General features: G+C 64.9%; 40 protein-coding genes. 29 read left to right on the forward strand and 11 right to left on the reverse strand.

Annotated features, from left to right (window positions below; translation table 11 throughout):
- Positions 1–257: 257 nt before the first annotated feature.
- Positions 258–950: an RES family NAD+ phosphorylase gene (locus AB0T83_RS16425; RefSeq protein ID WP_366194308.1), complete on the reverse strand. Its 693-nt coding sequence runs from the start codon at positions 948–950 to the stop codon at positions 258–260.
- Positions 947–1336: an antitoxin Xre-like helix-turn-helix domain-containing protein gene (locus tag AB0T83_RS16430; protein ID WP_366194309.1), complete on the reverse strand. Its 390-nt coding sequence runs from the start codon at positions 1334–1336 to the stop codon at positions 947–949. Before AB0T83_RS16430 ends, AB0T83_RS16425 begins: the two co-directional genes overlap by 4 nt.
- 248 nt (positions 1337–1584) lie before the next feature.
- On the opposite strand from AB0T83_RS16430, the gene deoC reads away from it, so the two are divergent.
- Positions 1585–2559 (forward strand): deoxyribose-phosphate aldolase, encoded by a 975-nt coding sequence (deoC, locus tag AB0T83_RS16435; protein ID WP_366194345.1) that lies wholly within the window; start codon positions 1585–1587, stop codon positions 2557–2559.
- Positions 2560–2568: 9 nt separating this feature from the next.
- On the forward strand, positions 2569–4950 hold the full coding sequence (locus tag AB0T83_RS16440; RefSeq protein ID WP_366194310.1) for an aldehyde dehydrogenase family protein: 2382 nt from the start codon (positions 2569–2571) through the stop codon (positions 4948–4950).
- Positions 4951–4968: 18 nt separating this feature from the next.
- Here the strand turns inward: AB0T83_RS16440 and AB0T83_RS16445 are convergent, their stop codons facing one another.
- Both AB0T83_RS16445 and AB0T83_RS16450 read right to left on the reverse strand, forming a co-directional pair.
- Positions 4969–5694, reverse strand: coding sequence for a gamma-glutamyl-gamma-aminobutyrate hydrolase family protein (locus AB0T83_RS16445; RefSeq protein ID WP_366194311.1), 726 nt, complete (start codon positions 5692–5694; stop codon positions 4969–4971).
- Complete coding sequence (locus tag AB0T83_RS16450) at positions 5679–6593, reverse strand: amidoligase family protein (protein WP_366194312.1); 915 nt, start codon at positions 6591–6593, stop codon at positions 5679–5681. The genes AB0T83_RS16445 and AB0T83_RS16450 overlap by 16 nt, the downstream gene beginning before the upstream one ends.
- A gap of 297 nt (positions 6594–6890) precedes the next feature.
- Here AB0T83_RS16450 and AB0T83_RS16455 point away from each other — a divergent pair, with 297 nt between their 5' ends.
- The 7 genes from AB0T83_RS16455 to AB0T83_RS16485 are packed head-to-tail and all read left to right on the forward strand — an operon-like array spanning position 6891 to position 19900.
- Positions 6891–9266, forward strand: a complete 2376-nt coding sequence (locus tag AB0T83_RS16455; protein WP_366194313.1) for a glycogen/starch/alpha-glucan phosphorylase — start codon at positions 6891–6893, stop codon at positions 9264–9266.
- Complete coding sequence (gene glgB, locus AB0T83_RS16460; protein WP_366194314.1) at positions 9263–11470, forward strand: 1,4-alpha-glucan branching protein GlgB; 2208 nt, start codon at positions 9263–9265, stop codon at positions 11468–11470. The genes AB0T83_RS16455 and glgB overlap by 4 nt, the downstream gene beginning before the upstream one ends.
- Positions 11471–11505: 35 nt before the next feature.
- The gene (gene glgC / locus AB0T83_RS16465) at positions 11506–12765 is read left to right on the forward strand and encodes a glucose-1-phosphate adenylyltransferase (protein ID WP_366194315.1); all 1260 of its coding nucleotides are present in this window, start codon (positions 11506–11508) and stop codon (positions 12763–12765) included.
- Position 12766: 1 nt separating this feature from the next.
- Positions 12767–14203 (forward strand): glycogen synthase GlgA, encoded by a 1437-nt coding sequence (gene glgA / locus AB0T83_RS16470; protein WP_366194346.1) that lies wholly within the window; start codon positions 12767–12769, stop codon positions 14201–14203.
- Positions 14200–16308 carry a glycogen debranching protein GlgX gene (gene glgX / locus AB0T83_RS16475; protein WP_366194316.1) on the forward strand — a complete coding sequence of 703 codons (2109 nt, stop codon included), beginning with the start codon at positions 14200–14202 and terminating at the stop codon, positions 16306–16308. Before glgA ends, glgX begins: the two co-directional genes overlap by 4 nt.
- Entirely contained in the window at positions 16305–18272 is a 1968-nt protein-coding gene (gene malQ / locus AB0T83_RS16480) for a 4-alpha-glucanotransferase (protein WP_366194317.1), read from the forward strand. The genes glgX and malQ overlap by 4 nt, the downstream gene beginning before the upstream one ends.
- Positions 18269–19900 (forward strand): alpha-D-glucose phosphate-specific phosphoglucomutase, encoded by a 1632-nt coding sequence (locus AB0T83_RS16485; protein ID WP_366194318.1) that lies wholly within the window; start codon positions 18269–18271, stop codon positions 19898–19900. The genes malQ and AB0T83_RS16485 overlap by 4 nt, the downstream gene beginning before the upstream one ends.
- A 25-nt stretch (positions 19901–19925) precedes the next feature.
- Here AB0T83_RS16485 and AB0T83_RS16490 read toward each other — a convergent pair whose 3' ends face one another.
- On the reverse strand, positions 19926–20405 hold the full coding sequence (locus AB0T83_RS16490; protein ID WP_435891186.1) for an Lrp/AsnC family transcriptional regulator: 480 nt from the start codon (positions 20403–20405) through the stop codon (positions 19926–19928).
- A 122-nt stretch (positions 20406–20527) separates the two neighbouring features.
- On the opposite strand from AB0T83_RS16490, the gene AB0T83_RS16495 reads away from it, so the two are divergent.
- The 15 genes from AB0T83_RS16495 (at position 20528) to AB0T83_RS16565 (ending at position 38980) form a co-directional block, all read left to right on the forward strand.
- Entirely contained in the window at positions 20528–22018 is a 1491-nt protein-coding gene (locus AB0T83_RS16495) for an aminotransferase class V-fold PLP-dependent enzyme (RefSeq protein ID WP_366194319.1), read from the forward strand.
- A 2-nt stretch (positions 22019–22020) separates the two neighbouring features.
- Entirely contained in the window at positions 22021–23346 is a 1326-nt protein-coding gene (locus AB0T83_RS16500) for an MFS transporter (protein ID WP_366194320.1), read from the forward strand.
- Positions 23347–23388: 42 nt separating this feature from the next.
- The gene (locus AB0T83_RS16505) at positions 23389–24855 is read left to right on the forward strand and encodes an NAD(P)-binding domain-containing protein (protein ID WP_366194321.1); all 1467 of its coding nucleotides are present in this window, start codon (positions 23389–23391) and stop codon (positions 24853–24855) included.
- Positions 24852–25343: a hypothetical protein gene (locus AB0T83_RS16510; protein ID WP_366194322.1), complete on the forward strand. Its 492-nt coding sequence runs from the start codon at positions 24852–24854 to the stop codon at positions 25341–25343. Before AB0T83_RS16505 ends, AB0T83_RS16510 begins: the two co-directional genes overlap by 4 nt.
- Positions 25340–25930 carry a peroxidase-related enzyme gene (locus tag AB0T83_RS16515; RefSeq protein WP_366194323.1) on the forward strand — a complete coding sequence of 197 codons (591 nt, stop codon included), beginning with the start codon at positions 25340–25342 and terminating at the stop codon, positions 25928–25930. The genes AB0T83_RS16510 and AB0T83_RS16515 overlap by 4 nt, the downstream gene beginning before the upstream one ends.
- Complete coding sequence (locus tag AB0T83_RS16520; RefSeq protein ID WP_366194324.1) at positions 25927–27027, forward strand: NAD/NADP octopine/nopaline dehydrogenase family protein; 1101 nt, start codon at positions 25927–25929, stop codon at positions 27025–27027. The genes AB0T83_RS16515 and AB0T83_RS16520 overlap by 4 nt, the downstream gene beginning before the upstream one ends.
- A gap of 68 nt (positions 27028–27095) precedes the next feature.
- Positions 27096–28202 carry an ABC transporter substrate-binding protein gene (locus tag AB0T83_RS16525; protein ID WP_366194325.1) on the forward strand — a complete coding sequence of 369 codons (1107 nt, stop codon included), beginning with the start codon at positions 27096–27098 and terminating at the stop codon, positions 28200–28202.
- Between the two features lie 76 nt (positions 28203–28278).
- Positions 28279–29274 (forward strand): ABC transporter permease, encoded by a 996-nt coding sequence (locus tag AB0T83_RS16530; RefSeq protein WP_366194326.1) that lies wholly within the window; start codon positions 28279–28281, stop codon positions 29272–29274.
- Positions 29274–30059 (forward strand): ABC transporter permease, encoded by a 786-nt coding sequence (locus AB0T83_RS16535; protein ID WP_366194327.1) that lies wholly within the window; start codon positions 29274–29276, stop codon positions 30057–30059. The genes AB0T83_RS16530 and AB0T83_RS16535 overlap by 1 nt, the downstream gene beginning before the upstream one ends.
- Before the next feature lie 2 nt (positions 30060–30061).
- On the forward strand, positions 30062–31156 hold the full coding sequence (locus AB0T83_RS16540; protein ID WP_366194328.1) for an ABC transporter ATP-binding protein: 1095 nt from the start codon (positions 30062–30064) through the stop codon (positions 31154–31156).
- 482 nt (positions 31157–31638) lie between these two features.
- The gene (locus AB0T83_RS16545; RefSeq protein ID WP_366194329.1) at positions 31639–32586 is read left to right on the forward strand and encodes a carbon-nitrogen hydrolase family protein; all 948 of its coding nucleotides are present in this window, start codon (positions 31639–31641) and stop codon (positions 32584–32586) included.
- Positions 32587–32665: 79 nt separating this feature from the next.
- Entirely contained in the window at positions 32666–35443 is a 2778-nt protein-coding gene (locus AB0T83_RS16550; protein WP_366194330.1) for an aminotransferase class I/II-fold pyridoxal phosphate-dependent enzyme, read from the forward strand.
- 21 nt (positions 35444–35464) lie between these two features.
- Entirely contained in the window at positions 35465–36916 is a 1452-nt protein-coding gene (locus AB0T83_RS16555) for a biotin carboxylase (protein ID WP_366194331.1), read from the forward strand.
- A gap of 2 nt (positions 36917–36918) precedes the next feature.
- Positions 36919–37911: a C45 family autoproteolytic acyltransferase/hydrolase gene (locus AB0T83_RS16560; RefSeq protein WP_366194332.1), complete on the forward strand. Its 993-nt coding sequence runs from the start codon at positions 36919–36921 to the stop codon at positions 37909–37911.
- A 37-nt stretch (positions 37912–37948) separates the two neighbouring features.
- On the forward strand, positions 37949–38980 hold the full coding sequence (locus AB0T83_RS16565; RefSeq protein WP_366194333.1) for a hypothetical protein: 1032 nt from the start codon (positions 37949–37951) through the stop codon (positions 38978–38980).
- 64 nt (positions 38981–39044) lie between these two features.
- Here AB0T83_RS16565 and AB0T83_RS16570 read toward each other — a convergent pair whose 3' ends face one another.
- Complete coding sequence (locus tag AB0T83_RS16570) at positions 39045–40283, reverse strand: urate hydroxylase PuuD (protein ID WP_366194334.1); 1239 nt, start codon at positions 40281–40283, stop codon at positions 39045–39047.
- A gap of 101 nt (positions 40284–40384) precedes the next feature.
- On the opposite strand from AB0T83_RS16570, the gene AB0T83_RS16575 reads away from it, so the two are divergent.
- Positions 40385–41302, forward strand: a complete 918-nt coding sequence (locus tag AB0T83_RS16575) for a LysR family transcriptional regulator (protein WP_366194335.1) — start codon at positions 40385–40387, stop codon at positions 41300–41302.
- 10 nt (positions 41303–41312) lie between these two features.
- On the opposite strand, the gene uraH is transcribed toward AB0T83_RS16575, so the two are convergent.
- Positions 41313–41666: a hydroxyisourate hydrolase gene (uraH, locus tag AB0T83_RS16580; RefSeq protein WP_366194336.1), complete on the reverse strand. Its 354-nt coding sequence runs from the start codon at positions 41664–41666 to the stop codon at positions 41313–41315.
- A gap of 149 nt (positions 41667–41815) precedes the next feature.
- Here uraH and puuE point away from each other — a divergent pair, with 149 nt between their 5' ends.
- The 4 genes from puuE (at position 41816) to AB0T83_RS16600 (ending at position 46044) form a co-directional block, all read left to right on the forward strand.
- Complete coding sequence (gene puuE / locus AB0T83_RS16585) at positions 41816–43228, forward strand: allantoinase PuuE (protein ID WP_366194337.1); 1413 nt, start codon at positions 41816–41818, stop codon at positions 43226–43228.
- Positions 43225–43713, forward strand: a complete 489-nt coding sequence (locus AB0T83_RS16590) for an ureidoglycolate lyase (protein WP_366194338.1) — start codon at positions 43225–43227, stop codon at positions 43711–43713. The genes puuE and AB0T83_RS16590 overlap by 4 nt, the downstream gene beginning before the upstream one ends.
- 50 nt (positions 43714–43763) lie before the next feature.
- Positions 43764–45188, forward strand: coding sequence for a uracil-xanthine permease family protein (locus AB0T83_RS16595; protein ID WP_366194339.1), 1425 nt, complete (start codon positions 43764–43766; stop codon positions 45186–45188).
- A gap of 103 nt (positions 45189–45291) precedes the next feature.
- Positions 45292–46044 carry a sulfite exporter TauE/SafE family protein gene (locus tag AB0T83_RS16600; RefSeq protein ID WP_366194340.1) on the forward strand — a complete coding sequence of 251 codons (753 nt, stop codon included), beginning with the start codon at positions 45292–45294 and terminating at the stop codon, positions 46042–46044.
- 21 nt (positions 46045–46065) lie between these two features.
- Here the strand turns inward: AB0T83_RS16600 and guaD are convergent, their stop codons facing one another.
- From guaD to xdhB, 4 genes are all read right to left on the reverse strand, one after another.
- The gene (gene guaD / locus AB0T83_RS16605) at positions 46066–47412 is read right to left on the reverse strand and encodes a guanine deaminase (protein WP_366194341.1); all 1347 of its coding nucleotides are present in this window, start codon (positions 47410–47412) and stop codon (positions 46066–46068) included.
- A 93-nt stretch (positions 47413–47505) separates the two neighbouring features.
- Positions 47506–49089: a permease family protein gene (locus AB0T83_RS16610; RefSeq protein ID WP_366194342.1), complete on the reverse strand. Its 1584-nt coding sequence runs from the start codon at positions 49087–49089 to the stop codon at positions 47506–47508.
- A 68-nt stretch (positions 49090–49157) separates the two neighbouring features.
- Positions 49158–50009 (reverse strand): xanthine dehydrogenase accessory protein XdhC, encoded by an 852-nt coding sequence (gene xdhC, locus AB0T83_RS16615; RefSeq protein ID WP_366194343.1) that lies wholly within the window; start codon positions 50007–50009, stop codon positions 49158–49160.
- A 4-nt stretch (positions 50010–50013) separates the two neighbouring features.
- A partial coding sequence (gene xdhB, locus AB0T83_RS16620; RefSeq protein WP_366194344.1) for a xanthine dehydrogenase molybdopterin binding subunit occupies positions 50014–51622 on the reverse strand: 1609 nt, incomplete at its 5' end.

Raw genomic sequence — 51622 nt, forward strand, 5'->3', positions numbered from 1 at the left:
TCAGTCGCTGAAACACGAACACACAAATCTGCGCGTCCCCAATCCCATCATCACCATCAAGAGAGACCGTTCAACAGCCGCGTAAACATTGTGCGGAATAAGTAGAAGAATATTTAAAAACAGTGGAATGCATGGCGAACCTCACCTTGAGTGCAGCGCCGATGTGCGGGTTTCCGCACGGTCAAGCAAAGAGCTGTGCGAAGACCCGCACACCATTCCAACGCATGAATATCAATATGTTAGGGCAAGCAGGCCGCTCAGAGCCCGCGCAGCACGAAAGTGGGCGATCCGCTCCAGCGCAGGGTCCAGCGGGCGCCGGGGCGCACGTTCTGGATGATGCCCGGATCGAAAGCCACCAGACAGCGGCCCCCGGCATGGCGCACCGAAGGGTAGAGCAACGCCCGATGCCCGTCGCGGCGCAGGTCCATCGCCAGCGCCTGCCCCGCCGGATAGCCGATCTCGGGGTCCGCGGTCAGGGCGGGATGGGTCGGGGCGTCGCCAAGATCGGGAAAGTCCCCGATGAAATCGGCCAGCAGTTCGACGTAACGGGCCTCATCTTCGAAAATGCCGATGTAGGTGAGTTCGCGGGTGCGATGGAATCCCACTTCCTCGGCCGAGGTCAGCGTGTCGTAGCTGCAATACCAGGCGCCGCGATCGCCGCTGTTGAACCGGTTGCCCGTGGGCCGGGTATAGGTAAAGGCGGCGTTGATGTGGCTTTGGCCATAAAGCTTCAGGTCATGGGCGCGCCGGGCAAAGACCAACTCACGCCGGTCCAGCGCCGGGCTGCCCTCGCGCTCGGCGATCAGGCGGGCGCTGGTTTCGCCTTCCAGATCGGCCAGAATCGCGGCTTCTTCGTCGGTGTCGACGAGGCCGCGCAGCACCGGGGGCTTGAAATGGGTTTCCGAGATCAGGCGCACAAGCGCCCGGTCGTTGATAGCAGTGATCTTCACATGCCGCCCCGCAGCGCGTCCACATAGCCACGCACCCGCAGGATCTTGGGCAGCCCGCCCCGGATCATCGCGTCCAGCGGGCGGCTGCCGTCGAATTCGGGGCCGGTGTTGGCCAGTTTGACCCATTGGCCCGAAATCGGCGGATTGAAGTAGAGTTCCAGCGATTTGTAGAGCCCCACCAGCGCGCTGAGACGCAGCATCTGGTCGCGTGTCAACTCTCCAGCATAGCCGGGTTTGCGGGCGCGTTTCCATGTGGAGTCCGACATGTCGGCCAGCGCCGCAGCCTCGCGCCCGGTCAGCGACCAGGCGTCGGCAATGCGGCCGAAGGCTTTCAGGGCGACGGCTTGTCGGTCGGCGGTGGGACGTTCACGAACTGCATTTTCCATGGGACTACTCCTTGCCCTGAAGATAGGGTCATATGGACGTCTTTGCAAGGTCATATGATACAGTCGAGGTGACGCAGCGTCCCGTAGGACCCCGCGCAAGGATGCTGCCCCTTGGCAAAAACCCGTGCTAGGGTTTCGGAAAGCTGACAGACGGGGCGCCGGAACCGGCGCACCCCGCGGAGGGGAGGACGAAGGTGACATCGACTTCGGTTGAAACGGCGCAGGCCCAGGCGGCGGCAGACGGCACATTGCCCGTGACCCAGGATCATGGCCGCTTTCCGCGCAATCCCGGCATGCCGCTGGATCTGGACGTGGTGGCCTCGGTGCGGGTCAACACCTCGGCGGTGGAGCGGCGCGCGGCCACGCTGGGCACCCGGCGCAGCGTCAAGAAGGATCATCAGGCGGCCTGGCTGCTGCGGGCAATCTCGGTGATGGATCTGACCACGCTCAGCGGCGATGACACCAGGGGGCGCGTGCGGCGGCTGTGCGCCAAGGCCCGCCACCCGCTGCGCGACGATCTGGTCGAAGCATTGGGAATTGCCGATCTGAACCTGACCACCGGGGCGGTCTGCGTCTATCACGAGATGGTGGAAACCGCTGTCGCGGCGCTGGAAGGCAGCGGCATTCCGGTGGCCGCTGTGTCCACCGGCTTTCCCGAGGCGCTGTCGCCCTTCCACCTGCGGGTGAAAGAGGTCGAGGAGTCGGTCAGGGCCGGCGCGCAGGAGATCGACATCGTGATCTCGCGCCGCCACGTGCTGACCGGCGACTGGCAGGCGCTGTACGACGAGATGGCCACCTATCGCGAGGCCTGCGGTCCGGCCCATGTCAAGGCGATCCTGGCCACCGGGCAGTTGGGCTCGTTGCGCAACGTGGCGCGCGCCAGCCATGTCTGCATGATGGCGGGGGCCGATTTCATCAAGACCTCCACCGGGAAAGAGCCGGTCAATGCCACCCTGCCCGTCAGCCTGGTGATGGTGCGCGCGATCCGCGACTATCAGGCAATGACCGGCCAGATGATCGGCTTCAAACCCGCGGGCGGCATTTCGAAGGCCAAGGACGCACTGGTCTACCTGTCGATGATGAAAGAGGAACTGGGGCGCGACTGGCTGGAACCCGACCTGTTCCGCTTCGGCGCGTCCAGCCTGTTGGGCGATATCGAACGCCAGTTGGAGCATCACGTTACCGGCCGCTATTCCGCCGCCTTCCGACATGGCATCAGCTAGGACATTCCCATGACCATCGCAGAGATATTCGAGACCATGGACTACGGCACAGCCCCCGAAAGCCCCTCCATGGCACTGGCCTGGCTGGATCGCCATGACCGCGCCTTCGGCCATTTCATCGACGGCGCCTTCACCAAACCCGGCAAGGCGCGCTTCGACAGCCTGTCTCCGGCGACCGGCGCGCAACTGGCCAGCCTGACGGAGGCCACGCAGAAGGATGTGAACGCCGCCGTGGCTGCCGCCGCGCGGGCGCAGAAGGGCTGGGCCGATCTGGGCGGGCCGGGCCGCGCGCGCCACCTGTACGCGCTGGCGCGGCTGATCCAAAAGCACGCGCGCCTGTTCGCGGTTCTGGAAAGCCTCGACAACGGCAAGCCCATTCGCGAAACCCGCGATGCGGATGTGCCCACCGCGGCGCGACATTTCTATCACCACGCGGGTTGGGCCCAGCTGATGGAGACCGAATTGCCGGGGTATGAAGCGGTGGGGGTCGCCGGTCAGATCATCCCGTGGAACTTCCCCTTCCTGATGCTGGCCTGGAAGATCGCTCCGGCGCTGGCCATGGGCAACACGGTTGTGCTGAAGCCCGCCGAATACACCTCGCTCACCGCGCTGCTGTTTGCCGAGATCTGCCTTGAAGCCGGGCTGCCCGCAGGCGTGGTCAACATCGTGACCGGTCACGGTGCGGTCGGGTCGATGATCGCCGGGCATAAGGATGTGGACAAGGTGGCCTTCACCGGCTCCACCGGGGTTGGACGGGTGCTGCGCGAACAGACCGCCGGCAGCGGCAAGAAGCTGACGCTGGAACTGGGCGGCAAGTCGCCGTTCATCGTCTTCGACGATGCCGATCTGGACAGCGCTGTGGAAGGCGTGGTCGATGCGATCTGGTTCAACCAGGGACAAGTGTGCTGCGCCGGCTCGCGCCTGCTGGTGCATGAGGCCGTGGCGGCGCGCTTTCTGGACAAGCTGATGCTGCGGATGGCCAGGCTTCGGGTCGGCGATCCGCTGGACAAATCCGTGGATCTGGGCTGCATTGTCGATCCGGTCCAGCTCGCGCGGATCACCCGGATGGTGGACCGGGGCGTCGCCGATGGCGCGGTTCTGTATCGCGCCGACACGCCCCTGCCCGACAGCGGCTGCTACTATCCGCCGACCCTGCTGACCGGGGTCGAGGCCGGATCGACCCTTGCGCAAGAGGAAATCTTCGGCCCGGTGCTGGTCGCCATGAGTTTCCGCACCCCCGAGGAAGCGGTGCAGCTGGCCAACAACTCCCGCTATGGTCTGGCCGCCAGCCTGTGGAGCGAGAACATCAACCTCGCCCTCGGCCTGGCACCGCAGATCAAGGCCGGGGTGGTCTGGATCAACTGCACCAACCAGTTCGACGCGGCGGCGGGATTCGGCGGCTACCGCGAAAGCGGCTTTGGCCGCGAGGGCGGGCGCGAAGGGCTGTATGAATATGTCAAACCGGTCTGGCAGAAGACCCTGAAGGATGCCCCTGAGGCGAAACCCGCCAAGCTGGTTGAAACCGGTCTGGGCGGGCTCAGCGGCATCGACCGCACTGCCAAGATGTATATCGGCGGCAAGCAGGCGCGGCCCGACAGCGGCTATGCGATGCCCGTGGTCTCGCCCAAGGGTCGGCTGATCGGGCAGGTCGGCCACGGCAACCGCAAGGACATCCGCAACGCGGTCGAGGCTGCGACCGGGGCATTGGCGGGCTGGCAAAAGGCCTCGGGCCACCTGAGGGCGCAGATCCTGTATTACATCGCCGAAAACCTGTCGGCCCGTTCAGCGGAATTCGAAGGCCGTCTGCGCGAGATGACCGGCGCTTCGGCCAAGGCGGCGGCGACCGAGGTTCAGACCTCCATCGACCGGCTGTTCACGGCTGCCGCATGGGCGGACAAATACGACGGTCAGGTGCATTCGGTGCCCCTGCGCGGCGCGGTTCTGGCGATGAAGGAGCCGGTGGGCGTGCTGGGCATCGTCTGTCCCGCCGAGGCGCCGCTGCTGGCCTTCGTGTCGCTGGTGGCCCCGGCCATCGCCATGGGCAACACGGTGGTGGTGGTGCCCTCGGACATCGCGCCGCTGGCTGCCACCGACCTGTATCAGGTGTTCGACACCTCGGATCTGCCGGGGGGCGTCGTCAACATCGTCACCGGCCACCGCGACGAGTTGAGCGGCACCTTGGCCGATCACTACGGCGTCGATGGCCTGTGGTATCACGGCAGCCGCGACGGCTCGGCCAGGGTCGAGAAAGCCTCGGCCGCCAATCTGAAACGGACATGGGTCAACAACGGCAAGGCGCTGGACTGGACCAATCCGACCCAGGCTGCGGGCGAGGCCTTGTTGCGCCACGCCACCGAGGTCAAGAACGTCTGGATCCCCTACGGGGAATGAGCCACCGCGCGGACCGGGTCAGCCCGATCCCAGCGACAGATCCTCGTCCACGGCGGGGATCTGGGCGCGGTGTTCACGCCGGGCGCGGGCGGCGGCCACAAGGGCCGCGAACAGCGCCCGCTGGCGGCGCAGGTAGAACAGGTGTTCGGGATGCCATTGCACACCGATGGCAAACGGGTCGCTGGTCGTTTCCACGGCCTGCACCATGCCGCCGCTGTCGCGCGCGCTGACCTTCAGGTCGCGGCCCAGATCCTTGACCGACTGGCTGTGCAGCGCGTTTACCGAGACCTCGGCCGTCGCCATGATCTGGCACAGGCGGGTGTCGTCCAGCACCCGCACGCGTTTGCGCGGCAGGATGGTGCGCAGCTTGCGGCTGTCGCGGAAGGTGCCATAGGCGTCCTGATCCAGACTGCCGCCCATGGCGACGTTCAGCATCTGCGCCCCGCGACAGATGCCGAGGATCGGCAGGTGCCGGTCGCGCGCGCCCTCGACGATCTCGCGCTCCAGCGCGTCGCGGTAGGTATCCAGCCGGGCCGTGGTCACCAGTTCGCCTTTGTACAGTTCGGGCGAGATGTCATCGCCGCCGCCGATGATGACCCCGTCCACCGCCTCAAGATCCACGTCCTCCCGCCGGCTCCACCGCCGGGCGCGGCCCCCGGTCAGAAGGACGTTCAGCGCCACCAGCGGAAAGATGCGCCATCCCGAGCGGCGCGAGACCGAAACGCCGATTACCGGGCGAGACATGCGAACGTCTCTCGATTCAGCAAGGGTGCGATCACCGTCTCTGCGGCATTGACCGGATCCTTGGCGCCGCGCACGGCGTCGATCAGGGCGGCGAGCAACTCCGGATCCGCCGCCACGGCTTCGACCAGCCGCCACTTGGTCCATTCGTGGTCCAGTGACCAGCCCGGCTCGCTCAACCGGCATTCGGGCAGGCGGAAGTGATAGGTCGGGCGGGCGCTGCCTTCAGAGGTGCCAAGGGCGGCGGTCACCGTGTCTGCATCGTGGTGACGCAGCAGCGGCAGCAGGTCCAACCCGTGATTGCGCGAGGTGGTGTGTGACAGATACAGGCCCGGCAGCTCGTCGGGCGTCAGATCCGCGGCTTCCGGCGCCAGCAAGGCCTGAACCAGACTGCCCGGCCAGGGATTGATGAAGGGCAGCAGACGGCGCGTGGCATCCAGATGCGATGCCGCGCGCAGCCAGGGTTCCAGCGCGGCATAGGTCCGCGCCATCCGCACCACCGAGGCGTCGAAGCCGGTTTCGGGATTGAAATGCACCCCGTACGCCGCCAGCAGGCTGTCGCGGCTGCCCTCGGCGCCATGCCGGGCCAATGTGACCAGAACGTCGTCCAGCACCGGGATCTGTGCCTCGCGGATCGGCGCGGTCACCAGTTCCACCGGCACCAGCGTGCGGGCGATGGCCCCGGCGGCATCGCCTGCCGCCGCGATCTCGTGCTTCCAGACGGTGTCCAGCTCGACAGTCATCTTGCCCAGTCGGTCGGTCGACAATTCGATCACATGCTCTGTGCGCCCGGTCACCTCGCCGCCGCACTGGTCAAGGATCAATTCGGCGGCGCGCGCCTCGGACAGGCCGCCGAATTCGACCTCGACCCCGATCCGGCGTTGGGTGTCAGGGGAAGTCATGGTGTTGGTCCTGCGGTTTCCTTCGATTCATTCATCCAAGATAGGCCCATGTCGCAAAAAGGCACCCCCGATGGCATCAAGCCCCTGCGAAAGGCCCTGCCTGCGCCGCCCATTCGGACATCGGAAGGGTCGGTCAGCGGTTGCTCCATGCGCGTCAACACGCCCTACCGGGGCGGCTGCCGTCGGGAAAACAAGTGTAGCCGGACACCGGAAATTCGTGTATCGGGCTGCCTACGCAGGTCTTCGTTAACGCTAACAATTGCCGTCGTACGCACGGCGCAGGGTTCTGATCCGGTCATGAAAAACGAAATTCTCAAACGTCTCCGTTATTCGCTGGGCAAGGATGCCGACCACGCTTCGGTCTACGACTGGCGCATGGCGCTGTCGCTGGTGCTGCGCGATCACATGGTCGACACATGGTTCGACAGCACGCGCGCGGCCTATGGAACCTCGGCCAAGCGGGTCTATTACCTGTCGATGGAATTCCTGATCGGGCGGCTGATCGAGGACATGATCTCGAACCAAGGGCTGGAGACCGAAGCCCGCAACGCCATGAAGGCTCTGGGGCAGGATTTCGATACCATCGTTCACAACGAACCCGACGCCGCCCTTGGCAATGGCGGACTGGGGCGGCTCGCGGCCTGTTTCATGGATTCGCTGGCGACGCTGGGCATTCCCGCCTACGGCTACGGCATCCGCTATGAGCACGGGCTGTTCGAGCAGAGCTTCGTCGAAGGCGAGCAGATGGAGAAGCCCGAGACCTGGCTGTCACAGCGCCACGCCTGGGAATTCGAACGCCCCGAAGTACAGTATCGCATCGGCTTTGGCGGCCATGTCAGCCACAGCGAGGGCCGCGCCAAATGGCATCCGGGCGACTCGGTTCTGGCCACCGCCCATGACACGCCGATCGTTGGCTGGAAGGGCGTCTGGGGCAACACCCTGCGCCTGTGGTCGGCTGACCCGGTCCGGCAGTTCGATCTGGCCAGCTTCAACCGCGGTGACTATCTGGCGGCGGGCCGGTCCGAGGCGCTGGCCCGGACGATCTCGCGCGTGCTCTATCCCGATGACACCACCGAAAGCGGCAAGGAGTTGCGGCTGAAGCAGGAGTACTTCTTCACCGCCGCCTCGATCATGGATCTGCTGCGCCGGTTCCTCAGCGACCATGACGATATCCGCGCCCTGCCCGATGCGGTCGCGATCCAGTTGAACGACACCCACCCCGCGATTGCCGGGCCGGAGCTGGTCCGGCTGCTGGTGGACGAACACGGGTTGGAGATGCCCGAGGCCATTGACCTGGCGCGCCGCTGCCTGGCCTACACCAACCACACCCTGCTGCCCGAGGCGCTGGAACGCTGGCACGAGGGGCTGTTGGGCCGCATCCTGCCGCGACACCTGGAAATCATCCGCGCCATCGACGACAGCCATCAGGCCGAACATCCCGGCAGCCCCCGCATCCTGGAGCATGGCGATGTGCGCATGGGCGAACTGGCCTTCATCATGGCGCATAAGGTCAACGGTGTCTCGGCGCTGCACACCGAGCTGGTCAAGGAAACCGTCTTTGCCGACCTGCACCGCATCCATCCGACCCGGATCATCAACCAGACCAACGGCATCACGCCAAGGCGCTGGCTGTACGGCTGCAACCCGGCACTGCGCAACCTCATCAGCGAGGAACTGGGCGAAAGCTGGGTCTCGGATCTTGAGCAGCTGTCGGCGCTGACCGACAAGCGCGGCGATTCCGCCTTCGTGGCCGATTTCCACGCCGCCAAGCGGGTGAACAAGGTGGCCCTGTCGAACTGGATCGGCCAGACCTGCGACGTGCAGATCGACCCCGATGCCATGTTCGACGTGCAGATCAAGCGCATCCACGAATACAAGCGCCAGCTGATGAACCTGCTGGAAACTATCGCCTTGTGGAACGAAATGCGCGACCATCCCGAAAAGGACTGGACCCCGCGCGTCAAGATCTTCGGCGGCAAGGCGGCGCCGGGCTATTTCATGGCCAAGGACATCATCCACCTGATCAACGACACCGCCTCCGTGATCAACGCCGACCCGGTGACGCGGGACCGGCTGAAGATCGTGTTCCCGCCGAACTACAATGTCACCATGGCCGAACGCCTGATCCCCGCCGCCGACCTGTCCGAACAGATCTCGACCGCCGGGAAAGAGGCCTCGGGCACCGGAAACATGAAATTCGCCCTGAACGGCGCGCTGACCATCGGCACGCTGGACGGCGCCAACGTCGAGATCCGCGAACACGTGGGCAGCGAGAACTTCTTCCTGTTCGGCCTGACCGCCGCCGAGGTGATGGAACGCCGTCAGCAGCCCGGATTCTCGCGCGCAGCGATCGAAGCCAGTCCGCGCCTGCGCCGGGTGCTGGGCCAGATCTTCGAAGGCCGCTTCTCGCCACAGGATCCGCACCGCTATCATGGGCTGGTGGGCATGCTCTACGATCATGACCATTTCCTGGTGACCTGCGATTTCGACAGCTATTTCGACACGCAGCGCCGCGCCGATATTGCCTTCCAATCGCAACAGTCCTGGGCCACCATGGCATTGATGAACACTGCAAGCATGGGCTGGTTCTCGTCGGATCGCACGATCAGGGGCTATGCCCGCGACATCTGGAAGACCCGGCCCCATGGGGCGCTACTGGAGAAGTCTGCATGAGCAAACCAGACAGGTTGATCGATTCTGAAGCCGCCGCCGCCATCGTGGCCGGGCGTCATGGCGACCCGTTCTCGGTGCTGGGCCTGCATCCGCACGATGGCAAACTGGTCCTGCGTGCAATGCGTCCCGAGGCCGAAGCGGTCGAGGTTCTGGACGCCCGCACCGGGCGCCGGCTGGCTGCCCTGGACCATCTGGGCGACGGGCTGTTCGCGGGGATCATTCCGCGTCGCAAGAACCTCTTCAAGTACCGCTTGCGGCTGACGCAGGGTGAAATCGTCTGGGAAGATCACGACGCCTATGCCTTCGGTCCCTACCTTGGCGATATGGATGAATACCTGTTGGGCGAAGGCACCCATGGCGAGTTGTGGAAGGCGCTTGGCGCGCATCCCTGCACCCACGACGGAATCGAGGGCACGCATTTCGCCGTCTGGGCGCCCAATGCGGCGCGGGTTTCCGTGGTCGGGGATTTCAACGGCTGGGACGGGCGGCGGCATGTGATGCGACGGCGCGGTGCCACCGGCGTGCACGAGATCTTTGTGCCCGGCCTTGGCGACGGCGCGGTCTACAAGTACGAATTGCTGGACAGCGCCTTCAACCTGCTGCCGCTGAAGGCCGACCCGGTGGGTTTCGGTGCCGAATTGCCCCCGGCGACGGCCTCGGTCGTGCGCGATCTTCGCGGCTATGACTGGGCCGATGGCGGCTGGCTGCAAGAGCGGGGCGCGAAGCAGAAGATCGACCAGCCGATCTCGATCTACGAGGTGCATCTGGAAAGCTGGCGCCGTGTGCCCGAAGAGGACAACCGCTCTCTGTCCTATCGCGAACTGGCCGAGACGCTGGTGCCTTACGCCAGGGACATGGGCTTTACCCATATCGAGCTGACGCCGATCAGCGAATATCCCTTCGGTGGCTCCTGGGGCTATCAGCCGGTGGGGCTGTTCGCGCCGACCTCGCGCTTTGGCACGCCCACCGATTTCCGCGCCTTCGTCGAGGCCTGCCATGCAGCCGGGCTGGGCCTGATCATCGACTGGGTACCGGGCCATTTCCCCACCGACATGCACGGGTTGGGCCGGTTCGACGGCACCGCGCTTTATGAACACGCGGACCCGAAGGAAGGCTATCACCCGGACTGGAACACGCTGGTCTACAACTATGGCCGGACCGAGGTTCTGAATTTCCTGATCGCCAACGCCCGCTACTGGTTCGAAGAGTTCCACATCGACGGGCTGCGGGTCGATGCGGTGGCCTCGATGCTCTACCGCGACTATTCGCGGAAAGAGGGCGAATGGGTGCCCAATGAACACGGCGGGCGCGAAAACCTCGAAGCCATTGCCTTCCTGCAGCGCATGAACGTGGCCGTCTATGGCGCCGACGACAGCATCATGACCGCGGCCGAGGAATCCACCGCCTTTCCGGGCGTCAGCGCGCCCACGGACGGGGGCGGTCTGGGCTTCGGGTTCAAGTGGAACATGGGGTGGATGAACGACACCCTGCGCTACATGTCCGAAGATCCGATCAACCGGAAATACCACCACGACAAGATGACCTTCGGGCTGCACTATGCCTTCTCGGAGAATTTCATCCTGCCGCTCAGCCATGACGAGGTGGTGCACGGCAAGGGCTCGCTTCTGGGCCGGATGCCGGGCGACGACTGGCAACGGTTCGCCAATCTGCGCGCCTATTTCGGCTTCATGTGGGGGCATCCGGGCAAGAAGCTTCTGTTCATGGGGTGCGAGTTTGCCCAGGCACAGGAATGGAACAACGAATCCAGCCTGGATTGGCATCTTCTGGACCATGCCCCCCATGCCGGAATGCAGCGGCTGGTCGGGGACCTGAACCGGCTGTACGCCGCAACCCCGGCGCTGCACCAGCGCGACAGTTCACCCGACGGCTTCCAGTGGATCGACGGCGGCGACGCGGCCAGTTCGATCTTCTCGTGGGTGCGTATGGGCGCGCCGGACAGCGCGCCGGTGCTGGTGGTGGTCAACATGACCCCCGTGCCGCGCCCGGGGTATCGCATCGGCGTGCCGCAGGCGGGTGTCTGGCGGGAACGGCTGAACACCGACGCCGCGACCTATGGCGGCAGCGACACCATCAATCCGGGCACCTGCGCCAGCACCGACGCGCCGGCCCATGGCTGCGCCCAGTCCATAGAGATCACCGTGCCGCCCCTGGCAGCCGTCTTTTTCGAACGGGCCGCCGACTGAGCGGCCACAAACAGATACTTTCGCGGGAGGAAACCATGAGAGACGACAGATATGCGCTGGCCCAGCAGACCATGGCCTATGTTCTGGCCGGCGGTCGCGGCAGTCGCCTGAAGGAAATGACCGATATCCGCGCCAAGCCGGCCGTCTATTTCGGCGGCAAGACCCGGATCATCGACTTTGCCCTGTCCAACGCCGTCAACTCGGGCATTCGCCGGATCGGTGTGGCCACGCAATACAAGGCGCACAGCCTGATCCGTCACATGCAGCGCGGCTGGAGCTTCTTCCGTGCCGAGCGCAACGAGAGCCTGGATATCCTGCCCGCCTCGCAGCAGATGGACGAGGAAAACTGGTACAAGGGCACCGCCGACGCGGTGACGCAGAACCTCAGCATCATCGAAGGCTACGGTCCGAAATACCTGCTGGTCCTGGCCGGGGACCATATCTACAAGCAGGACTATTCCTTCATGATCGAGCAGCACGTCCGCTCGGGCGCCAAGGTCACCGTGGGCTGCATCGCGGTCCCGCGCGAGGAGGCCAAGGGCTTTGGCGTGATGGCGGTGGACACCAACGACAAGATCCTCGACTTCGTCGAAAAGCCCGCCGATCCCCCGGCCATGCCCGGCGATCCGACCCGCGCGCTGGCCAGCATGGGAATTTATGTGTTTGAAACAGAAGTCCTGGCCCGGATCCTGCGCGAAGACGCGCAGAACCCCGACAGCAGCCACGATTTCGGCTCGGACATCATCCCGGCCATCGTGGCCGAGGGCGGCGCCTATGCGCATCCCTTCAGCCGCTCCAGCGTCATGTCGGGGCTGGAAACCGAACCCTACTGGCGCGACGTGGGCACCATCGACGCCTATTGGCAGGCCAACATCGACCTGACCGACTTCAAACCGGCGCTGGACATCTATGCCACCGACTGGCCGATCTGGACCTATTCCGAACTGGTGCCGCCGGCCAAGTTCATCCACAACGAGGAAGGCCGCCGTGGGCAGGCGGTGTCATCGATGGTGGCGGGGGGCTGCATCATCTCGGGCTCGTCGCTGGATCGCTGCTTGCTGTTTACCGGCGTGAAGACCCATTCGTTCTCGCAACTGGAAGGGGTCGTCGCCCTGCCCTATGTCGAGGTCGGTCGCCGGGCACAATTGAAGAACGTGGTCATCGACCGAGGCGTAAAAATTCCCGAAGGTCTGGTGGTGGGCGAAGACCCGGACCTTGACGCCAAGCGATTCCGGCGGTCTGAAGGCGGCATCTGCCTGATCACGCAGGACATGATCGACAAACTGGATGGCTGAAATGCAGGTCTTGATGGTGGCGTCCGAATGCGCCCCTTTCGCAAAAACCGGGGGGCTGGCCGATGTGGTCGGCGCCCTGCCTGCGGCCCTTGCGCCGCTGGGGATCGACGCACAGGTTCTGATGCCCGCCTATCCGGCGCTGTTCCCGCTGCTGCCCGAGGGCGAAGAGGTCGCGACGTTCGAGGGTCTGCCCGGTGGTGCCGGGCGCGTGGTACGTGTCACCGCGCGCGGGGTGCCGCTGCTGCTGCTGGACATGCCGCAGCTCTTCGACCGTCCCGCCGGGCTTTATATCGACGAGACCGGCAAGGATTGGGCGGACAATCCGATCCGCTTCGGCGCCCTGTCGCGGGCCGCGGCCTGGATCTGCGCCGGCGCCATCGAAGGCTATGCGCCCGACGTGCTACATGCCCATGACTGGCAGGCGGCACTGGCCCCGGTCTATCTGAAGATGGACGGGCGCGGTCAGCCGCCGTCTGTCCTGACCATTCACAACATCGCCTTTCAGGGGTTGTGCGGGCCGGAAACCCTTGGGCCGCTGGGTCTGAAGGGGGACTGGTTCCATCCCGAGGCGCTGGAATACTACGGCCAGATCGGCTTCCTGAAGTCCGGGTTGGTGTTTTCCGATCGCATCACCACCGTCAGCCCGACCTACGCGCGCGAGATCCTGACGCCCGACTTCGGCATGGGGCTGGAAGGCGTGTTGCAGAACCGCGGCGCGGCATTGAGCGGGTTGCTCAACGGCATCGACACCGAGGCCTGGGATCCCGCCACCGATACAGCCCTGCCCAGTCCGTTCGAGGCGCGGAGCCTCAAGCGCAAGGCCGAGAACCGCGCCGCCGTCTGCAAACGCATGGGGCTGGACCCCGACGGCACCGGGCCGCTGTTCTGTGTCATCAGCCGCCTGACCGGCCAGAAGGGTCTGGATGCGCTGCTTGAAGCGGTGCCGCATCTGGTCAACCGGGGCGCGCAGCTGGCGGTTCTGGGCACCGGCGCGCCAGAGCTGGAGCGCGGCTTTGTGCAGGCCGCCGAGGCTTTTTCGGGCCGCGTCGGCACCGTCATCGGCTATGACGAGACGCTGGCCCACCTGTTGCAGGGTGGCAGCGACGCCATCCTGATCCCGTCGCGGTTCGAACCCTGCGGCCTGACTCAGCTTTACGGGCTGCGCTATGGCACGCTGCCGGTGGTGGCGCGCACCGGCGGGCTGGCCGACACCGTCATCGATGCCAATGCCGCCGCCGTCGCCGCCAAGGCCGCGACCGGTTTCGTCTTTGACGAGGTCAGTGCCGAAGGCATCGCGCAGGTGATCGACCGGGTCGTCGAAGCCTATGCCGAGCCGCGACAGTGGCAGGCGATGCAACGCGCGGCGATGAAACAGCCGGTCGGCTGGGAACGTTCGGCGCGCGGATACGCCGACCTTTACGCGTCGCTGGCCCCATGAACTGTCACACCGCTGTGGATGCCCTGTTCGAACCCGGCCGCCCGACCCGCCTGGGCGCGCATTTCGACGGGGGGGGCACCAATTTCGCGGTGTTCTCGCAACATGCGACGCAGGTCTACCTGTGTCTCTTTTCGCCGGACGGACAACGCGAGGAACGGCGGCTGCCGCTGCCAGAACGCACCGGCGATATCTGGCATGGCTACCTGCCCGGCTTGCGGCCCGGCACGCTGTACGGCTACCGGGCAGACGGGCCCTACGCGCCGGATCAGGGGCATCGGTTCAATCTTCACAAGTTGCTGCTGGATCCCTACACGCGCGAGTTGCGGGGTGGGTTCACCGATCATCCCACCACCTACGGCTACAGGACCGATGCGGCTGAAGCGGACCTGATCATCAACCCTTGCGACAGCGCCGCCCATGTGCCCAAAAGCGTGGTGTCGCACCCCGATCAGTTCCGCCCCGATGCCGAGACCCTGCAACGGCCCTGGGATGACACCCGGATCTACGAGGCGCACGTCAAGGGCGCCACGATCCGGCATCCCGGCATTCATCCCTCGCTGCGGGGCACCTTCGAGGGCATGGCCGCGCCCGCCATGCTGGATCACCTGACGCGGCTTGGCGTCACGGCGGTGGAACTGCTGCCTGTGCAGGCGCTGAAGTCCGAGGGCGCGCTTGCCGCGCGCGGGCTGGTCAACTACTGGGGCTACAACACCATCGGTTTCTTCGCCCCCGAGCCGCGCTATTTCGGCCCCATGGGCGTGCAGGGCTTCCGCGCGATGGTCAACCGGTTTCACTCGGCCGGGATCGAGGTGATCCTGGACGTGGTCTACAACCACACCGCCGAGGGCGATCATCTTGGCCCGACCCTGTGCTTTCGCGGGCTGGACAATGCCGCCTATTACCGGCTGCAGGACGGCGATCCGCGCCACTATGTGAACGATACCGGCTGTGGCAACACGCTGGATGTCAGCCATCCCTTCGTGCTGCGCATGGTGATGGACAGCCTGCGGTTCTGGGTCGAAGTCATGGGCGTTGACGGCTTCCGCTTCGATCTGGCCACGGCGCTGGGGCGCGAGGCGCACGGCTTTGATCCGCATGGCGGATTTCTGGATGCGTTGCGCCAGGATCCGGTGCTGGCCGGGGTCAAGCTGATTGCCGAGCCGTGGGACATTGGTCCGGGCGGTTATCAACTTGGCCGGTTCCCGCCTGAATTCGCCGAATGGAACGACACCGGGCGCGACACCTATCGCCGGTTCTGGCGCGGCGACCAGAAAAGCGCGCAGGCGCTGGGATCCGCGTTGCTGGGCTCGTCCTCGGTGTTCGAACGGCCCGGCCGCCGGACCTGGGCCGCGATCAACTATGCCGCCTCGCACGATGGTTACACTCTGGCGGATCTGACCTGCTACGAGCGCCGCCACAATCACGCCAACGGCGAATGCAACCGCGACGGGCACAAGGCAAACTTCAGCGAGAATTTCGGCGTCGAGGGCGCCTCTGACAGCCCCGTCATCATCGCAAACCGCAAACAGAGACAGCGCAATCTGCTGGCCACGGTCTTCCTTTCGCAGGGCACCCCGATGCTTCTGGCGGGCGACGAAGGCGGGCAGACGCAGCATGGCAACAACAATGCCTATTGCCAGGACAACGACACTAGCTGGATCGACTGGGAAGCGCTGGACCCGGATCAGATTGCCTTCACCGCTGCGCTGACGCGGTTCCGACACGACCATCCGGTGCTGTGGCAAAGCCAGTATCTGCACGGCGCCACGCGCGCCTCGGACGGGCAACGGGACGTGGAATGGTGCGATTTTGACGGCGGCGCGCTGGACTGGCACGACCCGGCCCTGGCCGCCCTGTGCCTGCATCTACGCGGCTGCGCCGAATGTCTCAAGGGCGATGCCCTGCGCGACGAAGTGCTGATCGCCATCAATCGCAGTCCCAAGGACCGCATCCTGCACCTGCCCAATCCCGGCGCGCAGGACTGGACCCGCGCCATCGACACCCACCGGGTGCGTCAGGGGAAAAAGCGGGAAACGACGCGCGAAACCACGATACAGGCGCACTCGCTGGTGGCCTTCTGCCTGACCGGAGACGCCTCCGCATGAGCCGCTCTGCCGATCAGGATCTGGCCGATCTGGCGCACTGGCACGGCGTTCACACGGCCTATCACGATCTTGACGGTCAGCGGCATCCGGCCTCGCCCGATACCCTGCGCGCGCTGCTGCGCGCCCTGGGGGTCGCGGCCACGTCGGGCGCCGAGGTCGCGCAGGCCCTGGCCGAAGCGCGCAGCGACAGCGCCTTGCCCGACGAGATCATCGTGACCGCCAACGCCCGATGGCAGGCTTCGGTCGGGACATCGTTCGACTGGGTGTTGCTGGCCGAGGACGGCACCCAGATCGCCGAAGGCCGGGCAGAAGACAGCCTGCATCTGCCGGCACTGGCGATGGGCTACTACCTGTTGCAGGGCCCCGCTGCCACCACGCCAACCCGCGTGCTCGCGCGTCCCGCCATGGCCCCTGATGTCACGTCCCGCACCGGGCAGGACCGCAGCTGGGGCATGACCGGCGCGCTCTATGGGCTGCGCAGTGCCGACAACGGCGGGTTGGGCAGCTATGCCGATCTGGCGCGGGCGGCCGCGGCGCTGGGACAGCAGGGGGCGCAATTCCTCGGGATAAACCCGGTGCACGCGCTGGGGTGGAGTGTTCAGGACATCATCAGCCCCTATTCACCCACCCACCGGGGCTATTTCAACACCGATCATGTCGCGCTGCCGGGTCTGGGTCCGACCCCCGCCGATGGGCTGATCGACTATGCCGCCTTCCGCGCCCGTCACAAGCCTGCGCTGGAAGCCGCCTATATCCGCCAGAAGGACAGCGCCGCCTTTCAAGCCTGGCGGGATGCGGCAGACGATGATCTGAAGACCTTTGCGCAATTCGAGGCGCTTGGCGAAACCCGCAGCCATGATTTCCGTGACTGGCCCGAGACTCTGCGGGCGCCCGGACCGGCTGCCATCAAGGCTGCCGGCGCGCGCGCCGATTTCCACGCCTGGCTGCAATGGCAGGCCGAAACCCAGATCGCGGCCGCTCAGGCCAGCGCCCGCGCGGCGGGCATGTCGCTGGGACTGTATCTGGATCTGGCCGTCGGGCCGCGCCCGGATGGGGCCGAGGTCTGGATGAACGGTGCCACCATCGCGCGCGGCGTCACCATCGGCGCCCCGCCTGATCAGCTCAGCCCCGAGGGTCAGTCCTGGGCGCTGGCGGCCCATGCCCCCGGCCCGCTGGCCGCCGCGTTCTACGCGCCGTTCCGAAAGATGCTGGCGCGCCTGATGCGGCACTGCGGCCTGCTGCGCATCGACCATGCGCTGGGGCTGGCGCGCAGTTTCTGGCTGCCCGACGACGGCAGCCCCGGCGGCTATGTCTCCATGCCGTTTCAATCGCTACTGGCGGTGATCGCCATCGAGGCCACCCGCGCAGGCTGTGTCGTCATCGGCGAGGATCTGGGGCTGGTGCCGGAAGGGTTCCGCGCCACCATGAACGACGCGGGGCTTTACAGCTATGCGGTCTGGCAGTTCGAAACCCGCCACGACGGCACCATCCTGCCCGCCAGCGCCATGCCGACCCGAAGCCTTGCCTGCTTCGGCACCCATGACACGCCCACCATCGCCGGGTTCTGGCACGGCGCCGACATCGAATGGTGGCAGCGCGTCGGCTGGATTTCCGAGGGCGAGCGCATCCGCCGCCACGGCTTCCGCGCGCGCCAGCGTCACAGCCTGCGCGCCGCCTGCGATCTGCCGCCCACAGCCCCCAAGGGCCAGATTCTGGACGCCATCCACGCCGGTCTGGCGCAGGCGCCCTCGGCGCTGGTCTCGGTGCAACTGGATGATGCCCTTGGCGTGACGCAAGCCCAGAACTTGCCCGGCACCATCGACGAGCATCCCAACTGGCGGCGGCGCCTGCCCGTGCCGGTCGAGGAATTTTCAAAGAACGAGGCCCTGCGTCATGTCACCGGCGTGATGCAAAGCCACCGTCCCCCACTGCCTGCCCCACGTGAGAAAGACATCGCCTCATGACCAAAGTGACCCAGCCCTGCACCCCGTTCGAAGGCCAGAAGCCCGGCACCTCGGGCCTGCGCAAGAAAACCCGCGTCTTCATGCAGCCCGGTTTTGTCGAGTGTTTCGTGCAATCCACCTTCAACGCCGTCGGCGGCGTGGCGGGCAAGACCCTCGTGGTCGGCGGCGACGGACGCTATTTCAACGCCGAGGCGATCCAGATCATCCTGCGCATGGCCGCGGCCAATGGCGCCAAGCGGGCCATCGTCGGTCAGGGCGGGCTGCTGTCGACCCCGGCGGCGTCGAACCTGATCCGCCAGCGCAAGGCGGACGGCGGGCTGATCCTGTCCGCCAGCCACAATCCCGGCGGGATCGACGCGGATTTCGGCCTGAAGTACAACATCTCGAATGGCGGGCCGGCCCCTGAAGGCGTCACCGATGCCATCTTCGCGCAGACCAAGACTATTTCCGAGTATCACACGCTGGACACCGCCGATCTGGATCTGAACCAGATCGGTGAGACCGCGCTGGACGAAATGGCGGTCGAGATCGTCGATCCGGTGACCGACTATGCGGATCTGATGCAGACCCTGTTCGACTTCGACGCCATCCGCGCCCTGTTCGCGGGCGGCTTCTCCCTGCGGTTCGATGCCATGCACGCGGTGACCGGCCCCTATGCCACGGCGATCCTTGAAGGGCTTCTGGGCGCGCCCGACGGCACCGTGATGAACGCAGTGCCCTCGGTGGACTTCGGCAAGGGGCACCCCGACCCGAACCCGATCTGGGCCAAGCCCCTGGTCGATCTGGTGATGGGCGACGATGGCCCGGATTTCGCCGCGGCCTCGGATGGCGACGGCGACCGCAACATGATCCTTGGGCGCGGCATCTATGTGACCCCCTCCGACAGTCTGGCCGTGCTGGCCGCCAATGCGCATCTGGCGCCGGGCTATGCCGGCGGGCTGGCCGGGGTCGCCCGCTCCATGCCCACCAGCCGTGCGGCGGACCGCGTGGCCGAGGCCAAGGGGCTGGGCTGCTATGAAACGCCCACGGGCTGGAAGTTCTTCGGCAACCTGCTGGACGCGGGCAAGGTCACCCTGTGCGGCGAGGAGAGCGCCGGCACCGGCAGCGATCACGTGCGCGAGAAAGACGGGCTGTGGGCGGTGCTGCTGTGGCTGAACATCCTGGCGGCGCGCAAGGTGTCTGTGCAGGACATCCTGGCCGATCACTGGCAGACCTATGGCCGCAACTACTATTCCCGCCACGATTATGAAGCCATCGCCACCGACAAGGCCAATGCCCTGATGACGGGGTTGACCGACCGGATGGACGATCTGCCCGGCACCGTAGTCGGCGGGCTGACCATCGCCGGGGCCGACCAGTTTTCCTATACCGATCCGGTGGACGGGTCTGTCAGCCGCAACCAGGGGCTGCGCATCCATTTCGAAGGCGGCGGGCGCGCGGTGCTGCGGCTGTCGGGCACCGGAACCGAGGGCGCCACGCTGCGGGTCTATCTGGAACGCTATGAACCTGCCGGGGGCGACTTGTTTCTGGACACACAAGACGCGCTGAGCGGGATCATCGCCGCCACCCGCGCCCTGTGCCAATTGACCGAAACCACCGGGCGCACCGCGCCCGATGTGATGACCTGATCACCGCTGACCGCCCCCCGGTTCGTCAGCGCCGGGGGGCGGTCGGCTGCAACGGTACCGGGCGCTGTTCTTCCATTGCCTCCATGGCGAAGAACGACGTGACGGTTTCCAGCTCGATCCCCGCGATCAGGCGGCGATAGCAGGCGTCATAGCTGGCCATGTCACGAGTGACGATCTTCAGCAGGTAATCGTATTCGCCGCCGATACGGTAGAAATCCACCACGTCGTCCAGCGCGGCGACGTGCTTGCGGAATTTCTCCAGCCATTGCGCGGAATGGTGGCGGGTGCGGATCATCACGAAGACCACCAGCCCGGCCCCCACCGCATCGCGGTTCAGCAGCACCGTGTAGCCGCGAATCGCGCCCTTTGTTTCCAGCACCTTCAACCGCCGCCAGCAGGCGTTTTGCGACAGGCCGACCTTGTCGCTGAGCGCCCGCTGCGACTGCGAGGAGTCTTTTTGCAGTTCTGCCAGTATCCGGCAGTCGATGTGATCTAGCGAAATCATAATATGTCTATCATATGATAGAATTCTGGCCGAAGTATAGCAAAATCATGTGATGATTTCGCGGGGGGGATGGGTCAGTACTGGTCGGGACAGTCCGTCTGACCTTTCCTGCCCGAGTGACCATGCAACCTTTGGAACAATTTCGCGAAACCCTCTCGGCCCCCGATCTGGTGGCGCGCCTCCGCGCGGGGCTGATCGGCAACAATGCGACCATTCCCGGCCCCTATGGACCGCGGCCGCTCGTCTATGCGGATTACGTCGCCTCGGGCCGTGCCCTGACCCAGATCGAGGATTTCATCCGCGACGAGGTGCTGCCCTATTACGCCAACAGCCATACCGAGGCCTCGTATTGCGGGGCCTTCTGCACCCGGTTGCGCCATGCGGCGCGGGCCGAGATCGCGCGGATCATCGGCGCATCCGAAGACCACAGCGTGGTGTTCACCGGCGCCGGCGCCACGGCGGGTCTGAACCGGCTGGTGGGTCTGCTGGACATCCCCGCGCTGGTCGCGGGCGGCGGGCGGGCGGTGATCCTGATCGGCCCCTACGAGCATCATTCCAACCTGCTGCCGTGGCGCGAAAGCGGCGCCGAATGCATCGAGATCCCCGAGGCCGCGCAGGGCGGCCCGGACATGGCGGCGCTGGAGCAGGCGCTGGTCGCGGCGCAGGGCGCGGATCTGATCGTCGGGGCGTTTTCGGCGGCCTCCAATGTCACCGGCATCCTGACCAACACCGACGCGGTGACGCGATTGCTGAAGGCGCATGGCGCGCTGGCGATCTGGGACTATGCCTGCGGCGCGCCCTACATCGACATGCAGATGCGCGCGGGCAGCGAATGCGCCAAGGATGCCATTGTCTTCTCGGCCCACAAGTTCCCCGGCGGCCCCGGCGCCTCGGGTGTGCTGGTGGTGCGCGATGCCATCGCCCGGCGCAGCACGCCAACCCTGCCCGGCGGCGGCACGGTCTCCTTCGTGTCGCCGTGGTCGCATGTCTATTCCGAAAGCCTGACCGATCGCGAGGAAGGTGGCACACCCAACGTGGTCGGCGACATCCGCGCGGCGCTTGTGCTGATGGTGAAAGAGGCGCTTGGCCAGGACTGGCTGGACCAGCGGCAGGCCGCGTTGCGGGCCCGCGCGCTGGCAGTCTGGAAGACCAATCCGCGCCTCCAGCTTCTGGGCAATGCCCACGCGCCGGCGATCCCGATCTTTTCGTTCCGCATCCGCGACGGCGCGGGCGGGCATCTGCATCACCAGTGGTTCACCCGTCTGCTGAGCGACCTGCACGGTATTCAGGCGCGCGGCGGCTGTGCCTGCGCGGGCTCCTATGCGCATCGGCTTCTGGGGCTCGACAAGGCGGCTTCGGATGCGACGCTGGCGGCGCTGGAAACCGGGCAGGAAACCGAGAAACCTGGCTGGGTCCGGCTTAATCTTTCGGCATTGCTGACCGATGAGAAGGCAGATTTCGTCATCGACAGTGTCGACAATCTTGCGCGGGTTGCGGCATGTTACCGGGACGACTACGAGGGCGACCCGAACACCGCCCGTTTCACCCACCGCAGCTTGCGCCCGTCCGGTCAGCCCGCCCCGCTGCCCGAGGCGCGCACGGAAAGAGCCTAGATTTGAACCACCCGCTCAGAAATCCCCAGTTCCGGCGGCTGTTCGCGGCGCAGATCCTGTCTTTGACGGGGGTAGGGATTCTGACGGTGTCGCTGGCGCTCAGCGCCTATGATTTTGGCGGCATCTCGCTGGGCGGGGCGATGCTGGGGGGCATCCTGGCGCTGAAGATGGTGGCTTACGTGCTGGTCTCGCCGGTGGCCGAAGCGGCGCTGTCGCGCTACCCGCGCCGGCCGGTCCTGGCGATGATCGACCTTGTGCGCATGGGCGTCGTCGCGCTGATGGCGCTGGCCGTGGGGCCGTGGCAGGTGGCGGGGCTGGCCTTCGTGTTCTTCGCCTTTGCCTCCGGCTTCACGCCGCTGTTCCAGTCGGTGATCGCCGACATGATCCCGGACGAGGCCGAATATGCCCGCGCGCTGGCCCTGTCGCGGCTGGCCTACACGCTGGAGTCGATCCTCAGCCCGGTGATCGCCGCGCTGGCGCTGAACCTGATCGCGCCGGGGCAGTTGTTCTTCCTGGCCAGCCTCAGCTTTGCGGGATCCATCGCGATGCTGATGCTGACGCGGTTTCCCGCCCATGTGGCCACCGCCAAGACCCCGTTCCGGCAACGTCTGCCGCGTGGCTTGCGGATCTATCTGCGTACCCCGCGCCTGCGCGGCCTGTGGCTGATGCAATTCGCCCTGTCGCTGATGATGGCCTGGGTGCTGGTCAATTCGGTGATCTACGCGGGCGCACATTTCGATACCGGCGTCGAATTCTATCCCCGGCTGATGACCTGTTATGGCCTGGGCGCGGCTGCGCTGGCCCTGCTGGTGCCGCGCCTGCTGGACCATGCCAGCGAACGGCGGATCATGACGCTGGGGGTTGTGATCTTTGCGGCCCTCGGGGCGCTGGTCCTGCTGTCGCCCGGCGAGACCGGGGCGCTGGTCCTGTGGTTCGGCTTCGGGGCGGCGTCCTCGCTGGTGCTGACCCCCGGCGGGCTGATCATCACCCGTTCCAGCACCCCGGAAAACCGCCCGGCGGTGTTTGCCGCGCAATTCGCCCTGTCGCATGCGGGCTGGCTGCTGGCCTATCCGGCCGCCGGACTGCTGGGCGCGGCCGTTGGTCCGGCCCCGGCCATGGCCGGGCTGTGCATCGCCGCCCTTCTGACGCTGGTGCTGGCCGCCCGCGTCTGGGTGGCCGAACCGCCTGCCGGTCTGGTCCACGAACATCCCGAACTTCCCGAAGGCCATCCGCATTTGCGCGAACATCACGCGCAGGGCCATCGCCACCGGCATCGCTATTTCATCGACGACCTGCACCCGCATTGGCCCGGCAGCACCACCGCCTGAGCCCACCCCGTGCAGATGAACTTCAGAGGTAAAAGACAGACCATGACACAGCCCCCATTGCCCAGCATCGACGGCGCCGGACTGCCCGCACTGGAAGCGCGCCTGCACGAGGATCTGGCCTTCCTGTGCTGCCCCGGAAAATCCTGGGTACCGCCGCGAAGCCATGGCGGGGAGCCGGTGCACGACGTGGTCATCATCGGCGGCGGCATGTGCGGGATGGTGGCCTGGCTGGCGCTGAAGACCGGCGGCATCCACAACATACGGGTGCTGGACCGCTCCCCGGCGGGCTTCGAGGGGCCGTGGCTGAACTATGCCCGCATGGTCACCCTGCGCTCACCCAAGGAACTGACCGGCCCTGCCTATGGCCATGGCGCGCTGACCTTCCAGGCGTGGTACCGCGCCCAGCATGGCACCGCCGCGTGGGAGGCTTTGGGCAAGATCCCCCGGCCAATGTGGATGGACTATCTGCGCTGGTATCGAAAGGTGCTGGACATCCCTGTCGAGAACGAGGTCTCGGTGGATCTGGTGGAACCCGAAGGCGACCTGCTGCGGCTGCACCTGTCGGGGGCGGCGCAAGGCTCGATCCTGACGCGCAAGCTGGTGTCGGCCACCGGGCGCGACGGCACCGGCAAGCCCAACATTCCCGGTTTTGTCCGCGACCTGCCGAAAGCGTTCTGGGCGCATTCCGCCGATGACATCGATTTTGCCGGTCTGAAAGGCAAGAAGGTGGCGGTGATCGGTGTCGGCGCCTCTGCGGTGGACAACTCTGCCGAGGCGCTGGAGCATGGCGCCGCCGAGGTTCGCCACCTGATCCGGCGCAAGACCATGCCCACCGTCAACAAGATGATGGGCATCGGCAGCTTTGGCTTTACCGCCGGGTATTCGGCCATGGACGACGCCTGGCGCTGGCGCTTCATGCAGTACAGCTTTGCCACGCAGACGCCTTCGCCGCATGGCTCGACCCTGCGGGTCAGCCGCCATGACAACGCCTATTTCCACTTTGGCAAGGCCACGACGAAGACCGAACAGGTTGGCGATCAGGTGAGGATCAGCTTTGCCGACGGTACAAGCTGGACCGCCGATTTCCTGATCCTTGGCACCGGCTTCATCACCGATCCGCTGCAACGCAAGGAGTTCGGCGATGCCGCCGGGCAGATCCAGCTTTGGCAGGATGTCTACACGCCGCCTGCGGGCGAGGAGAACGCCGACCTGGGCCGTTTCCCCTATCTGAACCCGGATTTTACCTTCCGCGAGAAAGTGCCCGGCACAGCGCCCTGGCTGAGAAACGTCTATTGCTTCAACTATGGCGCCACGGCGAGCCTGGGCAAGGTCAGCGGCGACATTCCCGGCGTCTCCGAAGGGGCCGCATGGCTGGCCCGCGACATTGCCGCGACGCTTTACACCGAAGATGTAGAGGCCCATTGGCAAGGCATGCTGGACTACGACACGCCCGAGCTGGACGGTACCGAATGGGTCGAAAGCGATCTGCCGCAGGAGGTCGAGGCGTGAGCGACATCTGGTCAACCACCGCTGTGGCCGAAGGTGGCGTTGCCCCAGTAGGCCCTGGCGCGGTGGCGGTGATGTTGCGGGCCAACATCCTTGAGATGACCCAGACCGCCGAAGAAGCGGTACTTGCGCCCGCAGACTGCGGCGCATGGCCTGCTGATCTGCGCGCCGCGCTGGCGTCCCGCATTGCCCGGCTGAACCGGATGGACGCGGTGGCAGACCGCTATGCAGGCCGCATGACCGGCACCGCCCATGCCGACCTGACCGACCCCGGTCAGGATGGCGCGGCAGAAGGACTGGCCGAAGTCGTGGCCTTCATGGACAATGTCGCGGTGCAGACCCGCGACATTGCGGCAGCGGATATCGCCGGTCTGCAAGCCGCCGGGATCAGCGACGCCGATATCGTCCGCCTGTGCGAGTTGAACGCCTTCCTGGCCTACCAGTTGCGCCTGATCGCCGGGCTGCGCTTGATGACGGAGACCCGCGCATGACCGCCCGCGTGATCCATAAGTTCACCCGCAACGTGCCGCAATGGCGGCCGCGCGTGACCCCGGTCGATCTGGCCGAAGCGACACCCGCGCAACTGGAGGCCCTTCAGGTCACCCCGTCCAACACCAAGGTGTCGGAATATGTGTTGACGCTGGCCCATGACGTGGAAAGCCTGAAAGTGCGCTCGCCGCTGTTCAACGCGATCATGTACGACAAGGAAGGGCTGAGCCGGTCCGAGCGGGAGTTGGGCGCGCTTGGGGCCTCGATCGTGAACCGCTGCATCTATTGCGCCGCCGTTCATGCCTCGCGGCACGCCCAGATCGAAAAGGACACGCGCGTCACAGACGAGTTGTTTGCCAAAGGTGAAAATGCCGACCTGAGCCCGCGCGACCGGGCGATCTTCGACTTTGCCCGCAAGCTGTCCGCCGCCCCCTCCGAGGCCAGTGCCGAGGACATGGATGCCCTGCGCGCCGCCGGTCTGGACGAAGCAGAAGTGCTGGACCTGATCCTGTCCACCGCGCTGTTCGGCTGGGCCAACCGGCTGATGCATGTGCTGGGCGATCCCGTCCGCGAGGAGGGTTCCGCATGAGCCTGTCCATTGGCATCGCGGGCGCAGGCTCCATCGCGCTGGCCACCGCTGCCCTGCTGGAAAGCCGGGGCCACAGGGCGGTTCTGTGGTCACCGTCGGGGGCGGGCACCCAGGGGTTGGAGGGCGGCATCACTGCAAGCGGCGCGCTGGACGGGCAGTACCGGCCCGCTATTGCCCAAACGCCAAAGGACCTTGCCGCGACCGATGTACTGCTGGTGGCGGTGCCCGGCTATGGTCACAAGGCGGTGTTCGACGCGCTGGCCCCGGTGATCTGCGAGGGCCAGCATGTCATCATCTCGTCGCATGCTTCCTTCGGGGCGCTTTACCTGCACGGCAAGCTGGCCGAACGCGGCGTGAGCGCGCCGATCACCTGCTGGGGCACCACCGCCGTGACCGGGCGGCGGCAGGACGGGGCGGCGGTTCTGGTCAACACCATCCGTGCCCGCATCGACATGTGCACCGTGCCCGCCGATCAGCAGGACGCGGCACTGGACCAATGCGAAGATCTGTTCGGCCCGGTCTTCGCCCCGCGCGACGGCCTTCTGGCAATCACCTTGTCGAACCTGAACCCGCAGAACCACATGGGCATCGCCCTTGGCAACATGACCCGCATGGAACGCGGCGAAAACTGGAGCCAGGGCCAGAACGTCACCCCCAAGGTCGGCCGCCTTCTGGAACGGCTGGACGAGGAACGGCTGGCCATCGCCAATGCGCTGGAGCTGTCGGTCAAGACCATCTTCGAGCATTTTCACCAGTCGTTTCACGTGCCGGTCGCTTCGATCTCGGACATGAACCAGCAGATGCACGCGCAGGGGAATGGCGGCACCGGACCGGCCACCGCCGACAGCCGCTACGTGACCGAGGATGTGCCATACGGTCTGCTCCCGGTGGTTGTTCTGGGCCGGCTGGCAGGCAAACCAGCAGTGCTGCACCAGGCCGGGATCGACATCTTCTCGGCCATGTACGGACGCGATTTCGCCACGGAAAACCAATTGCTGTCGGCGCTGGATCTGACAGCTTTCAGCCTGGATGACTTGACCATGGCAGCGCATACCGGGATCCTGCCTGACGCAACGCAAACAACGCCAAGCGCCTGACAAGGGCGTCCTCACCCTCGCGAAGGGACCGGTCCGGTCCTTTTTCGAACCAACAAGGAGACACAGACATGTCGAAACTGATCCTCAATCGCAGGAAGTTCCTGGGCACCACCGCCGCCACGGCGGGGATCCTGGCCAGCCCGGCCTACCTGCGCCGCGCCCATGCCGCGGGCGGCGAAGTCAACGTCTGGACCTACAACGATTTCGTGCCGGCCGATTTCAAGAAGGACTTCGAGAAGGACACCGGCATCCAGATCAACGTCCGCCTGGTGGACGACCAGGGCAAGCAGTTCAACCTGCTGGCCGCCGAGCAGCCGAACCCGACCGTGGACATCATGACCGTGGCCGGCCACCGCTTCCTGCAGTTCATTGAAAACGATCTTCTGCAGCCGCTGGACGTGGATCGCCTGCCCAACTGGAGCACCATCAACCCGGTGTTCTCGGAAAGCGACTGGTCGACCATCAACGGCAACAAATGGGGCGCGCCGATCCTGTCCGGCATGGAAGTTCTGGCCTACAACAACGAGTTGGTGCCGGAAGAGGATGTCCAAAGCTGGATGACGTTCTTCTCGGACAAGTACAAGGGCCAGACCGCCTATACAATTCAGGACATGATGTCGATCGTGATGCTGATGAAGGGCTATGACGGCAACATGGTTGCCTATCTGGACGACCCCGAGCGCGCCGCCGAGATCGTCGCCGAGGCCCGCGACTTCCTGATCGAGAAGAAGCCGTTGGTGCGCAAGTACTATGACGGCGGTGCCGAAGTGCAGCAGATGTTCGTCAACCAGGACATCGCAATGGCCTGCGCCTGGAACGGTCCCATCGCGGCGCTGATGGCCGACGGGTTCCCGGTGTCGATGACCATTCCGAAGGAAGGCTCCTACGGTTTCGTCTACACTTACAACATCGCCAACAACTGCCCGAACCTCGACAACGCCTATACCTTCCTGAACGCCATCCTGGCCGAACCGGAGATTGGCGCGGCGATGACCCGGGCGTCGGGCTTCATCTCGACCTTCAAGGGCGCGGACGCCTATCTGACCGATGCCGAGAAGGCCGCGTCTTCGTTCAGCGAAGAGGAACTGGCCAACCTGCAGTTCTTCCGCGCCGAAGCCAACGAGATGAAATACGGTCTGGTCGATCCGGCCGTGGAAGCCATCAAGGCGGCCTGACCAACCACCATTGCTTCGGGCCGCGTCCGGCTGGCCCGAAGCCACAGGTTCTGCAGTGGCAGGAAGGATAGTAACCATGACCAACACGGCATCTGTCGGGGCCAAACGTGGCGCCCCCGCCGTGACCCGGCCCCCGGCGTCGGAAGACGCCACCCGTTGGGGCCGTCTCGTCGCCTGGAAACCCTACCAGGCCCTGACGGGTTTGATCTTTGCGTCGCCGCGTCGACAATTTCTGTTGCTGGGCATCATCCCGCTGATCTGGCTGATCACCCAGCATCTGGGCCCGATGCTGCAGATGTTCCAGGTCAGCCTGCTGGATGCCTATCCGGTAGCACCTGGGAAAGAAACGCATTTCACATTGGACAATTACGGGACGTTCTTCACCGAAAGCGTGTTCCAGAAACCGTTCTTCCGAACCATCATCTACTCGGCCTCGCTGACCTTCGTCACCCTGCTGATCACCTATCCGGTGGCCTATTATCTGGCCCGCTACGTCAAGCGCGAGAACCAGCTGGCGCTGCTGCTGCTGGTGCTGATCCCCTTCTGGACCGGCGAGATCGTGCGCACCTATGCGATCATGATCCTGCTGGGCAACAACGGCGCGGTGAACATCGCACTGCAATGGCTGGGGCTGATCGACCGGCCCATCCCCTTCATGTTCACCGGTTTCTCGGTCAGCGTCGGGCTGATCTACCTGACCGCGCTGTACATGCTTTTGCCGCTGTATTCCGCGCTGGAAAAACTGCCGCGCAACTTCACCGAGGCCGCCGCCGATCTGGGCGCGGGCCCCTGGACCCGGTTCCGCCGCATCACCCTGCCGCTCAGCCTTGAGGGCATCGGCTCGGGATGTACGCTCGTGTTCCTGATCTCCACCGGCTATTACGGCACGCCGGTGCTGCTGGGCGGTCCCAACAGCACGGTCTTTGCCCAGACCATCGCCGGCTTCTTCCATGTCGCCGGGGACAAATGGCCCACCGGTGCGGCCTTCGCCGTCATCATGTTCGTGGCCGCCCTGGTGCTGAGCGGGATCTTCACCCGCCTGATAGCCTTCCTTCGCAAGGGAGACAGCTGATGTCCCGTTCGCATCGCGTCGTTCTGTCCGTCGTCTTCTGGGCCTTCGTGGTCTATCTGTTCGTGCCGTTGGCGCTGATGATCCTGATGGGGTTCAAGGACAGCAAGTTCATCGGCTTCCCGATCAAATCCTACACGCTGGACTGGTACATCGGGGTCTTCGGCGACACCGAACTGATGGTGACCTTCCTGTATTCGGTGGTCATCGCCGTGGCCTCGACCCTTGTGTCGGTGCTGATGGGCACCTGGCTGGCGGTGCTGCTGGCGGGGCGGGCCTTTGTCGGCCGCGCGGCCGTCTATGCGCTGATGATCCTGCCGGCGCTGGTGCCGGGCGTGATCTCGGCCATCGCCTTTCGCATCTATGCCCGGCAGCTGGGGATCGAACCGGGGATGTTCGCCATCATCTGGGCGCATGCGGTCCACAACGTGCCCTTCGTGACACTGGTGGTCATGGCGCGCCTGACCACCCTGCCGAAAAGCATGGGCGAAGCCGCCCGCGATCTGGGCGCCGATCCCTTCGTGACCTTCACCCGGATCACCCTGCCCTATCTGAAACCGGCACTGATGGGGGCCTCCATCTTCTGCCTGCTGCTCAGCTTCGACGACTTCGTGCGCTCGTTCTTCCTGGGCAGCTATCAACCGACGCTTCCGGTGCTGATCTTTGCCAAGCTGCGCTCGGGCATGTCGCCGGAAATCAATGCAATCTCTGCCGTGGCGCTGGTGCTGACCGCGGTGCTGGGGGTCTGGGCCGAACGCTCCAGCCGCCGCATGAACAAGGACACCTGATCATGAGCTCCGAAAAGGAACCGCTTGTCCGCCTGGAAGGGATCTCGAAGAGCTTCGGCAAGGCCGTCGCCCTGCACGAAATGGACCTGACCATCAGTCCCGGCGAATTCGTCACCTTCCTGGGGCCGTCGGGCTGTGGCAAGTCCACCACCCTGCGCATCCTCGGCGGGTTCGAAAAACCCGACACCGGTCGCATCATCCTCAGTGGCGAGGATGTGACCGCCCTGCCGCCCGAACGCCGCCACATCAACATGGTGTTCCAGGATTACGCGCTGTTTCCGCATATGACCGTGGCGCAGAACATGTCCTTCGGGCTGGAGCTGAAAGGCATGTCCAAATCCGCGATCAAGGCGCGGCTGGACGAATTGATGGCCTTTCTGGAACTGACACCCTTTGCCGACCGTTACCCCTCGCAACTGTCGGGGGGGCAGCGGCAGCGGGTGGCGCTGGCGCGCGCGCTGGCGCCGGATCCGGACCTGCTGCTGCTGGACGAGCCGCTGGGTGCGCTGGACGCCAAGCTGCGCCACCAGGTGCAGCTTGAACTGAAGTCGATCCAGCGCCGCACCCACAAGGCCTTCTTCTTTGTGACCCACGATCAGGAAGAGGCGCTGACCATGTCCGACCGCATCGTGGTGATGAACGCGGGCCGCATTGAACAGGACGGCACGCCCGAGGATCTGTATTTCCGACCGGCCAGCCGCTTTGTCGCCGAATTCGTGGGCGACACCAACCTGATCGAAGGCGAGATTCGCGGCGTGGACCGCGCCAGCGGACAGGTGCGTTTCGACTGGCAGGGCATCCCTCTGACCGGACTGGCAGCCTCCGGCGCGCCGCAGGAAGGGCAGAAGATGGCCGCCTCGCTGCGCCTGGAAAACCTGTCGCTGCATGCCGAGCAGCCGGGCACGGCCAACGCCGTGCGCGGGCGGATCACCGAGCGCGTGTTCCTGGGCAGCCGCAGCGCCGTGGACATCGCGCTGGAGGATGCACCGGGCCAGACCCTGCGGGTGTTCACCGATGTGGCCACCCTGTCACAGCACGGTGATGCGCCTGTCTGGGTGTCGTGGGACGCCGACGCCATGGCGATCCTGCCGCATTGACGTGCGCGGGGCCGCCCGGCGCGGCCCCGGAACTGCCTTGTGTGACACCGCGTGACCCGGCCTTGCCGCCCGGGCAGGCCGCCGCTGCCGGAAAAATATCTGTTTCATTCGCCGGCGACTCGCGCCAATGTGGCTGACAATGATCACATGCGTGACGAAAAACCATGACAGGCGACCCGATCCCTCGCGGGATCCTTCCGTCCTTACCCGCTGATGCAACCGCGTCATGCCTTTGCCTGTCCAGCCTTGCCGTGCCCTTCCGAGACCGGGCCGGCGCGGGTGCCTTGCGGCATCGCCCCGAAACGGGAGAAGTCGCCACTGGCTGCGAGGTTTGACCGCCGATCCACTTGGCAGACACCCCTGCCCCTGCTGATGACACGGCAGGCCAACACCTGAAAATCCGGTCCCGCGCGGCGCAGAAACAGCGCACGTGGGGCCCCCGACCTTCGGTCCCAACCGGACCACCAGGAGACCACACGAGTATGACCCCCTTTGCTATTGCCGGCATCCAGATGCATGTCGATGCGCTGCATTCCAATGTCGATGCCATGTTGCACCGCGTCGACATTCTGATGGCGCGCTTCCCCTGGACCCAGATGGCGGTGTTCAGCGAATTGGCCGCCCATGGCCCGCTGCACCGTTTTGCCAAACCCTTTCCCAACGACGACATCGCCCGGTTCCAGGAAAAGGCGCGCAAGCACAAGCTGTGGCTGATCCCCGGCTCGATGTTCGAAACCAAGCCCGATGGCCGCATTCTGAACAGTTCGGTGGTGATCGATCCGGACGGCAACATCGTGGCCAAGTATTCCAAGATGTTTCCCTTCCGCCCGTATGAGGAAGGGATCTCGGCGGGCAACGAATTCTGCATCTTCGACGTGCCCGAGGTCGGCCGCTTTGGCCTGTCGATCTGCTATGACATCTGGTTTCCTGAAACCACCCGGCAACTGACCAGCCAGGGGGTCGAGGTGCTGCTGCACCCGGTGCTGACCGGCACAGCAGATCGCGAAGCCGAAATCGCCATCGCGCGGGCCACAGCGGCGCAGTTCCAATGCTATGTCGTTGACGTCAACGGGCTTGGCTCGGGCGGGGTCGGACGGTCTCTGGTGGTCGATCCCTCGGCGATGGTGCTGCACCAGTCGGCGGGACAGGATGACATGTTCCCTATCGAGATCGATCTCGATCAGGTCCGCCGCCAGCGCGAATTCGGCCTGAAGGGGCTTGGCCAGGTGCTGAAAAGCTTCCGCGACCGCGAGGTCAATTTCCCGATCTACGATCCAAGCAGCGGCTCGGACGCCTATCTGCGGGCCCTGGGGCCCTTGGAAACGCCCAAGCAGGGATCCCTGGCCGGTCTCAGCGCCGCCGACCCGCGCACCATGCTGGAAGAGGCCGAGGAAAAGGCAATCGCCAACTGGCACCGCGAAACGGGATAGACGCGCCCGCTCATTCCCCTGTGTCGTACAAGTTCGCGTCAATACGAGATTTCACCAGCCACAGAGAGCAGGTTTGACCATGACGAAACGACCAACCGAAGCGTCCGGAACCAAACCGGATCAGGCCGGCGGAAAGAGCCTGCCTTCGATCGGGGAATACTACAGCGCCACGCAACTGCGCGCCGACCGGTGGAGCACCCTGCGGGAGGTTGCCGAAGGTCTGGGGCTGCATCCGTCCGAAAGTCGCCAGCAGAAAACCTTGCTGAACCGCGCCGAACAATTGTTTGCGGCCCTGGCCCCCATCGAGGCGTACTGGGCCTTTCCCGGCGCGGCCGCCTTCGAACACATGCGCAGGCTGCTGGAACATCGCAACATCGACGACTTCTGCCACAGTGTGCTGCGCACCGCGCGGGCACTGGCGTCGGGGGCCTATCGCCGCCGCGTCGTGCCCCTGATGTCGAGCGAGATGGATGCCGAGGATTTCGAGGACGAAGCCTCGCTGTCGCCCGAGGCCCGCGCGCTGGGGCGGCCCTATTTCGAGGTGCTGATCGTCGATGACCTGAGCGAGCATCAGGAACGCTGGCTGCGCCAGAGCCTGCAACGCGCTCGTCGCCCCGAGGATGCCTTCATCTATGAACCGGTGATCGTCCCCAGTCTGGAAGACGCGCTGATCGGCATCATGTTCAACTTCAACGTGCAGGCCGTGGTGGTCCGGCCCGGTCTGGCCCTGAAGTCGCGCAACGGTGTGTCGATCCTGAACAAGTACCTCACCAGCGTCAGCGAGGATGAAGAGGTCGACGGGCTGCGGCCCGAGGAATACGGCCCCGAAACCTGCCGTCTGGTGCACAAGATCCGGCCCGAGCTGGACACCTATCTGGTCACCGACCGCTCGGCCGAAACCATCGCGGCGATGGATCTGGGCGGCTGCCGGCGGGTGTTCTACAATCAGGAAGACTTCCTTGAATTGCACCTGAACATCCTGCGCGGGGTGAACAGCCGGTTCAAATCGCCGTTCTTCACGGCGCTGAAGGAATATTCCAAGCAGCCCACGGGCGTCTTCCACGCCATGCCGATCAGCCGAGGCAAATCCATCGCGCGCAGCCACTGGATCCAGGACATGGGCGCGTTTTACGGGCCCAACATCTTCCTGGCTGAAACCTCGGCCACCAGTGGCGGACTGGACAGTTTGCTGGAGCCCAAGGGGCCGATCAAGAAGGCGCAGGAATCCGCGGCCCGGGCCTTTGGCTCGAAACAGACGTTCTTTGCCACCAACGGCACCTCGACCTGCAACAAGATCGTGGTGCAGGCCCTGATCCGGCCGGGTGACATCGTGCTGGTGGACCGCGACTGTCACAAGTCGCACCACTACGGCATGGTGCTGGCCGGGGCCAACGTGGTCTACATGGACAGCTATCCGCTGCACCAGCATTCCATGTACGGGGCGGTGCCCACCAAGGAAATCAAGCACAAGCTGCTGGAACTGAAAGCCGCCGGGAAACTGGACCGGGTGCGCATGGTGCTGCTGACCAATTGCACCTTCGACGGGCTGGTCTACAACACCGAACGGGTGATGGAGGAATGCCTGGCGATCAAGCCCGACCTGGTGTTCCTGTGGGATGAAGCCTGGTTTGCCTTTGCCCGCTTCAACCCGGCCTATCGCCGCCGCACCGCGATGTATACGGCCGGAGCGCTGCGCCGGACGCTGAAAAGCCCCGAACGGGCGCTGGCCTGGGAACAGCAGCAGGCCGATCTGGCCGATGCGGACGACGAGACCCTGCTCAACACCCGGCTGATCGCGCCGCCACACGCGCGGGTGCGGGTCTATTCCACGCAATCGACCCACAAGACCCTGACCTCGTTGCGGCAGGGCTCGATGATCCATGTCTACGACCAGGACTTCAAGGGCGAGACCGAACAGGCCTTCCACGAAGCCTATATGACCCATACCTCGACCTCGCCGAACTACCAGATCATCGCCTCGCTGGACGTGGGCCGGCGGCAGGTTGAACTGGAAGGCTATGAGTTCGTGCAGCGCCAGATCGACAGCGCCATGACGCTGCGCCGGGCCATCAACACCCATCCCAAACTTGAGAAATACTTCAAGGTGTTGACCGTGGCCGACATGATCCCGGCCGAGTACCGCGAAAGCGGGATCGAAAGCTACTATGATTCAAAGCAGGGCTGGACCGATGCCTGGGATCACTGGGGCAGCGATGAATTCGTGCTGGACCCCACCAAGGTGACATTGGCCGTGGGTGGCACCGGTTGGGACGGCGACACCTTCAAGACCCAGATCCTGATGGACAAGCACGGCATCCAGATCAACAAGACCTCGCGCAACACCGTGTTGTTCATGACCAACATCGGCACCACGCGCTCGTCGATCGCCTATCTGATCGAGGTGCTGCTGGGCATTGCCAACGATCTGGACGATCTGCTGGACGATGCCTCGATCATGGAAAAACGGTCGTTCGACAACCGGGTCAAGAGCCTTGTGGAACATGTGCCGCCGCTGCCCGATTTCAGCCGCTTCGACATGGCCTTCCGCCACGGCGAAACCCCCGAGGGCGACATCCGCACGGCCTTCTTCCTGGCCTACGACGAGGAAAATTGCGACTATCTGGATCTGGACGACGGGATCATGGCCAAGCTGGACGCGGGCGAACAACTGGTGTCGGCCTCGTTCATCATCCCCTACCCGCCCGGCTTTCCGATCCTTGTGCCCGGACAGGTCATCAGCCGCGAGATCCTGACATTCATGCGCGCGCTCGACGTGAGCGAGATCCACGGCTACCGCCCGGATCTGGGCCTTCGGGTCTTCGCCCCCCACGCCCTGGAGCGTCTTTCGAAGAACTGAACCACCGACGAGGGAGTTACCATGCCAAAGAAGAAGCTCAAGAACATCTCGGAAATTCGACGGTACTTCCACACCAACGAAGATCCGATTTATTTCGTGTCCGCCACCAACTTCAACCTGCTCGGCATCGACGAATGGGTGAAGAACTTCAAGTACATCTGCTACATGGACTGTTTCGACGGGCGCCACCCGAACGTGCTGGTGCCCTCCGAGGTGCCGCACGACGAATTCCAGTCGATCGAGGACATCAACAACTACCTGTTGCAGCACAAGGAAGTGGTGGATTTCGTCAAGCAGCGCGGCGGCAAGCCCAAGTTCGTCTTCCTGATGTTCAACGAAAAGACGGAAGCGCTGGTCAAGGAATTGGGCGGCGAGATCTGGTTCCCCAAGGCCGCCCTGCGCGAACGCTGCGACAACAAGATCGAAACCGTCCGCATCGGCGACGAAGCCGGGGTGCCGTCGGTGCCCAACACCCTGCACGAGGTGAAGAGCTACGCCCACCTGCAGGAGATCTGCAAGGATGCCGGGCTGGGTGATGATCTGGTGCTGCAATCGGCCTTCGGCGACAGCGGCCACACCACCTTCTTCATCAAGTCCGAAGCCGACTTCCAGAAGCATGAGCACGAGATCGTCGGCGAGGGCGAGATCAAGATCATGAAGCGGATCAACTGCCGCGGATCGGCCATCGAGGCCTGCGCCACCAGCCAGGGCACCATCGTCGGCCCGCTGATGACCGAGCTTGTGGGCTTCAAGGAATTGACCCCCTATCGCGGCGGCTGGTGTGGCAACGAGATCTTCGCGACCTCCTTCCCGCCCAAGGCACGTCAGCAGGCCCGCGAACTGACCTTCAAGTTCGGCGAGCAATTGCGCAAGGTCGGCTATCGCGGCTATTTCGAGCTGGATTTCCTGATCGACAAGAAAACCGGAGAGCTGTGGCTGGGCGAGTTGAACCCGCGCATCACCGGCGCCAGTTCGATGACCAACCACGCCGCCTTCGCCCATGCGGATGCGCCGCTGTTCCTGTTCCACCTGCTGGAATTCTCGAAAAAGCCGTTCGAGCTGGATGTCGAGGAAATCAACGCCCGCTGGTCCGATCCGGACATGATCGACAGCTGGTCGCAGATGGTCATCAAACACACGGACGACAGCGTCGATCTGGTCACCGAGGCGCCGCAAAGCGGCATCTACAAGATGCTGGACGATGGCACCGTGGTCTTCGACCGCTTCGACTACCACCGCCGCGCGGTGGAAACCGAGAACGAGGCCTTCTTCCTGCGCATCCTGAATACCGGCGACTACCGCTATGAAGGCGCGGATCTGGGCATTCTCGTCACCCGTGGCCGGTCCATGACCAAGGGCTTCCAGTTGAACGACCGGGCCAAGGCGTGGATCGACGGCATCAAGTCGTCGTTCTCGGCACGGCCGCTGCCGGCGGCGCAGGCCTCCAGCGAACCCGCCTTCAAGATGATGTAGGCGTGTCCGTTCGGTTTCAGGCCATCAGCGAAGACGACCCCGGCCCGATCTGGGCCGGGATGTTCAAGGACTACTGGCCTGCGTATCGGGAGTGGTGGGCGCGCGAGGGATTGACCGCGCGCCCGACCTATCTGGAAAGCCGCATCGCGCTGCGCCGCCACATGCCCGAGATCCTGCCGCTGTATGAAGACCTGTGCGATCTGGCCGGTGGCAGCGACAGCGCGGCGCGGTTTCTCAGCTACTACTGCCCGCCCCGCTATCTGTCGGGCTGCAGCCAGGCCGTCTGGCGCGGCGACGCGCCGCTGCTGGTGCGCAACTACGACTATCACCCGCGCGCATTCGACGGCATCCTGATGAAATCGCACTGGCAGGGCCGCGCTGTCATCGGGATGACCGACGGGCTGTTCGGTCTTGTCGACGGGATGAACGACGCCGGCCTTGTGGTGTCGCTGACCTTCGGCGGCCGACGCGAGGTTGGCGAAGGCTTCGGCGTGCCGCTGATCCTGCGCTATATCCTGCAAACCTGCGAAACCGTGGCCGAGGCCGAGAAGGTGCTGCGCCGCGTGCCCTGCCACATGAGCTATAACGTGACCGCGCTGGACCGCTCGATGCGCTTCGTCACCGCCTATCTGACGCCGGATCGGCCCACCATCATCTCGAACACGCCGGTGGCCACCAACCATCAGGAACGGGTCGAATGGTCCAGCCACGCCCGGTTCACCGCCACGGTCGAGCGCGAGAAATTCCTGCTGAACCGGCTGACCCTGCACCCCGAGACCGCGGACCGTTTCATCGCCAGTTTCCTCAAGCCGCCGCTGTATTCCACGGCCTTTTCGCGCGGCTTCGGCACGCTTTACACGGCGGCCTATCTGCCTGCCGAGGGCGCGATGCAACTCAGATGGCCGATGCACACCTGGACCCAGAGCTTCGACAGCTTCACGCCTGGCGCGCAGCTTGTCGCCTTCCCCGACCCAGAACCCGGCGCCATCGTCTGAGCCACCCCGGCAGCCGAGGACCAAGCGAGACCCCGATATGAGCGACCCGCAGGATGAGACATGGGACTTTGACTGGGGCACCGTGCGTGGCGAGGTCTCCGCCCTGGGCGCGATGCTGGGGCCGGTCTGGTTCCGGCAATCTGACGGAACCGAGGTGCAGCCCTTCGCGATCGGCGATTGGGCCGGCGATCCCGCCGCGCAACGCGAGACTCTGCCGCCCATTTTGCGCCGCCTGCGCGGGGAATGGCCCTGCGTGCCCTTCGGCGTGCCGGAGACCCGCACCGACCTGCCCGACCGCTGGATGGCGGGGATCGATGCCGACGCCACGGTGGCCGACAGTTTCATCCATGGCTACAGCTCGAACCACCTGTGGCACCTGTCGGCGCGCACCGACCGGTCGCTGACCCTGAGTATCGACTATCCCGACGGCCACCCCGTGCGATCGCTGGAACGCGGCATTGCGCTGGATGAGAGCGGCGGTCTGGATATTTCGCTGCGGATCGCGGCGCGCCGGGATGCGGATCTGCCCATCGGTGTGCATCCGGTACTGCGCCTGCCCGACCGTACCGGTGCGGCGCATCTGTCGATCCCCTCGCTGCGGCGGGTGCACAGCTTTCCGGTGGCCGTCGAACCGGGCGTGTCGATCCTGACGCCGGATAGAAGTTATGCGTCGCTGACCGGGTTGCAGACCCATGACGGCGCCCCATTGGATGCCAGCCGCCTGCCGCTGCCGCGCCGCACGGTCGAACTGCTTCTGGTGGAACTGGACACGGGCGCGGTCAGCCTGAGAAATGCCGATGAAGGATACGAGACCCGGATCTCATGGGACATCGCCTCCTTTCCCTTCTGCCTGCTGTGGATCGAAAACGGCGGCCGCGCAGCCTATCCGTGGCAGGGCCGGTTCAGCGCCATCGGGATCGAGCCGATCGCAGGCGCCTTCGATCTTGGGCAGGTGCATTCCACCAACCCGCGCGGGCCGCTTTCTGGCAGCTCCCGCGCCCTCACCGCGCGCCTGCGGGCCGGCGAGACATGGGAGACGCGCTATCGCATCGCCACGTCGGCGATCTGAGGCTGCCGCAAGGAAAAGGCGGCCCCAACCGGGCCGCCTTTGGTTTGTCGCGCGGGGCTTGTGACTAGCCGTCCTTGCCCGTGGCCTCGCGGTACCAGGCAATGATCTGCATCCGCGCCTCGGGATCCATGTCGATGGCATTGGGCGGCGGCATGGCATGGGTGCGGCCCGCCTGCATGTAGATCTGCTTGGCATGGCGTGCCACATCGGCCTCGGTCTCCAGCACCACCTGTTTCGGCGCCCAGTGCATCCCGTCCCACGACGGCTCCCGCGCGTGGCACATGGAGCAATTGCCGACCACCGCATAGAAGGCGTCTTCGAAACTGTCGACCGAGGCGAATTTCTGTTCAGCCGGGGTCAGGTCACGGGCTTCCGACTCTTCGTAGGTGTCGATGCCGGGCACCGTCGACAGCCAGGCGATTACCACCATCAGCAGCACCGTGGCCAGCCAGGTCCAGGTCGGCCCCTTGCCGGTACGGTGCATGGTGTTGAAATAATGGCGGATGGTGACGCCGGTCAGGAAGATCAGGCTGGCGATGGCCCAGGCGTAGTGCGTCCCGAAGGCCAGCGGATAGTGGTTCGACAGCATCAGGAACACCACCGGCAGCGTCAGGTAGTTGTTGTGCGTCGAGCGCAGCTTGGCGATCTTGCCGTATTTGGCGTCCGGCGTGCGGCCTTCCTGCAGATCCTTCACCACGATGCGCTGGTTCGGCATGATGATGAAGAACACATTGGCGGTCATGATGGTGGCGGTGAAGGCCCCCAGATGCAGCAGCGCGGCACGCCCGGTGAAGATCTGGTTATAGCCCCAGGACATGATCACCAGGATCACGAACAGCAGCAGCATCAGCAGGGTCGGATGCTCGCGCAGCTGCGACTTGCACATGGCGTCATAGGCCAGCCAACCCAGGGTCAGCGATCCGCCCGAGATCAGGATGCCCTGCCACAGCGCCAGATCGACCTTGGTGGGATCCAGCAGGAACAGCTCTCCGCCGACCCAGTAGACGATCATCAGCAGCGCCGCACCGGACAGCCAGGTGGTGTAGCTTTGCCATTTGTGCCAGGTCAGATGCTCGGGCATCCGCGCGGGTGCCACGAGGTACTTGACGGTGTGATAGAACCCGCCGCCGTGCACTTCCCATTCCTCGCCATAGGCGCCGTCGGGCAGCGCCGCATTGGGCTTGAGCATCAGATCGAGCGCGATGAAGTAGAACGATGCGCCGATCCACGCCATGGCCGTGATGACGTGAAGCCAGCGGACCGAAAAGGCCACCCAGTCCCACAAGATTGCCAGTTCGAACACAGTGCTTCTCCCAGATTTTCGGTGTTTGGATGACCCTAGTCCAAGCCGGTTTATTCTGCTATCGGTGTGAAAGTCCAAGCAGCATCAAAAAAAAACGAACAATGTCCTATCTCGACAATATCCGCACCTTCGTGCGTGTCTATGAATTGGGCAGTATGTCCGCTGCTGGTCGGGATTTACGCGTTTCTCCGGCGGTGACCTCGGCGCGAATCTCGCAGCTTGAAGAACATCTGGGCGTGCGCCTGTTCCAGCGCACCACGCGCAGCCTGACGCCGACCGAACAGGGCAAATCCTTCTATCGCGGCGCGACCGAGATCCTGGAAGCGGTGGAAAGCGCCGAAGCCCAGATCGTCAACATCACCGACAATCCCAAAGGCTCGCTCTATGTCGCGGCCCCTTTGGGGGTGGGCCGCCGGTTGATCGCGCCGAAGGTGCCGGAGTTTCTGGCCGAATATCCCGAGGTCAGCGTCCGCCTGCGCCTGACCGACCGGCGCGTCGATCTGACCACCGAAGGGCTTGATCTGGCGTTCTTTCTGGGACAGCCGGAAGACAGCAACCTGCGCATCCGCAAGATTGCCGACGTGGCGCGGGTGCTGTGTGCGGCGCCGGAGTACATCGCACAGCGGGGGATGCCGGCCAACGGGTTCGATCTGGTGTCGCAGCAGCATGAATGCCTGAGCCTGCGGTTTCCCGGCGCGACCGAATTTCAATGGCTGCTGTCCACCGAGGACGGGCCCAAGCGGTTCCGGGTGTCGGGACGCTACGAATCCGACGATGGCGATGTTCTGACCGACTGGGCGCTGGCCGGGCACGGGATTGCCATGAAGCCGGTGTTCGAGATTACCGAACACCTGCGTTCTGGCGCGCTGGTTCCGGTGGCGGTAGAGACGCCGCCGGAACCGATTCAGATGGCCTGCCTGTTCACGCACCGGCGCCGGCAGGATCCCAAGTCGCGGCTGTTCATGGACTTCATGATCGGCCGCATCGGCACGATCATTCGGGATACGGGCCAGCCCTGAGGCGCGGGCCTCAGCTGCCGCGATAGGTGCTATAGCCGAAGGGCGACAGCAACAGCGGCACGTGAAAGTGCGATGGCTCGGACATGCCGAAACGCAGTGGGATCTGGTCCAGAAAACGCGGGCTTTCCGCGGGCACACCACAGGCATCCAGGTAGGCGCCGACGTGGAACACCAACTCATAGATGCCGATCTGGAATTCCGTCGGCGGCAGGATCTGCTCGTCGGTGCGGCCGTCGTTGTTGGTGGCCATTTCGCGCATCAGCTTGCGGCTGTCGCCGTCGATCCGGAACAGCTCGATTTTCAGGCCGTGTGCGGGACATCCGCGCGCAGTGTCCAAAACATGGGTGGTCAGATATCCGGGCAAGGTTGTCTCTCCTTCGTGGTTTCCAGTTTACTAATCCCTGCCGCCCCCGGGTGACAAAGGCGGTCTGCAAAGAGGCTCCTTTCGCTATTATTTGATAATGCTAAGTGATTTTCCAGTTTATCAAGTGGCAAAACCAGAGGGAACCCAAGTTGACACGATATCCAAGAGACATGATCGGATACGGCCCCCGGATACCCAAGGCGAACTGGCCGGGCGGCGCGAAGATCGCCATCCAGATTGTGCTGAACTACGAAGAGGGCGGCGAGAACAACATCCTGCACGGCGATGCGGCCTCGGAGGCCTTCCTGTCCGAGATCACCGGCGCCCAGCCCTGGCCCGGCCAGCGGCACTGGAACATGGAAACCATTTATGAATACGGCGCGCGGGCCGGGTTCTGGCGGGTGCACAGCCTGCTGAAGGACACGCCGATCACCGTTTACGGGGTGGCCACGGCGCTGGCCCGGTCGCCCGAACAGACCGCCGCGATGCAAGCGGCGGGTTGGGAAATGGCCAGCCATGGCCTGAAGTGGATCGAACACAAGGACATGTCGCCCGACGAGGAGCGCGCCCAGATCCAAGAGGCCATCCGCCTGCACACCGAGGTCACCGGCGCCCCGCCGCGCGGCTGGTACACCGGGCGCTGTTCCATGAACACGATCAATCTTGCGGCAGAAGTGGGCGATTTTGCCTATATTGCAGACAGCTACGCCGACGATCTGCCCTATTGGATCCGCGCCGCTGGCAAGCCGCAATTGATCGTGCCCTACACCATGGACTGTAACGACATGCGGTTCGCGATCCAGGCGGGGTTCACCAATGGCGACCAGTTTGAAAGCTATCTGAAGGACAGTTTCGACGTGCTGTACGCCGAAGGTCAGGCCGGCGCGCCGAAGATGCTGTCCATCGGGCTGCACTGCCGTCTGGCAGGCCGCCCCGGACGCGCCGCGGCGTTGAAACGCGCGCTGGACTATTTCCGCCAATACGACGGGGTCTGGTTCGCGACCCGCGAACAGATTGCCGACCACTGGGCACAGGAGCATCCGCCGATGCAGCAGATCACACCGTCGCAGATGGACAAGGCCACCTTCGTGCAGGAATTCGGCGGCGTGTTCGAACACAGCCCGTGGATTGCCGAGGGCGCCTATGACCTGGAACTGGGCCCGGCGCACGACAGCGCCGCCGGGGTGCACAACGCGCTGGCCCGCGTGTTCCGCTCGGCCAGCCCCGAGCAACGCCTGAGCGTGCTGACCGCGCACCCCGATCTGGCCGGAAAACTGGCCGCTGCCAAGCGCCTGACCGCTGAATCCACCGCCGAGCAGGCCTCGGTCGGGCTGGATGCGCTGACGGACGCGGAACGGGCCAGCTTCACCAAGCTGAACGATGCTTACACAGAAAAATTCGGCTTTCCCTTCATCATCGCGGTGCGGGACAACACCAAAACATCGATCACGGCGGCCTTCGAGCGGCGCATCGACAACGATCGTGACACCGAATTCGCCGAAGCCTGCCGACAGGTCGAACGGATCGCCGAATTGCGCCTGCAAGAGAAACTGGGTGCATGACCGAAACCCTTCATTTGCGGCCCTTGACCGCCGAGGCCTTCGCTCCGTACGGAGACGTGCTGGACGCCAACGGCACCCCCGACAAGCTGATCAACCAGGGTCTGTGCGGCCGGTTTCATGACCGCGCGACCCTGGATTTCGCCGATGGCCGCGCCGGGATCAGCCTGTTCAAGGCCCAGCCCCGCGCCCTGCCCCTGAAGCTGGACATGGTCGAACGGCATCCCGACGGCAGCCAAGCCTTCCTGCCCTTGAGCCAGGAGCCCTTTCTGGTGGTCGTGGCACCGGATGAAAATGGAAAACCCGGCACGCCGCTGGCCTTCCTGACCGCGGCCGGACAGGGCGTCAACTATCACCGGGGCGTCTGGCACGGGGTTCTGGCCCCACTGTCGGAACCGGGGCTGTTCGCGGTCGTGGACCGGATCGGCAGCGGCCCAAACCTTGAGGAACACTGGTTCGACCGGGACATCGTGATCGTCCAGAACTGAAGCGCGCCGACGGCAACACCGGCGTGCGCACCAAAGGAGAGACAGACACCATGGCAGACACAACCATCGGGACGGCGGCGCAACTTCGCGATCCCAACTACACCCCGCCGCTGGCAAAAGCGGTCCCGCTGGGCATCCAGCATGTTCTGGCCATGTTCGTGTCGAACGTGACGCCGGCGATCATCGTGTGCGGTGCGGCGGGCTTCGGCTTCGGCTCGAACTCGCCCGATTTCCCGCAGATGATCTACATGATCCAGATGTCGATGTTCTTTGCAGGTCTCGCGACCCTGATCCAGACCATCGGACTGGGCCCGGTGGGGGCCAAGCTGCCGATCGTGCAGGGCACGTCCTTTGCCTTCATCCCGGTGATGATCCCGCTGGTGGCGGGCAAGGGTGTTGATGCCATCGCTGTGCTGATGGGCGGGGTGTTTGTGGGCGGCCTGTTCCACGCGTTCCTTGGCTTCTTCATCAAGAAGATCCGCTTTGCGCTGCCGCCGCTGGTCACCGGCCTTGTGGTGACGATGATCGGGCTGGCGCTGGTCAAGGTCGGCATCCAGTACGCGGCGGGCGGTGTTCCGGCCATCGGCACGCCGGAATACGGCTCGGCCCAGAACTGGTTCGTGGCCATGGTGGTGATCGTGGTGACCCTCGGGCTGAAGTTCTTCACCCGTGGCATGATCTCGGTCTCGGCGGTTTTGATCGGTCTGCTGGTCGGCTATGCGGTGGCCTTCATGATGGGCATGGTCAACTTCGGCAACGTCGGCAACGCGGCCAGCTTTGCCCTGCCCAACCCGCTGCACTTCGGGATGGAGTTCACATTCGCCGCCATCCTCGGCTTCTGCCTGATGGGCTTTGTCTCGGCGGTGGAAACCGTGGGCGACGTCTCGGGCATCACCAAGGGCGGCGCGGGGCGCGAGGCCACCGACACCGAGATCCAGGGCGCGACCTTCGCCGACGGGATCGGCACGGCGGTGTCGGGCCTGTTTGGTGCCCTGCCCAACACCTCGTTCTCGCAGAACGTCGGCCTGATCGCCATGACCGGCGTGATGAGCCGCCACGTGGTGACCATCGGCGGCATCTTCCTGATCCTCTGCGGTCTGGTGCCGAAAATCGGCGCCATCATCTCGACCGTGCCGATCGAGGTTCTGGGCGGCGGCGTCATCGTCATGTTCGGCATGGTGGTTGCGGCCGGTGTCTCGATGCTGTCCGATGTCAGCTGGAACCGCCGCAACATGGTAATTTTCGCCATCGCGCTCAGCCTCGGCCTGGGCCTGCAACTGGAACCCGGCGCGCTGCAATACCTGCCGTCGACGCTGAAGGTGCTGGCCACCTCGGGCATCCTGCCCGCCGCGCTGATCGCCATCGTGCTGAATCTGGTTCTGCCCGAGGAACTGGCGGATGAGGCCACCGAAGAGGTGTCGGGCGGCATGGCCGGTCATGGCCACGGCTCGTTGCCGCACGACGATCACGTCTGAAAAATCTGGCACCGGCGGCCTGACATCGGGCCGCCGGGGCGCTAGACAATCCAAGGGGCGGTGCACCGGCGTGCGCCGCCCTTTCTTGCCGAAAGGACAGCGGATGCTGGAGACCATCGTACTTGCCCTGGCCGGGTTCGGCGCGGGCATCGTCAATGCCATTGCCGGGGGCGGCACCTTCCTGACCTTTCCGGCGCTGGTCTGGGCCGGGGTGCCGCCGGTGATGGCCAATGCGACCAGCACGGTGTCGGTGTTTCCCGGCTATCTGGGCAGTGTGTTCGGCTATGTGGACGAGCTGAAGACCCTCAAGCGCGCGCAACTGATCCGGCTCACGGCGATCACACTTCTGGGCGGGCTGGTGGGGTCGCTGCTGCTGCTGGTGTCCTCGAATGCGGCGTTTTCGCTGATCGTGCCCTTCCTGCTGCTGTTCGCCACCACGGCCTTCCTGTTCGGGCAGGATCTGAAGGCCTGGGCCGAACGCCATGCCCGCGGGTTCCGCCCCGAGGGCGCCATTGGCCTGTTTCTGGTCAGCCTTTACGGCGGCTATTTCAACGGCGGGCTGGGCATCGTGCTGCTGTCGCTGTTCGCCCTGTGGGGCTGGCGCGACATCCACCTGTCCAACGGCGTCAAGAACGGGCTGTCCTTTGCGCTGTCGACGATCTCGGTGGCGACCTTTGCCATTGCCGGGATCGTGGTCTGGCCCAAGGCGATCCTGATGATGGTCTTCGCGGTGGCGGGGGGCTATTGCGGCGCCTGGGTCGCCAAGGCCATCCCGGCCGGGGCGGTGCGCGCCATCGTTGTGGTCATCGGCTATGGGATGAGCGCCGTCTTCTTCGCCCGGTTGTTCGGGCTGTGACGGCGCTGCGCTCCCGTTGGTTCAACCGGCGGCGCACAACTCCCGCGTGACGGTGGCCGGGGATACGGATTTCGCCGGGCGGCCCGCGACATAGACCTCGGCGACGGCGCGATCATCGCCCAGCGTTTGCAGGATGAACAGCTCTTCGCTGAGGCTTTGGGCGCGTTGCATCCGCAGTGCCATCGCCTGCGTGGCACAGGCGTCCAGCACCACGATGTCAGCCTCTGACCCGGCCTCCAGCGTGCCGATCTTGTCCTCTAGCCCCAGGGCCACGGCATTGCCCCGCGTGATCCAGTGGAAAGCGCGCAGCGGGTGCAGCTTCTGGCCCTGTAGTTGCAGGATCTTGTAGGCCTCGCTGAGGGTGCTCAGCATCGAATAGCTGGTGCCCGCGCCCACATCCGTCGCGATGGCATTGGTGATGCCCCGCCCGCGCAACCCGGCATCGTCGAACAGCCCGCTGCCCAGAAACAGGTTCGAGGTTGGGCAGAACACCGGCTTGGCCCCGGTCTCGGTCAGCACCGCGATTTCGCGCGGGGTCAGGTGGATCGAGTGGCCCAGCAGCATCTTCGGCGTCAGCAGCCCGGCCTGCTCATAGACGCCCAGATAGTCGGGGGCGTCGGGGAACAGTTCGGCGGTATAGGCGATCTCGTCGTGGTTCTCGCTCAGGTGGGTCTGGACGTAGCACTCGGGATGCTCGGCCACCAGCGCGCCCGCCATCTCAAGCTGCTCGTGGGTCGAGGTGATGGCGAAGCGCGGGGTGATCGCATATTGCCCCCGGCCCTGCCCGTGCCATTTGGCGATCAACGCCTTGCTGTCGTCATAGCCCGATTGCGGCGTGTCGCGCAGACCCTCGGGGGCGTTGCGATCCATCATTACCTTGCCGCCGATCATCCGCATGTCGCGGCGCGCGGCCTCGGCAAAGAACGCCTCGGCAGAGGCCGTATGGACCGAGCAATAGGCCACAGCGGTGGTGGTGCCATGGGCGCTGAGCAGATCGAAGAAATGGCGGGCCATGGCGGCGCAATGGTCGGGATCGGCAAAGCGGGTTTCCTCGACAAAGGTATAGCCGTTCAGCCAGTCCAGCAACTGCGCCCCCCACGAGGCGATCACCTGCACCTGTGGGAAATGGATATGGGTGTCGATGAAGCCGGGCATTAGCAGATGCGGGCGGTGGTCGGTCACCGGAACATCCGCCGCTTGCGCCGCGACCTGGGCATAAGGCCCCATGGCGCGGATCGTCCCGTTCTCGATCAGGATCGCGCCGTCTTCGTGATAGCTGTAGGCACTTGTGTCGGCGGCATCGGTCGGCTCGGCATGAAACGTCAGGATACGGCCGCGCAACAGGCGGCGGCTGGGGTCTTGGGTCATCTGGGAATTCCGTCGTGAAGGGATGCGGGCCACGGGAGGAGAGGATCCGTGGCCCGCAGGGATGTCCGCGCCCCGTGCGGGGCGCGTACGTCGTTACTCGGCCGGGGCGGCGGGCGCCTCTTCGGTGACCGCGTTGGGGTTCACCAGATCCTCGTCCTTGTGGAACCTGGGGTAGATGAACAGGAAGGCCGCTGCGATCAGATAGCCCGCCGACACGCCGCTGAGTTCCGGCCAATGCAGGCTGGCGCCATGGATGATCCCCAGCGAGGACATCACCGCCGCGGCCAGGGCAAAGCCACCCGCGTTGCGGAAGTTGCCGTCGATGACGCTGGCCACGATGGCGCCCCAGATCAGACCGGTCAGGATGGCGCCCTGGCTCAGCGCCAGATGGCCTTCGAAATGCGCCCCCTGCTGCAACAGCGCCCCTGTCAGCTCGGGATCGCCGAGACTGGGCAGGCCGACCACGCCGGTCGCCGCCAGTGCCGCAATCATCGCGCCCCATTTGATCATCAGGAAGGCCGAGACATGAGGCATCATCGCGATGGTCACGGCGGCCATGTGATCGGTCTTGACCGAATGCGCGGTGTTGGTGATCAGGCTCAGCGCCACGAAGACCAGCACCGGCGCGGCAGCGGCCACCGGGATCAGGTTGTTGAGGAAGGCCAGCAACCCGAAGAAGGCCGCGAAGGGGATGACGATACCCACGCCGATGATATAACCCGAATGCGCCCCCATGCGCTTGTAGGCCGGGTGGCCGATATAGGCGGTGGTCGGAAAGGGCGAGCCGAAAAGCGCGCCGATCATCGTCCCGGCCCCGTCCGTCACCTGGCACAGCGCCACCGGATAGTGATCGCCCGCAGCCTCGGCGCTTTCCACGTTGTTCATGGTTTCGATGAAGTTGTAGATCTGCACCGGCACCAGCACCAGGAACAGTTCCGGGTTGTCGAACAGATGCTGGATGCCGACCACAAGGTCGCCGAAATACGGCACGGGCGGGTAGAAACCGACGCCGTCGAAGCTGAACCGCGCCTCGCCGATCAGCAGGGCCACCACGGTGCCCACGATCAGCGCCAGCAGACCGGCGGGAATGTTCCACGGCAGGCGGAACCGGCCCACCAGCCCCCACAGGATGATGATCATCGAGGCAAAGCCGACGAAGGGGTTCTCGAACACGATGGCCAGCGGCACGGTGCCGATGAACACCAGCGCGATGCCGCACAGCGTGCCCAACATGCCCGCACGCGGGGTCACGCGCTTCAGCCACGGCCCGACGATGGCGCCCATCCCGGCCACGATGCCGCCCATGAAGCCCGCACCGATGCCCACCTGCCAGGCCAGAACCGGATCGTTGGTGGCCCAGTAGATCGGCCCGATCACCCCGAACAGGTAGACGAACATCACCGGTGTCGAGATGCCATACGGCAGGGCCGTGACATCGCGCCCATGCTGTGCGGCGGCCCGTTTGGCCAGCAGCACATAGACCGCAACCCCGGCCAGAATGGCGATGGCCGCGCCGGGAATGATCCGGCCGAAGACGATCTCGGCGGGCATCTGGAACACGAACTGGCAGATCCCCGCCAGCACCATCAGGTTGATCAGGTTGTCGGTGAACAGCGCCCAGAACGCGCTGAAATCGCTGCGGTTGAACAGCTTGTAGTGATAGCTCCCATCCCTCATGGGGACCTCCTTTTCAAACCGGCGCGCGCTCGGCCCGTCCTCCCGGACAGATGCGCGGCCTGCTCATGTCACTGCGCCGCGATATGCGAAGCAGCGCCCCAGCGGGGGTGAATTGCGGCAGTTTCAGAGGTCAGCGCCGTGATCACTTCTGCCACCACCTGGGCGGCGATCACGGCTGGCCGCTTGTCGCGGCTGCCGCCTGCCCCGATGGGGCAGATCAGGGGTGCGACGGAGACGCCGTCGCAGTGTTTCCGGCACCAGCTTTTGAACTTGGCGCGTTTGGTGGCCGAGCCGATCAGCCCGACATAGGCCGCGTCGCGGCGTTGCAGCGCCGCCGAGGCCAGCAGGAAATCCAGCCCGTGGTCATGGGTCAGCACGATGAAGGCGCTGCCCCTGGGTGCGGTCTGGATGTCGAATTCGGGGATCGCGCTGATCCGCTTCTCAACACTGGCCTCGCACAGGTTCAATTCATCCACACGCTGGTCGATCAGCACCGCGCGCACCGGCAGATGCTGAAATTGCGCGGCCAGCGCCCGGCCCACATGCCCGGCGCCCAGAATGTAGACCGCCGGCAGGGCGGCATCGGCATCGCGGGCTGCGGCGATGGTCTTGGTCTTGTCCGAGGCGCTCATCCGCAGCACCGAAACCTCGACCCGTCCGCCGCAGCACTGGCCGATGGCCGGCCCCAGCGGCAGGTCCAGATCGGCGGCCATGTCGCCCCGGGCCAGCAAGGCGCGGGCCGCGTCGATGGCCAGATGCTCCAGCTGGCCGCCGCCGATGGTGCCGAACAGCGCGCATTCGCGCACGAACATCTCGGTGCCGGTCTCGCGCGGGGAGGATCCCCGCACCCGGCTCAGCCACAGCCGCGCCACCGGGCCGGGCTGGCCCAGGAAGACAGCAAGATCATCGGCACGGGCCATTGGCTCAGACCCCAGCCTTCAGGCGGTCCACCGCCATCAGCACGCGTTCCGGCGTCGCCGGGGCATCCAGACGCGGGCAGACCTTGTAGTCGGCCACGCTGGCCACCGCCATCGACAGCGCCTCGAACACCGAAATGCCCAGCATGAAGGGCGGCTCGCCCACGGCCTTGGAACGCTTGATGGTCATCTCGCGGTTCTCGGACCAATCGGCAAGATTTACGTTGAAGACGCGCGGGCGGTCGCTGGCCAGCGGGATCTTGTAGGTGGAAGGCGCATGGGTGCGCAGCCGCCCGGCGTCGTCCCACCACAGCTCTTCCGTGGTCAGCCATCCCATTCCCTGGATGAAGGCGCCCTCGACCTGTCCCTTGTCCAAAATTGGGTTCAGCGAGCGGCCCACGTCATGCAGGATGTCGGTGCGTTCGACCCTGTACTCTCCGGTCAGCGTGTCGATGGAGACCTCGGAACAGGCCGCCCCATAGGCGTAGTAGTAGAACGGACGGCCCTTGCCCGCCGCGCGATCCCAATGGATCTTGGGGGTCTTGTAGAAACCCGCCGCCGACAGATGCACCCGCGCCATATAGGCCTGACGGATGAAGGTGTCGAAGGCCAGGACCTCTTCGCCGATCTTCACGGCGTTGGGCAGGAATTCCACCTGCTCGGGCGCGACCTTGCGGCTTTCGGCGGCGAAGGCCACCAGCCGTTCCTTGATCTGCCGCGCCGCGTCCAGCGCGGCCATGCCGTTCAGGTCCGACCCCGACGAGGCCGCGGTGGCCGAGGTGTTGGGCACCTTCTCGGTGGTGGTCTTGGTGATCTTGATGCGTTCGAAATCCACCTGGAAGGCATCGGCGACGACCTGCGCCACCTTGGTGTTCAACCCCTGCCCCATCTCGGTGCCGCCGTGGTTCAGGTGGATCGAGCCGTCGTTGTAGACATGGATCAGCGCGCCCGCCTGATTGTACCAGGTCGCGGTGAAAGAGATGCCGAACTTGACCGGCGTCAGCGCGATCCCGCGCCGCATGACCCCGCCCTTGGCGTTCTCGGCAATGATCGCTGCCCGGCGCGCCCGGTAGTCGGCACTGGCTTCCAACTCGTCCACCACGCGGCCGATGACATTGTCCTCGACCTGCTGGTGATAGGGCGTCAGATCGCGGCCCGCCGCGCCGTAGAAATTGGCCTTGCGAACGTCCAGCGGATCCTTGCCCAGCGTGTAGGCAATCTCTTCGATCATTCGTTCAGCGGCGATGACGCCCTGCGGGCCGCCAAAGCCCCGGAAGGCGGTGTTGGACACGGTGTTGGTCTTCTGCGGACGCGAGACCAGCCGCACATGCGGATAGAAATAGGCGTTGTCGGCATGAAACAGCGCCCGGTCGGTGACCGGCCCGGACAGGTCCGACGAGAAGCCGCAGCGGGCGGCAAAAGTGCCTTCGACGGCCTGAATGATCCCGTCACCGTCAAAGGCCACGTCATAGTCGATGACGAAGTCATGGCGCTTGCCGGTCGCGGTCATGTCCTGGTCGCGGTCGGGGCGGATCTTGACCGGGCGGTTCAGGCGCTTGGCGGCGATGGCGGCCACGGCGCAGAAGATGTTCATCTGGCTTTCCTTGCCGCCGAAC

It is taken from the genome of Meridianimarinicoccus marinus (genome assembly GCF_040689105.1).
GTDB classification, from domain to species: domain Bacteria; phylum Pseudomonadota; class Alphaproteobacteria; order Rhodobacterales; family Rhodobacteraceae; genus Meridianimarinicoccus; species Meridianimarinicoccus marinus.

What these genes read in the sequence shown, in the direction of transcription:
- AB0T83_RS16590 (WP_366194338.1), top strand. Translation starts at nt 43,225, where the DNA reads ATGACCGAAACCCTTCATTTGCGGCCCTTGACCGCCGAGGCCTTCGCT.
- AB0T83_RS16545 (WP_366194329.1), top strand. Translation starts at nt 31,639, where the DNA reads ATGACCCCCTTTGCTATTGCCGGCATCCAGATGCATGTCGATGCGCTG.
- AB0T83_RS16525 (WP_366194325.1), top strand. Translation starts at nt 27,096, where the DNA reads ATGTCGAAACTGATCCTCAATCGCAGGAAGTTCCTGGGCACCACCGCC.
- AB0T83_RS16430 (WP_366194309.1), bottom strand. Translation starts at nt 1,336, where the DNA reads ATGGAAAATGCAGTTCGTGAACGTCCCACCGCCGACCGACAAGCCGTC.
- AB0T83_RS16595 (WP_366194339.1), top strand. Translation starts at nt 43,764, where the DNA reads ATGGCAGACACAACCATCGGGACGGCGGCGCAACTTCGCGATCCCAAC.
- AB0T83_RS16555 (WP_366194331.1), top strand. Translation starts at nt 35,465, where the DNA reads ATGCCAAAGAAGAAGCTCAAGAACATCTCGGAAATTCGACGGTACTTC.
- guaD (WP_366194341.1), bottom strand. Translation starts at nt 47,412, where the DNA reads ATGACCCAAGACCCCAGCCGCCGCCTGTTGCGCGGCCGTATCCTGACG.
- glgX (WP_366194316.1), top strand. Translation starts at nt 14,200, where the DNA reads ATGAACTGTCACACCGCTGTGGATGCCCTGTTCGAACCCGGCCGCCCG.
- AB0T83_RS16455 (WP_366194313.1), top strand. Translation starts at nt 6,891, where the DNA reads ATGAAAAACGAAATTCTCAAACGTCTCCGTTATTCGCTGGGCAAGGAT.
- glgC (WP_366194315.1), top strand. Translation starts at nt 11,506, where the DNA reads ATGAGAGACGACAGATATGCGCTGGCCCAGCAGACCATGGCCTATGTT.
- AB0T83_RS16485 (WP_366194318.1), top strand. Translation starts at nt 18,269, where the DNA reads ATGACCAAAGTGACCCAGCCCTGCACCCCGTTCGAAGGCCAGAAGCCC.
- AB0T83_RS16575 (WP_366194335.1), top strand. Translation starts at nt 40,385, where the DNA reads ATGTCCTATCTCGACAATATCCGCACCTTCGTGCGTGTCTATGAATTG.
- AB0T83_RS16550 (WP_366194330.1), top strand. Translation starts at nt 32,666, where the DNA reads ATGACGAAACGACCAACCGAAGCGTCCGGAACCAAACCGGATCAGGCC.
- AB0T83_RS16450 (WP_366194312.1), bottom strand. Translation starts at nt 6,593, where the DNA reads ATGACTTCCCCTGACACCCAACGCCGGATCGGGGTCGAGGTCGAATTC.
- xdhC (WP_366194343.1), bottom strand. Translation starts at nt 50,009, where the DNA reads ATGGCCCGTGCCGATGATCTTGCTGTCTTCCTGGGCCAGCCCGGCCCG.
- AB0T83_RS16495 (WP_366194319.1), top strand. Translation starts at nt 20,528, where the DNA reads ATGCAACCTTTGGAACAATTTCGCGAAACCCTCTCGGCCCCCGATCTG.
- AB0T83_RS16540 (WP_366194328.1), top strand. Translation starts at nt 30,062, where the DNA reads ATGAGCTCCGAAAAGGAACCGCTTGTCCGCCTGGAAGGGATCTCGAAG.
- AB0T83_RS16515 (WP_366194323.1), top strand. Translation starts at nt 25,340, where the DNA reads ATGACCGCCCGCGTGATCCATAAGTTCACCCGCAACGTGCCGCAATGG.
- glgA (WP_366194346.1), top strand. Translation starts at nt 12,767, where the DNA reads ATGCAGGTCTTGATGGTGGCGTCCGAATGCGCCCCTTTCGCAAAAACC.
- AB0T83_RS16565 (WP_366194333.1), top strand. Translation starts at nt 37,949, where the DNA reads ATGAGCGACCCGCAGGATGAGACATGGGACTTTGACTGGGGCACCGTG.
- AB0T83_RS16600 (WP_366194340.1), top strand. Translation starts at nt 45,292, where the DNA reads ATGCTGGAGACCATCGTACTTGCCCTGGCCGGGTTCGGCGCGGGCATC.
- AB0T83_RS16490 (WP_435891186.1), bottom strand. Translation starts at nt 20,405, where the DNA reads ATGATTTCGCTAGATCACATCGACTGCCGGATACTGGCAGAACTGCAA.
- AB0T83_RS16610 (WP_366194342.1), bottom strand. Translation starts at nt 49,089, where the DNA reads ATGAGGGATGGGAGCTATCACTACAAGCTGTTCAACCGCAGCGATTTC.
- glgB (WP_366194314.1), top strand. Translation starts at nt 9,263, where the DNA reads ATGAGCAAACCAGACAGGTTGATCGATTCTGAAGCCGCCGCCGCCATC.
- AB0T83_RS16440 (WP_366194310.1), top strand. Translation starts at nt 2,569, where the DNA reads ATGACCATCGCAGAGATATTCGAGACCATGGACTACGGCACAGCCCCC.
- AB0T83_RS16445 (WP_366194311.1), bottom strand. Translation starts at nt 5,694, where the DNA reads ATGTCTCGCCCGGTAATCGGCGTTTCGGTCTCGCGCCGCTCGGGATGG.
- AB0T83_RS16520 (WP_366194324.1), top strand. Translation starts at nt 25,927, where the DNA reads ATGAGCCTGTCCATTGGCATCGCGGGCGCAGGCTCCATCGCGCTGGCC.
- AB0T83_RS16505 (WP_366194321.1), top strand. Translation starts at nt 23,389, where the DNA reads ATGACACAGCCCCCATTGCCCAGCATCGACGGCGCCGGACTGCCCGCA.
- malQ (WP_366194317.1), top strand. Translation starts at nt 16,305, where the DNA reads ATGAGCCGCTCTGCCGATCAGGATCTGGCCGATCTGGCGCACTGGCAC.
- AB0T83_RS16535 (WP_366194327.1), top strand. Translation starts at nt 29,274, where the DNA reads ATGTCCCGTTCGCATCGCGTCGTTCTGTCCGTCGTCTTCTGGGCCTTC.
- AB0T83_RS16530 (WP_366194326.1), top strand. Translation starts at nt 28,279, where the DNA reads ATGACCAACACGGCATCTGTCGGGGCCAAACGTGGCGCCCCCGCCGTG.